Raw genomic sequence first — 57671 nt, forward strand, 5'->3', positions numbered from 1 at the left:
CCGTTAGCGCCGATGGTACTGCCGAGAGGTGGGAGAGTAGGTCGATGCCAGATTTCCAAATCACTGGACAAGTTCAGTGATTTATGGCGAGGTAGCTCAGCTGGTTAGAGCGCATGATTCATAATCATGAGGTCGGCGGTTCAAGCCCGCCTCTCGCTACGAAGAGAAAAAGTCTTTCAGTATTGAAAGACTTTTTTTATTTTAGATTGAATGATTTTAGATTTCTACAAATTGAGAGTGTGTTTCAAAAAGTATATAAATACTTGAAGTATTTGATTAATTTGCGATAGTGACTTCCAAGCCTCGTTCTCTTAACTCTTCCAAAATCTTGGGTTGGATGTGGCTATCGGTAATGACGTGTTCAACTGCATCCAAATCGCAAATTTTTCCAAAGCCCCTGCGTCCGAACTTGGATGAGTCAGCAAGGACGATAGTTTTTTGGGCAGCTTTCATCATAATTCGATTCAAGTTGGCTTCCATCATATTGGTTGTAGATAGTCCATATTCCAAATCAATACCATCAACTCCCATAAATAGTTTACTACAAGAGAAATTTTCCAGCATTTTTTCCGCATAACTTCCTACGGCAGATACAGAACTATTACGCACTAGACCTCCCAGTTGAATAATATCAATGTTTTTATTACATGCAAGTATATGCGTTACATTGATTGCAGCCGTGATGACTGTAAGATGTCCTTGTGGGACGATTTGGCGAGCTAAAGCGTGCATGGTTGTGCCGGAAGCGATGATAATGGAATCGTCCGGGGTGATCAGATTAGCCGCTTGCATTCCGATAAGACGTTTTTCTTCGGTATAGAATTTTTCTTTTTCATTGACGTGGCGATCATTAATATAAGGATTGATTAAAATCGCACTTCCGTGAGTACGGTATAACATTTTCTTTTCTTCAAGCAACGTGAGATCCTTGCGGATGGTTACTGAAGATACTTTTAGTTGATTGGCAAGATCGATTACAGCAACAGAGCCTTGCTGCCGCAACAGATCAAGTATGTAGCTATGTCTTTCACTTAAAGATAATGATTTCATCTTATTCCGATTATCAATAATATACTCAATGACTTACGTGTACGTCTAAATATTAGATCATCCCTCAAAAAGGTATGACTAAGATAGTGATTTATTTTAAATGAATATTGCTAATTTCTAAAAAAAAAGAAACTTTTATAGCCTAATTCCGTAAATTATTTCGATACCAAAGGAGTCAAATTCTTATCTATTGAATTGACGTAGACCAATAACAGAAAAAGGATTGTTGTTTCAATATTCCGATTCACCCGTGTGTAGGCACGAGGAGGATGGAGGGGCTTTCATAGGTAGGATTGATTGGTTGTTGAACTTAAAATTAATTGTAAAACAAATAAATAATTGCGTTATGAACCGAGAGGATATGTTGAATAAACTTCAAGAATCCGAGAAGGTATGGGATATGGTTGTAGTGGGAGGAGGAGCCACGGGTTTAGGTGTTGCGGTTGATGCCGCAACACGGGGATATAGTGTCGCCCTTCTTGAAATGGCGGACTTTGCAAAGAGTACTTCAAGTAGGAGTACGAAGTTGGTACACGGGGGTGTACGTTATCTGCAAAAAGGAGATGTTGCTTTAGTGTTGGAGGCATTGAGGGAAAGAGGGCGAATGAAAGCTAACGCCCCGCATCTGGTAAAAGATCAAGCATTTGTAATATCAAACTATACGTATTGGGATAATTTCCTTTATTTCTGCGGACTTACTTTTTATGATTTACTTTCGTTCGGTTTCGGGTATGGAAGGAGCAGGTTTATTTCTTCCAAGAAAGTAATGGAGTATTTACCGACGTCCGTGAAGAAAGGGTTGAAGGGGGGAATCGTGTATCATGACGGACAATTTGATGATTCGCGGATGGCTATAAATCTGGCACAGACTTGCGTGGAGAATGGTGGAGTAGTGTTGAATAAGGCGCGAGTATCGGGTATCGTACATGACAAGAACGGAAAGGTTGCCGGGGTGAAATTCGTGGATACCGAGTCGGGTAAAGAAATGCAACTGGCAGCTAAAAGCGTGGTCAATGCTTGTGGGGTGCTTGTGGATGATTTGATGGCGATGGATTCCCCGGGACATAGTAAGATGGTAACTCCAAGCCAAGGGGTACATCTTGTGTTGGATATGAAATTTTTGAAAAGTGATTACGCGATAATGGTACCCAGGACGAGTGACGGACGTGTATTGTTTGCCGTGCCTTGGCATGATAAGGTGGTTGTGGGGACAACGGATATCATGCGTCCTACTCCGGAGATTGAGCCGAAGCCGTTGAAGGAGGAGATTGATTTTATTTTGAAGACGGCATCCTTGTACATGGATCCGGCGCCTACTTATGACGATATTGAATCCGTGTTCGCGGGACAACGTCCTTTGGCTGCGCCGAAGCACGAGGGAAAAAGCACGAAAGAGATTTCCCGGGGACATAAGATTATCGTTTCGGACAATAATCTGGTCACTATCACGGGAGGTAAGTGGACTTCTTACCGGAGAATGGCAGAGGACACAGTGGATAAAGCGATAGCCCTTAAATTGGTTGAGCCGAGGAAATGTGTCACCAAGAAATTTCATATTCACGGGTATCGGAAGAATCCGAACCTAAAAGATCATATGTACGTTTACGGAAGTGATCAAGACGCTATTTTGAAATTGATAGCGGACCATCCGGAATACGGTGAAAAATTGTCGGATAAATATGACTATACCGTTGCCGAAGTGGTATGGGCCGTTCGGAAAGAAATGGCCAGAGAGGTCGAGGATGTTCTTGCTCGAAGGGTTCGTTTGTTGTTCGTTGATGCTAAAGAGGCTATTAAAGCAGCCCCGAAAGTAGCGGAAGTGATGGCCAAGGAACTTGGGAAGGATCAGACGTGGATAGATGAAGAAGTGAAGGAATTCACGGAATTGGCAGAAAATTATATCGCGGCTAAGATCATTATTTGATCTTAGCTGATGTATATGTATAAATAATAATTTATAAAAATTGATGACATGTGGAGTTTTCTAAAACCTGAACCCCACAAGCCTTTATTGCCCAAGGAGAAGATCGATCCGACATACAAACGATTGCGGTTGCAGGTCTTCCTCGGGATTTTTATCGGTTATGCGGGTTACTATCTTGTTAGAAAGAATTTTACGCTGGCAATGCCTTATTTGCAGGAGCTGGGATTTGACAAAGGAGATTTGGGAGTGGCGCTTTCGGCAAATGCTATTGCTTACGGCATATCGAAGTTTTTGATGGGAGGGGTTTCTGACCGGAGTAGTGCCCGCAAATTTTTGCCGTTAGGATTATTGTTGTCGGCTCTTGTTACCTTATTCTTGGGGACGAGTGCCGGAATATCTTCTATCGTGATGATGTTTGTCACGCAGTTCTTGATCGGTTGGTTTCAAGGAATGGGCTGGCCCCCGAGTGGGCGCGTGATGACGCACTGGTTTTCACATAACGAACGGGGAACGAAGATGTCGATCTGGAACGTGGCGCATAACGTGGGAGGAAGTTTGGTCGGTATCATGTTCTCGCTGGGGTTGGTATGGTTCGGTTCATGGCAGACCGCCACGTTTGTTTTCCCGGCAGTGGTCGCTCTTGTTATCGTGGTAATTTCTTTCTGGCTTATCCGGGATACCCCGCAATCGGAAGGCTTACCGCCTATCGAGGAGTATCGTAATGATTACCCGAAGAATTATAGTGCCAAGTCGGAAGAAGAGTTGACGGCGAAAGAGATATTTTTCAAGTACGTGTTGAATAATAAGATATTGTGGTATATCGCGATTGCCAATGCTTTTATTTATCTGGTGCGTTACGGGGTTTTAGACTGGGCCCCGACCTACTTGAAGGATGTGAAGGGGTATGATAGCGGTGCGGTAGGTTGGATTTATTCGGCTTACGAGATTGCGGCTATTCCCGGAACGATCATTTGTGGTATCGTGAGTGATTATCTGTTCAAGGGACGGCGTGCGCTTACCACGATGACTTATATGGTATTAGTAGCTTTATTCGTGTTTATATACTGGAAAACGGATCATAATCTTGTAATGGATAGTATTTCATTGATTGCTATCGGGTTCTTGATTTATGGTCCCGTGATGTTGATCGGAGTACACGCTCTCGATCTGGCCCCCAAGAAAGCTGCCGGAACAGCTGCCGGGTTGACCGGATTTTTCGGGTATTTTTTTGGAACGGCGCTTTTGGCGAATATTATGATGGGGTACGTGGTTGAAAACCTTGGATGGGATTGGAGTTTTATCATCCTGTTGGTTGCTTGTGCCCTTGCATTTGTATTCACCGCATTTACCGTGAAAGAGGAACAATATTTAGTGAAAGGAGAAAACAAACATTAACCGCTCTAAAATTCAAAAACTATGATCAAAAAGTTTTTTTATGCAGCAATGGCATGCGGGCTATTAGCTTTCGTCATGTCGTGTGAAGACCAAAAATTCAACAATATCAATGTTGACGTGGATCGGGTGGAGCTCGATCATCTCACGGAGGACATGATAAAGGTTAGGGATTACGTGCCGGAGTATGCTGTTGTTGCACACCGGGGATCTACATTCTGGGCACCGGAGGAAACAGAAGCCGCTTATCGCTGGGCAAGAGAGATTGGTGCCGATTATCTGGAATGTGATATGCAGGTGTCAAAGGACGGGGTTGTGCTTGCTTTGCATGATGATAATCTGAAACGCACGACGAATATCGAAAACGTATTCGGGGAGACGTTGCCGTTTGATATACGGAAAGCGTATTACCAGAAGATCGGGTACACGGAGGCCGAGGCCGATTCTCTTACACGGGTGGATGCCAAGAATTTCGTACCGAATCTCCCGGCTTATTACACTTACGAGGAGTTGTCCATGCTGGATGCCGGAACGTGGTTTAACGAGACAAGTATCGAGCAGGCACGTCCGAGTTTCTCGGAGCAACACCAGTATGTCTCTACCTTGGAGGACCTTGTTAATTTCGCCCGTGGGAAAATATTGAAGAGAGATGGCGACGGACAACGTGTTTTCACGATAGGCCAGAAAACCGGGGAGAAGATCAAGAGTTTGAGTGGTACTGCCGATTTGATCAAGTATACTTTCGAGTACGAGGCGGATCCGGAGGACACGGGACACAGACCGGGTATCTATATCGAGTTCAAGGAACCGTGGTTGAATCCAACCGGGTTCGAGGAATTGGTTTACGAGGAGTTGGATCGTTTGGATATGAATATTATTACTAAACCGGAGGCGGAGAATACGCCTTTCTACGTGAACGGTAAGGTGAACACGGGGAACACGAACGGTAAGGTGATTTTACAGACTTTCTCGTTGGAGAGTTTGGTACGTATAGCCGAACATTACAAGGGGCAGGTTCCGATGTGTTTCTTGTTATGGAAAGGAACGGGAGCAACCGATCTGACTTATGATGATCCGCTGGGATACGCTTCATTTATCAACTTGGGCGTGAAGTACAAGGCACATTTTATAGGACCGTGTATTGCCGGAGCCCCGAATGATTACCCGGAGTTGAATAATCCTTGGCAGGATTATCTGATACATAAAGCGGGAATGAAGAATCATCCTTATTCTTTTGACACGTATGACCAAATGGCAAAGTATTTCGGCCAGTATAATTTCGGCGTGGAGATTGACGGGAAGTATAAAGCTCCTTATCTGGATGCGTTGTTCACGAATCACTCTGACATGAGTATCAATTACATGATCACGCAGGGATGGAGAAAGAGTCCGGCATCACAGGATTTGGTGGATGCGAGAGTTGTGTTAGAAAGGTTAGGATACTAAATCATCATTTAAATACAGATCAGTATGAAAAGATATATATTATTTCCCGTGATGTTGGTCGCCCTCGTGATGTTATCTAACGGGGTAAAAGCTCAGGTCGAGGATGTGCCGAATCCCTTGCTACAATATATAAATAAGGAAAACGGACTACGGTTTACCGCAGGAGCCCGCCTGTTTGCCGATGTCGCTTATTACTATTCGGAGTACACCCCGATGAAGTCCGGTGCGGCGATTACCGATGCCCGTATCCGTACGTCGTTGACATATAGACAATTCTATTTTTATGCCGATTTCGATTTCTCGAAAGGCAAGTTTACCCAAAAGAATATTTTCGTGCGGTATAATTTCTGTGAATCTCCATTCGCGATTCATAGTTTGAAAGCGGGATATTTTAATGAACCGTCAAGCATGAGTCTGAACGCCAGCTTGTATAATTATCATTTTATTGCCCGTGCGGCTCCTGCCATGGCGTTATCTGCCGGACGCGGTTTAGGTATTACTTACAAGTATTACGATGCCAGTTTCTTTGCCGATCAAGGTATTTTCGCCGAGAACAAGTATAATGATCAAATCTCCGGATTCCAAGGAGTGAGTCTTAGCGGGCGTTGGTTGTACAAACCGATTAATGACGAGGATATCACGTTACACGTGGGGGCTTCTTTTCATTATGCCAGAACGAACACGGGTGAAGTGGTCGATAATGTTTTCCGGACGAATATGGAATTGGAGTCGAATATGCAGACCTACGTGGATGCCACGACCAAATTCCTGAGTGCTGATGTACCTTGGGCAAAGAATACAATTACTTTCGGACCGGAGGTTTTGTTTAAATCTGACGATTTCTTTTTTAGAGGGGAGTATATTTATAAGCGTATTTACAAGAATAGAAATGACCGGGAGCTTTTCGAGAACCAATTGGGAGGAGTTTGGAGTTGGACAACGCAAGAGTCTTGGTTAGCGGGTAACCCGATAAGAAGTTCTAAATTTCAAGGTGCTTATGCGGAGATGGGATATCTGATTCGCGGAAATGCATACGAGTACGATGATGAATACGGTTTGCTGGGAGGATGTAACAGTAAGGGCGACTTGGAGGTTGTTGCCCGCTACAGCTACACCGAATTGAATGATATTAACAAGGGGGATTTCTTTCTGATCGGTAAACATGTATTCTATCCGGGCGGGGTGGTTTCCGACTATCCGCCTGTTTCGACCAGCATCGGGGGAGGACGTTTGCATACTGCCACGGTGGGGATTAACTACACGTTGAACCAGTACGTGAAGGTGATGGGTGAATATCAATACAGTAACTTGAAGAACGTGTATTATCCTTTGGATAAGAATTTTCATCAATTGCAGATGCGCTTGATGGTATCGTTCTAATACAGGTTTATAAAGTTGTCCCATTGGGATTTAAAGTTCATAAGGTATGTTATTTTTGACATACTTTATGAACTTTATAAATTTCATGAACTTTACAAACTAAATTCTTCTCTTGCATTTTTAATTCCGTTTTATTATTTTTGACTTTTGATACACACAAAACACTAATCTATAATTTAGCGGGAAAACTATGAGAAGAATTACTTTACTCCTGGTGGCGTTGGTTTCTGTGGCAAAGTTTGCGGTGGGGCAAGTTGATGTAAGTGCGATTAATAAGCCTATCGAGTTGTTGCAGGAAGCGAATAAAGACATCGAAAACGGGGATTATCAAGATGCCGTGCAAAAGTTAATAGCGGCAAATCGCTTGAATCCTAAGCTAAGGGAAGTTTATTTATCACTGAATGTAGCCTGTTCGCACACGAATCAGATTTCTTTATTGAAAGATTATTTGATTAAGGCAAAGAAAATTTTCGAGGAAGACGATGAATTATGTTATTATCTGGGGAACCTTTACCAAAATCAAAAAAAGTACACGGAAGCGGTGAAAGAGTATTCTCTGGCAATTGACTATTCGAAAAAGAACGGTGAGGATTACGAATTGGTATACGCCTATTATTTGAACCGGGGAAATTGCTATCTGAAACAGAACGAGTTTGCCAAGGCTATTCCGGATTACACGTATTCGTTAAAACTGAACAAGGACAACGGGGCTATTTACGCTAACCGGGGCATTGCTTATTTCCAAACGGGTAAACGGAAAGAGGCATGTGTTGATTGGCGGAAGGCAAAAAGTTTAGGCGTTACCAGCGTGAATGCGTATATTAATCGCTATTGCAGATAGCGATTGTTGCAGGTTACATGTATAACATAAAGGGGCATTCAGCCCCTTTGTTATTTAAAAATATCGATTAGTGATGTGAGATTGCTGGTGAAAAGTTTCACGGAAATTGCCAGAAGAATAATCCCCAAGAATTTGCGTAGTATGTATACTCCGCCTTTCCCGAATACTTTCTCGACCAGCGTGACATTCTTTAATACGAAATAGACAACAATAATGTTTAGCGTTAAGGCTATAATAATGTTAATAATATGATACTCGGCACGTAACGATAGCAACGTGGTAAGTGTACCGGCACCCACGATTAACGGGAAGACCAGAGGGACAATGGAGGCAGTACCGGAAGGACTGTCATTTTTGAAGATCGGTATACCGAATATCATTTCCACGGCAAGCACAAAGATAACGAGTGAACCTGCCACGGCGAAAGAGGATATATCCACGCTAAACAAATTTAACAGGCGGTCGCCGACATACAGGAACGCGATTAGTATGGCAAAGGATGCCAATGCGGCTTTCATGGCACTTATTTTGTGTCCGTTTTTTTGAATGTCAATGATAATGGGGACTGTGCCCGTGATATCGATGACTGCAAAAAGTACCATAAACGCGCTTGCTAATTCCTGAATGCTAAACTCTGAAAAACTCATGTCAAAAAGGTTGGTTTATTCTCAATTAATATTGTAATTTTGTGTGCAAAGATACGGAAACGGACGGTGTTATCAAAATGAATTATAATAATACGGAAAAGCTATGGCTTACACGAAATTAATCATAGAAAAGCAAGAGAATATCTGCACGGTGAAGATCAATAATCCTGAAGCGTTGAATGCGCTTAACTCTACTATATTGAAAGAGTTGGATGCAGCCTTTGCCGAGATAAAAGAAGATAATAGTATTGATGTGGTAATCCTGACGGGTGAAGGGCGTTCCTTTGTTGCCGGGGCGGATATTTCACAAATGTGTGAGATGAACGCTATCGAAGGAAAGGCATTCGGTGAATTGGGAGCATCTGTCTTTAGAAAAATTGAGTTGTTGGATAAGGTTGTTATTGCTGCCGTGAACGGTTTCGCGTTGGGTGGCGGTTGTGAATTGGCAATGGCTTGTGATATCCGTGTTGCCTCTGTGAAAGCGAAATTCGGACAACCGGAGGTCGGTTTGGGTATTACTCCCGGCTTCTCGGGGACTCAACGTCTGGCTCGTATAGTGGGGATCGGTAAGGCAAAGGAGTTGATCTACACGGCAGACGTTATTGTCGCGGAAGAAGCTTATCGTATCGGATTGGTAAATAAAGTTGTGGCACCCGAAGTCTTGATGGATGAATGTATGGCTATGGCGAAAAAGATAGCATCCAAGGCTCCGCTTGCCGTTCGTTATGCCAAGGAAGCGATAAACCGGGGTATCGAAACGGATATAGATACCGGGATCTCAATCGAGGCCGATTTGTTCGGGCTTTGTTTCTCGACGGAAGATCAGAAAGAAGGGATGCAAGCATTTTTGGGCAAAAGGAATGCCGATTTCAAGAAAAGATAGTAATGATATTTTTTTAATAAACGAAAGAATTAGATAATATGAAAATTTGCGTTGTAGGAACAGGTACGATGGGTAATGGCATTGCCCAGACTTTCGCCCAAGCAGGGCATGATGTCCTGTTGAAAGGTCGTTCGGAAGCATCTTTGGAGAAAGCTCATAAAACGATCGAAAAGAGTCTTTCCAAATTGGTTGAAAAAGGCAAGATGGAAGCCGCGGAGAAAGAGGCGATAAAGGCTCGTATCAAAGATACGATGGATTACGGGGATTGTAAGGATGTCGATTTGGTAATCGAGGGAGTTGCCGAAGATATGCCGACTAAGCTCGAGATATTCAAGACGTTGGATGCTATCTGTAAACCGGAAGCTATTCTCGCGACGAATACTTCTTCTCTTTCTATTACCGAGATCGGTGCCGCTACAAGTCGTCCGGATAAAGTGATCGGGATGCACTTCTTTAATCCGGTGCCAATGATGAAGTTGGTAGAAGTGATCACGGGACAATTGACCTCTCAAGAAACTCATGACAAGGTGATGGCTATCGCTACCGAGATCGGTAAAACTCCGGTAAGCGCGAACGAGGCTCCGGGATTCGTCGTGAACCGGATCTTGATTCCGATGATTAACGAGGGAATCAGTATTTACGCCGATGGAGTGGCTTCCAAGGAAGAGATTGACGAGGCCATGAAACTGGGTGCCAATCACCCGATGGGACCTTTGGCTTTGGGCGACTTGATCGGATTGGATGTATGTCTGGCAATCATGGAGGTATTGTTCCATGAGTTTGAAGATTCTAAATATCGCCCGCATCCGTTATTACGCAAAATGGTTCGTGCCAACCAGTTAGGACGCAAGACCGGAATCGGTTTCTACGATTATCGTAAATAATCGGGGTTGTAAATTGCTGGTTGCAAATTGTGATATGAAAGCGACGCTGTTCGGGATGAGCAAGCGTCGCTTTTTTTACTGTCCCAAACGAACGGAAGAGCGTTTGACGGGATGCGGGTCGTCCACTATTTGTCGCGGTTTGTAAGAATTGAAATGAAATGTCAGTCCGATCCAATAGGCGTGGGTGGCTTCTTTACTGTAGTTTTGGAGATAGTGTTGACCTTTGAGGGAATGAATATTCCATTCGGAAGTGTCGAAAACGTCCGTGACGGAAAAGCTTATTTGAAGCCGATCACCTAAGAAACCTTGGCGGACGGATAAATCAAGATAGTAGTCTTCTTCCAGCTTGAATTGTGGAACTTTTGTAGGGGAACGATACCGGAAATTAGCTTGGAATTCCATGTATTTACGGGGAATTATAGTTATCCTCCAATCGCTGTTCCAACAGAAAGCATTGGTGTGGAGATCGATATCCCCGGATTTGCCGGAAGAGTGCGTGTGTGTGAAGGAAAACGCGGGATGCACGGTTAGCCACGGGGTAGGTTCAAAAGGAATTTCTATATCCAATCCGATTTCGTTTTGTATGATACCGTTCATGTAACTCAGGAGTAAGCTGTTGTCCGGGGTGAACGAGTACACCGGGGAAATGAATTTTTCGGTTGCGTTGAAGTAGAGGGTGCTGTTTACTTGTATTTGTTTACCCGAATACGAGTGATTGATTTCCGCCCGATTCATAATTTCCGGTCGTAATGTCGGGTTACCTTGTTCGAATGTTACGCGGTCGATATATGTCAGAGATGGAGTTAATTGCGTGTAGTCCGGTCGTGTGGACTGCCGGGTAAAGCGGAACGCTAATTGTTGATTGTCTGCAAGCGAGTAGCTGACAGCCAGTAACGGATACGGGTAAAAATGTCCTGTATCATCGTAATCGGCTTGCAGACCTATTTTATAATGGAACTGTTTACCCGCTTGATCGGAATAGAAAAGGTAAGGCGAAAAGATATATTCATCATGGTTTAGAACCTCACGGGATGGAGAGTGGTTTGAATTTTCTTCCGGTGATTCCTCGCGGATATAATTTATTTTATTCCAGCGGGAGAAAAATTTGATTCCGGTTTCCAAATGTCTTTTGTCGGATAGTGATTCTATGTAGTCCATTTGCAGGTGAACGAAGCGAGGGATTTCTTTGCTGTTGGATACATGGACAATATTATGATTTACATGGTATTTGGATGGATGGGAATCTTTCGTGTACGAGAAAGTACCATTTAGTGACAGTTCCTGCCTGTCTTGTTCGAATATGTGTTTGTAAGCCAAGGAGGTTTCAAATGTTTTTCGGACGAAAGCGATCCTGTTATGTTCATTATCACCTATCTCCTGATTCGTGGTGATTTTAGGAAGGTGTACCTTGAAGTCCCAAAGAAATAAATTACGGGTAGAGGGATGCAGATTAATTTGAAGGTTTATCAAATGGCTTAAATGATGTTGTTCGGTTTCGATGGATTGGAATATTTTGTTATCATGAAAATAACGTGATAGTTCGCTACTGATTTCAATCCGATCGGAATGTCCGGAATAATCCATGTATAAATCCCAATTCTTCCGATTGTATCCCAAGTTGATGTTCCCTGTGAAGTTGTTTGTGAAATCATAATTCAACGAGATCGAGCCATTGAATGTGCCTTTTGCTTTTTTGCTGTCCTCTTGTCCTTGAATCTCGGAGCACACGCATAATGTCAGGAAAGAGAAAATGAGTTGAATGCCCTTTTTCTTCATGTATATCCGGTTTATTGTTTTTAAACAGGAATATGACAAGAATACCCCGAGATTCCTTGCGTTGAATGGTTCATTTTTAGGATTTATTAGAAATTAGAGAGGGAGGTCGGTATGTCGAGTTTGTGTGTATGAAAAATAATATTGAGCATGCTTGTCGATCCGACAAAAACAACACATGTTTCAATAATAATGTCATAAATCGTATTTTTTCAATTTGCAGTTGTGGTATTAGGTTTCGAGAGAGAGGTAAATGTCTACGAAAAGTCACCATTTTCCATGCTTCAGCCAATACTTTTGTGGTGTCCAAAAAAGAGCGGATATTGTGGAAAATTATTAACGTGCGGTTCTGTTTTTATTTACAAAATAACATGCATGGGTAAATAGTGCCATTGAAAACTCTTGGTTGGATAGTGGAAATTTCCCAAAAGGACAGTTTTCATATATTGTACCTGTTTAAGGATGGTATATGGAACACATGGTAAAAACGTCGATTCCTGATGAAAAAGGTCAGTGCGCGAAGCGCATCCGGACGGTTTTAATGAATGATCTATTAATGCAAGAGGGTACTTTGAAAATGTCAGATAGAGAGCGAAAAATATTTTGGTTCGCGGCTTACACGAAGACAAACCAGGAATTAACAATCAAGAAGCGGTTGGATGGACTAGAAATAGAGAACTATCTGGCCATGCGGGAAGAGGTTCGAGAGACGTCTGCCGGTAAAAAAAGAGTACGAGTGATATTAATACCACATTTAATTTTTATCCGAACGGATCAAGTAACCGCTTTTTCATTAATTAATGAGCAGGGAGTGAATGTTGTTTATCTTAAAGACCCTGTAACCCGCCATTCTCTAATTGTCCCGGACAGACAGATGAATGATTTTATGTTTTTACTTGATTTTTCGGAAAGTACGGTGGAAGTAATTAATGAAGAATTAAAACGGGGTGATCGGGTTCGGGTGATCAAAGGACCTTTGGCGGGATTGGAAGGCGAACTGTTGCGAATCAAAGGTCATAAAAGAGTCATTGTACGGTTGGAAGGTGTGGTTTCAATAGCGACCTCGTATATTCCGGGGTCATTCTTAGAGAAAATAGGATAATAATAATAAATGGATACGAGAGCATTTAAGGATTTATACCGTAAGGTATGGAATACGCGTGTGAAAGATTTTCCCGTGTCTTCATTATCGTGTTTGCTGCATGGTTTTTTGGCGGCTTATTCGATGGTACGTGTTTTTCCTTGGCTGGAAGATAGTTATGTTTCCCGGTGGAAAATACATGAACGTATACGGGAGATCGCGAATGTTTTGTCGCTTCAATTGGGAAGTACTTCAATCTCCGTGGAAGAACGGGTAGGGCATGTGGCGGATTTGATGGATTCTTATTTGACGTATTCGGATATGGATATTCTAAATAAGGCGTTGGATGAGGCTTGCGAGATTCTCCGAGCATTGGAAAACGGGGACAAAACAGTTGAAACTTGCCGTACCCCTGAAATGTGTCGGATGTTGTGCAGCTGTTATTATTTCATGAATGAAGAGAAGTATTTGGAATTTGCGTGGCACATCATCCATGAATGGGAGGAGGAGAAATTCACTATAAATGTGGAAAAAGGATGGAGAAAAAATCGTGCCGTGGACTTCTATTACAATATTGTCGGAAGTAATAGGAATACCGACGAAAATACGTTGTTTTTGGAAAAGATAATTGTAGAGCAAGAGCCCGATGACCTTTGTACATTGGCATTGCAGTTTGATATATTGTCTGCTCGTGAATACGAGGAAATGAATTTGAATTCATAAGTATTATTTTCAATGAAAGGAATTGTATTGGCCGGAGGGTCCGGAACTCGATTATATCCTATTACCAAAGGGGTAAGTAAGCAATTGTTGCCGGTGTATGACAAACCCATGATCTATTATCCGATATCAGTATTGATGTTAGCGGGAATACGTGAAATTTTGATTATTTCCACCCCGCAGGATCTGCCTGCTTTTCAACGCTTGCTTGGGAACGGGGATGATTACGGGGTACGTTTCGAGTATGCGGAACAGCCTAGTCCGGATGGGTTAGCACAGGCTTTTATTATCGGTGAAAAGTTTATCGGTGAAGATCCTGTTTGTCTGGTACTAGGAGATAATATATTTTATGGTAGTTTCTTCACGAAACTTTTGTCCGAAGCCGTGAAGACGGCAGAACGAGAAAGTAAAGCGACAGTTTTCGGCTATTGGGTTTCTGATCCGGAACGTTATGGCGTGGCGGAATTTGATAAGGAGGGGAACGTGCTGTCCATAGAAGAAAAACCGCGGGAACCGAAATCGAATTACGCGGTAGTGGGATTGTATTTTTATCCTAATTCAGTTGTGAAGGTGGCTAAAACAATCAAACCTTCCGCTCGTGGAGAATTGGAGATAACCACGGTTAATCAGGAGTTCCTGAAAGATAACGCACTGAAAGTTCAATTGTTGGGACGAGGGTTTGCTTGGCTGGACACGGGAACTCACGAATCTTTGGCTGAAGCATCTACTTTTGTTGAAGTAATCGAAAAACGCCAAGGACTGAAAATTGCTTGTCTGGAGGCAATTGCCTATCGTAAAGGGTGGATTACTCGAGAACAAATGCGGGATGTGGCACAACCGATGATAAAAAATCAATACGGGCAGTATCTGCTTCGTGTCGTTGAAGAACTGAAAGGTAGATAGTTCATGTCTTCATTAAAGCAAAAGACAATAAAGGGTACAGCTTGGAGTTTTGCCGATAATATAGCCAACCAAGGAATAATGTTTCTGGTCGGGTTGGTATTGGCAAGATTACTTACCCCGGAAGAATACGGTTTGATAGGTATTATTACCATATTCATAGCCGTGTTCAATAGTATTGTTGACAGCGGTTTTTCTAATGCTTTGATTCGAAAGAACAACGCTAAAGATGTAGACTACAGCACGGTGTTTTTTTCTAACTTGCTGTTGAGTATTTTATTATTCTTTGTTCTTTTTGCTTGTTCGCCTGCTATCAGCCGTTTTTTTGATAACTCGGAATTGATTCTCTTAACCCGTGTTATGGGAATAGTGTTGATTATTAATGCTTTTGCTATTATTCAACAGACGATCTTAATGAAGCGTGTTGACTTCAAGACGCAGACTAAAGTCTCTTTAATTGCCTCTATCTCGAGTGGAATTATCGGAATCAGTATGGCATTCGGGGGAATGGGGGTATGGAGTTTGGTCGGGCAACAGATATCCCGGCAATTACTGAACACCGGTTTTCTTTGGTTTTATAATAAATGGCTTCCCAAACTGCAATTCTCGTGGCAAAGCTTTCGTGAATTATTCGGGTTCGGGTGGAAATTATTGGTATCAGAACTGATCAACACGACTTGGAAAGAAATTTTTCAAGTGGTTATCGGGAAATGTTATAGTGCGCAAATGTTAGGACAGTACACCCGTTCCAAACAATTTGGTGCCATCTTTTCCAGTAACCTGACTACCATCGTGCAACGCGTGAGTTATCCGGTGTTGAGTTCTATTCAAGATGATAAGGAACGATTGAAGTTGGCGTACCAAAGGGTGATCAAGGTTACGATGTTGATTACTTTTGTTTGTATGTTGGGATTGGCCGCTATTGCCAAACCGATGATATTGGTTTTAATCGGGGAGAAATGGCTGATCGCGGCAGGTTTACTGCCTATTATATGTTTTAACATGATGTTGTATCCCTTACACGCTATCAACTTGAACATGTTGCAAGTACAGGGGCGTTCAGACTTATTCCTGAAATTGGAAATTCTAAAGAAGATCATTGCTGTCGGACCTATTCTGTTAGGTATCTTTATCAGTATCTATTGGATGCTTTGGGGGAGCGTGAGCACGGGTTTTGTCGCTTATTATCTAAATGCTTATTACTCCGGTAAGTTCTTGAACTATACCATGAAAATGCAGATCAAAGATATATATCCTTCTTTTTGCATCGGGGGTGTGATGGCCGTTGTTGTTTACGCGGTTTCATACCTTCCGTTATCTCCTTTCCTCTTACTTCCGCTTCAATTATTTATCGGGGCAGGTATCGCCTTGGGGTTGTGCGAGATGACTCGTCGGGAGGAATATATCGAGATAAAAACGATCGCCTTGTCAGCATTACAAAAAATTAAAAATGGAAGATAAACAAATTACAGTAACCTCCCCATTACTCCCGGATCTTGATGAGTTTAACGATTTACTGAAACGTATCTGGGATAAAAAGTGGATTACCAATAACGGGAGTTTTCATAAAGAACTGGAAGCCGCGTTATGCGAGTATTTAAAAGTGCCTTACATTAGTTTGTTTACTAACGGTACCTTACCTTTAATGTGTGCGTTGCAGGCTTTACGAATAACGGGAGAGGTCATTACCACTCCTTATAGTTTTGTCGCCACGACACATTCTTTGTGGTGGAATGGTATTAAACCGGTATTCGTGGATATTGATCCCGAAACCTGCAATCTTGATCCGGATAAAATCGAGGCGGCAATAACTCCTAAAACCACGGCAATTATGCCTGTCCACGTGTACGGAAAACCTTGTGACACGGGACGTATTCAAGCAATAGCCGATACTTACGGGTTGAAAGTGATTTATGATGCCGCCCATGCTTTTGGTGTGGAGGTAAACGGAAAATCTATTTTGAATGCCGGAGATATGTCCACGTTGAGTTTTCACGCGACTAAAGTTTATAACACGATAGAAGGCGGGGCTTTGGTGTATCACGACGAAAAGACCAAAAAGAGGATTGATTATTTGAAAAACTTCGGTTTCGCGGATGAGGTGACTATCGTGGCGCCCGGTATTAACGGAAAAATGGACGAGGTGAGGAGTGCTTACGGTTTGTTAAATCTAAAACAAGTGGATGCCGCGATCGAAGGTCGGAAGCAGGTGGCTGTAAAATATCGGGAAGGACTCCGGAATATAAAGGGTATCCGTGTCATGGAAGATATGCCGGGAATCCGCCATAATTATTCTTATTTCCCAATTTTTATTGATGCCGAGGAATACGGGATGACTCGCGATGAACTTTATTTCAGAATGAAAGAATGGAATATCTTGGGGCGTCGCTATTTTTACCCGTTGATCACGGAGTTTTCTACTTACCGGGGATTGGAATCCGCCAACCCGGTGCATCTTCCTGTTGCTGTGAAAATGGCGGATAGTGTCATCTGTTTACCAATGTATTACGGGTTAACGGAGAATGATATTGATAAGATCTTGAATTGTATTCAATCCGGTCAATGAAAAAATTGTTGATTCTTGGTGGTACATATTTTCAAGTACCGGCTATTAAATACGCTAAATCACAAGGTTATCATGTTATAACCTGTGATTATTTACCGGGTAATCCGGGGCATAAATGGGCTGACGAATATTATAATGTAAGTACTACTGATAAAGAGAAAGTTTTGGAATTGGCTCGCTCTCTTCATGTGGATGGGATTCTTTGTTTCGCTTCAGACCCGGCAGCTCCCACGGCAGCTTATGTCAGTGAAAAATTAGGTTTGCCGGGAAATCCGTATGATAAGATTGTCCTTTTAGGGGAAAAGCATTTGTGGAGGGAGTTTTTAAGAAAAAACGATTTCCGTGTCCCGAAAGCAAAACCTTATCTTGATGTTCGAGAAGTGAATACAGATGAATGGAGGTTCCCGGTCATGATAAAACCGGTAGATTCGTCCGGTAGTAAAGGAATTTCTAAAGTTTCGGATAAGAATGAGCTTGCGGGGGCTTTTCACTATGCTCTGTCGTATTCTAGGCTTAAAATTGTGTTGATAGAAGAATATATTGAAAAAGTCGGACCCCAGATCGGGGGAGATGGTTTTTTTGGTACTTCCCGGTTGGATTTTGTATGTTATGGAGATCAGGTTGTAGATGAGAGTATTAATGGCTATGTCCCCTGCGGGATGAAATTTCCTTCTTTACTATCTTCCGTTTTGAAAAAGAATATTACGGATGATATCGAGCGGGCGATTCAGCTTTCCGGTTTAAAAAATTTATCCTTTAATCTTGAAGTGATGGTCGATAAAAACGATCATGTTTATCTTATGGAACTTGGTCCTCGCAACGGGGGAAATTGCATCCCGGAAGTAATACAAAATTATACCGGCGTGAATATGGTCGCCTTGGCTGTCGAGGCTTCTTTGGGAAACACGATTCCTGTAACGCCCGGTTCTAATGAGCATGTTTTTGCTTATTACGCGTTGCATAGTCATATCCCCGGGATATATAAAGGATATTGCTTATCCGGGCATTTTAAAGGAAGAGTGAATAATTCCTATATATTCCTGAACGAGGGAGATAAAATAGATGTTTTTTTAGGTTCCAACCAAACAATTGGAATATTGTTGTTGGAGTTTGATACCCGGGAGGATATGGATGCTTTTTTTGAAACACCGTCGACTTATGTTGAAGTAATGGTAGAGCAAGGAAATGCATAAAGAAATCGGGGGATATTTTCAGCTGGAATTGTCGAATAAAGGCAGTTTTATGCATGATAACGGGGTATTGTTGAATTCCGGAAGAAATGCTTTGGAGTATATACTTCGGGCAAAAGGGAATATCAGTCGTTTGTGGATACCATATTACACGTGCGATACCGTCTTGGAGCCTCTTGTGAAATTGAATCTGCCTTATTCTTTTTATTCGATTGACGAGCAACTGGAACTTCAGAAGTTAATAGAATTGCAACAGGGGGAATATATTCTTTATACAAATTATTTCGGCGTGAAAGATAGATATGTCCATTATCTTTCAGAACAATACGGGAGTCAACTGGTCGTGGATAATGCTCAGGCTTTGTACGCGGAGGTTATCAAAGGTGTATCAACCCTGTATAGTCCCCGGAAGTTTGTCGGGATACCTGATGGGGGTATTGCTTATGAAGATTTGCCATTGGAGAGGCAAGTTTACGAGTTGGATAAATCTTATTGTCGATGCGAACATCTTTTAAGACGCTATGATGAACCGGCGTCAGACGGGTATATTGATTTTAGAGCAAACAGTGGCCAACTTGTGATGCAACCTGTGAGGGAAATGTCTTTGTTGACTCGTGCATTACTTTCAAACATTGATTTTATTCAGGTTAGAGAGCGCAGACTGAAGAACTTCGCGTATTTGCATAAACATTTAGGTACTTCCAATCTATTGGATTTGAACATATCCTTTTCCTGTCCTATGGTATATCCTTATCGCGTGAGGGAAGGTGCTGATATAAGAAAGAAGTTGATAGTTGATAAAATATATGTAGCCACCTATTGGCCGAATGTGTTTCAATGGTGTGCTTCCGATGCGTTGGAGTGTCGTTTGGCTGATGATATATTGCCTTTGCCGATTGACCAGCGGTACGGCAGTTGTGACATGGAGCGTATTTTGAATGTAATAAATAATTAATGATGGAAGAGAATAAAATATTTTTAAGGGGATTCGAGCCCGAAGATTATATTTTAATAAATCAATGGAGAAATGATCCGGAAATGCAGAAACTTCTTTCCGGTAATTTTCGGTATGTTTCTTTAGAAATGGAGAGAGAGTGGGTTAGACAAAAGATGATGAATAACACCAAAGAGATTTATCTGTCTGTTTGTCTGAATGATGAAAGTCGTCGGATGGTTGGTTATACATCCGTTAATGATATTGATTACGTGAGTCGATGTGCTCACGGGGGTGGGGTTGTTATTGGAGATAAGCAATACCGGGACGGAGAAATAAGACATGAGGTAGGGAGACTTATTCGAGAATTGGTATTTGATCACTTGAACATGAATCGTTTTACTGCAGCCTGCCTCGCGGAACATAAAACATCCAGAATCATGATCGAAGCCTGTGGGTTTCAATTAGAAGGTATAAAAAGGCAGGCCGTGTATAAAAACGGAACTTATCATGACCAATTCATGTTTTCTTTATTACGCGAAGATTACTACCGTTTGTTGGAGGAAGGACAATATAGTTTGAGAGCTTTTGCACGGCAGATAGAAATTGTAAGAAAACGGTTGAGAAACAAGTAATGCATTTCATCGGAAGTTTTTTATTGATATTTTGGCTTGGTTTTTGGGGTAATCATTCTATTGCCACGGACAAGGATACCAAGGTGCAAACCGAGCTAAAAAAAATCATGGAAGAATTACACGCTATCGGTTTGTCTGTTGTTGTGGTGGATAAAGGGCAAATCGTGTATAATGAATCTTTGGGTTATAAGTCAATTGATACGTCCAATGGAAATGGTAAAGAACCGTTACGAAACGGGTATATCTTTAGAATTGCCTCAATCTCAAAAACGTTTGTGGCTACGGCTATTTTTCAGTTGATCGAAAAAGGTCAGTTAGCGTTGAATGATGATATAAATCGTTATTTGAATTTCAAGGTGTCCAATCCGAAGTACCCGGAAATCCCGATAACTGTAAAAATGTTATTATCCCATCGTTCGAGTATAAACGATAGTCAGGGATACCATTCTTTTGATCACATAAGCCCCCGAAAAGGGAAAAATTATCAATCGTGCTATAATGATTATGCCCCGGGAGAGGGATATCAGTATTGTAATTACAATTATAACTTGTTAGGAGCCATTATTGAGAAAATATCCGGAGAACGATTTGATGTCTATATAGAAAAGTATGTAACAGGGCCGTTAAATCTTAATTGTAGTTTTAACGTGGAGCAATTAGATAGTAATTTACTTGTCCCATTGTATAAATATAATGCAAGCACAAAACGTTTCAATTTGATGCCTGAAGCGTATAAATCATATAAAGATTATTTGAATAATTACAGGTTGGCTTCCTATACTCCTCTTTTATCCCCGACCGGTGGTATGAAAATATCGGCTGAAGATTTGGCGAAGTATATGATTATGCATATCCAAAGAGGCAGGGATAATAATAGTCGGATTATTACCAAAAAAAGTGAGAAGCTTATACGACAGGTGGTTACACCGGAATCCGGGTATGCTCTTTCATTTAGGGAATATAAAGGACTTATTTCCGGAGAAATATTGTGCGGGCAAACCGGTGGAGCTTATGGGTTATTTAGTGCGATGATCTTCCAACCGGAGAAAAAATATGGTTTTGTCGTTATTACGAATGGCTGTATTTCGGAATCCGCGGATGGTTATCAAGATCTTCACAAGAGAGTGATAAATTGTTTATACGATAATTTTATAAGGAAGAACTAAATATATGGGTATATTACATTTGTGTTTTGATGGTAATTTTATAAATAATAGCCTGAAAGTATTCGAGAAGTATTACCCGGGACAAAATCTGTTTATCGTAAATAAGGAAAAAAAGGATTTTCAAATGTTACAAGACGATGAACGTTTACTGGGTATTCCCTTGGAGGAAGAGGATTTTCCTAAAGTTCATCAATTGTGTATTGAACATCATATTGATAAAATTATTATACATGGCATAAAACCAAGTTTCGTGGATTGTCTTCAATATTTAAAGAAACATGGTGAATTTAAAGTTTATTGGATTTTTTGGGGATATGAACTTTATTTTGCGTTAGGGCAATTAGGGAAATATAAACTCGTGGATGGGGGTGTAAATCCATTTTTGTTACAAACCTATTATTCTTCGAATCGATATAGTTATTTCGTAAAACGGATATGGTATGGGAAAAAGGTATTCGCAGATCTATTGAAAAAGTTTTTACCTATGGTAGATTACTTTTGTTTTTGGAATTATAAAGATTATGAATTATTACAGTCTTATTTTCATACTGATATAAAATATAAATTTTTTGCATATGCGGCTTATACCGGACAAGAGGAACCGGGGCATGGAGAAAAATTGCCTGCCAGAAGCTCGAGAACGATAATGATTAATCATCAAGCTTCTAATACAGGAAATCATTGTACTATAATGAACAAAATAGCTAGTTTGGATGCAAAAAATAGTTATAAAAAAATAGTACCACTTTCTTATGGCAGCCCTCGAGTAAGAAATCACGTTTTAAAAATAGGAAAGAAGTTATTTGCCAGTCAATTTCAACCGATATTTGAATATATGCCGCGGGATGAATATTTTGCATTGATTACTTCCGTGGAGGTTGCTGTATTTGGGGCAAGGAGGCAAGAAGCTTCTGGCAATATATCTACTTTACTTCGCAATGGTGTAAAAGTTTTTCTACGAGAAAATAATAATCTTTTGCAGTATTACAAAGAGAAGGGTTATATCCTTTTTTCGTTTGAGAATGATTTGCACTCGATGGAGGATTTAAAACCGTTAACGGTAGAAGAACAGAAACATAATAAAGAATGTAGTATCAAAAATAGAATCCTTTATGATCAATTTATGCCGTCTTTTTTTAATGAGTAGTTGATGAATTGAATGAAAGATATAAGCGGTTCATTCGTGTAAATTGATATTAAAAAAATAAAAAATGAATTCGGAATTTTTGTTGAATACTAAGACCGTACTGGTCACTGGGGCTTCTTCCGGTATTGGGAAACAAATTGCTTTGCGCTGTTCTGAAGCGGGGTGCTCTTCCATTGTCATAGGACGGAATGAAGATCGTTTGAATAATGTTTATCAAGCACTGGAGGGTGATAATAAATTAAAGTTTATTTGTGATTTATCTGATGAAAAAGAGATTGTTGCATTAGTGTCTTCTCTTCCCCCGCTTGATGGAATTGTTTTGTGTGCAGGAATGGTAAAAACGTCACCTGTAAAATATAATTCACGAGCCGGCGTAGAAGAGGTATTTAAAACAAACACTTTTTCTAATATCACTTTGCTTCAATATTTACTGCGTCAAAACAAGATTAATAAAGGTGCATCAGTTATATTTATTTCATCGGTGGCTTCGTTAAAGCCTTATAAAGGAAATTCGCTGTATTCGGCTTCTAAAGGTGCGATAAATTCTTTTGCGAAAGTAATGGCTTTGGAATGCGGAGTTAAAAGTATACGTGTAAATTGTATTCATCCGGGTATTATTCGTACAAAATCTGAGAGTAATTTCTCCGAAGAGGATATGGCCAAACAGGCTGCTATGATTCCGTTAGGTTTTGGAACTCCTGATGATATTGCTTATGGATGTATCTATTTACTTTCCGATGCCGGTAGATGGATTACCGGTACCGACTTGATTATTGACGGAGGACAGGCAATTAGTTAATTACTTACATGTAAATATATAGTGTAATGAAAGTATTGATAAAGAATGTAAAGATCAAGGCTGTGGCAACTTGTCTTCCGGAGAAGACGTTTGAAATGGATTCCTTGAAAGGCGAGTACGAGGAGAAGGAGATTGATAATGTAAAGAAAACGACGGGTGTTGTCCGGGTGCATGTGGCGGGACAGAATCAAACGACCTCGGACTTATGCTTTGAAGCCGCCGAACTTTTGATAAAAAATGAAAAAATTGATCGGGATATAATTGATGGAGTCGTGTTTGTTTCTCAAACCTTTGATTATTTATATCCGGCTACCTCTGTGGTTCTACAGCATAAACTCGGATTATCGCAGGAAACCATTTGCTTTGACATATCCTACGGGTGTTCCGGATATTTGTATGGCTTATTTCAAGCGGCATCCATGATTCATTCCGGGGCATGTAAAAACGTGTTGCTAATGGCCGGAGATACGAATACAAAGATATTGAATCCGAGTAATCTCGGGGCAAGGATGGTTTTTGGCGATTGCGGTTCGGCAACGTTAATTTCAGAAGGTAATTCTTCAATCGGTTTCCATTTATGTTCCAATGGAGCGGGAGCCAACACCGTGATAAATGTTAATGGCGGTTTCCGTCATTGGCCGGATAACGTGGGGAAATTGGATTATAGTAAGAATGCCAATAAAGGGGATGATGTTTTCGCGTTTATAGTATCGTGTGGTACCAAAAGTATTAAAACGATGCTGGAATTTATGGAATGGGATAAGGATGAAGTAGATTTTTACGCTTTGCATCAAGCGACTAAGTTTACATTGGATTTTATGAAGAAGAAGATGAAACTTGATCAAGAAAAAGCTCCTTTTAATATTAAGAATTATGGGAATACCGGACCTACGACAGTTCCTTTGGTGTTGACCGATTACGCGAATGGAATAACAAAACCGGATACACGTCAGTGGCACAAGGTCGTGTTGGCGGCCTATGGTGTCGGATTATCATGGGGAAGTGCCGCTTGTGATCTGTCGGAAACGAATATTTACAAACCGATTAACCAAGATTTGAGATAATTTTTATATGAAAGTTTTCATGTTTCCGGGGCAAGGATGCCAGCACGAAGGAATGGGAAAGGAATTGTATGACCGTTTTCCTAAAGCTAGAGATATTTTTGAAAGAGCAAACGATTTGTTGGGGAGAAGGATAACCGATGTCATGTTTTATGGTACAGAGTTGGAGTTGATGGAAACTCGAAATACACAACCTGCAGTTTTCTTGTATGAAGTTGCATTGGCTTTAGCTCAGGAAGAACTGAAGCCGGATCTGGTTGCCGGACATTCTTTGGGAGAGTTTGCCGCTCTTGTTGTAAACGGCACTATTAGTTTTGAAGATGGATTGAATTTGGTATTGCATAGGGCGTTGATTGCTCAAAAGGCTTGCGAAACAGTAAAAACAGCTATGGGGGCAGTTATCGGACTTCCCGATGAATATATAGCCCGAAGGATTAAAGAAATTTGGGATGAAACCGGAGAGCCGATTTATTTTGCCAATTATAATGGACCGGGACAAGTTGTTATTTCCGGTTCAAAAAAAGGTATTCGATTAGCTTGTAAGGCTTTTATGGCAGAAGGAGCCAAAAAGGCAGTTCCATTAATGATCGGTGGTAGTTTTCATACCCCGTATATGAAAGAAGCTCGTTTGGAATTAAAAGAACATATTGATAAAACAACTTTTCATACACCTTTTGTTCCTGTTTGTCAATGTGTGGACGGGCTATTACATTCGGAACCCGAACGGATAAAAGATAATCTGATAGAACACATTACTCATCCCGTGTTATGGACTCAAATGGTGCATAACTTGGCAAAAGAGGGGGCAATGGATTTTTATGAAGTGGGTCCGGACGATACTTTGCAAAAAATTGTAGCCCGTATGTACCCGGATAAGCGTGTATGTTCGATTTGGACGCTTCCCTTGTATGAATCCTGCCAGCCATTAAGTATTCATTAATATGCAGATGAATCTTGTTAGCGGATTTTCATCTTTAGCCGGATTCCTTTGGATATTTACGGCTATAAATCCTTTTTATCTTTGGAATCCGCTTGAAAATAGATTGACAACACTCGTTGGGGTTTTGGTAGTTATAGCTACGTTGTTTTTGTATAATAGAAGAAAATTGTTTTTTACCTCAAAGAGATTGTTGTTGGCTTTTTCTGTGTTTGTTTTTTTTGCTTATTTAACGTGGAGGTTGGATGATGGAATTTTAGCTACGGCAATTCGTTTTTTTATTTTTTTTCCACTGATACTGTTGGCTTTTTGGCGGAATGAGCTTCTGTACAAGGTGTATTCCCTATTTAGAAATGTAATCATTTTTTTAGCCATAGGTTCATGCGTTATCGCCATTTGTGCGGTAACGGGGATTATACAGTATTTGCCCTATTACGAGTTGGAAGCACAGTCCAACGTTCATGAAATGGCAGGTGTAACCTATCGGGTGTATGGTTGTATCGTTGTTACGGCTAAAGGAGGCTTCCTGTCTTCTGTCATTCCGCGGGCGTGTGGCCCTTTGCAAGAACCGGGACACTTTGCCATTATTTTGGGTTTTATATTTTTGATAGATCGATTTGCCCGAAATAGTATCAGTAAGTGGATCGTGATCTGTGGTATGTTGACGTTTTCAATAAATTTTGTCATCCTTGCCGGATTGGGAGAGTTATATGACATGATGGTCAATAAGGTAGGATGGAGAAAGTTGAAAATTTACCTGTCTTTTTTGTTATTTTGTACGATTATCTTTTTTAGTTTAGATGAAAGTTTACAAGCACAGTTATCGTTTTTACTTTATGAAAGAAATCTAGAGCAAATTGTAGGTTCTTTTATCTCAACAAATTCTTTACAGGGGGCTTTGGATGAACGTATTAACCAAACAGGGGCTTATTACTACGAACAGTTTACTCATTCGTCCAAGGTGATATCGGGTTTAGGTAAACTTGACAGTGAAGTTGTTCTTTCTGATTATCGCGGATTAATTCTTCTTTTAGGATATATCGGTTTGATTTTATCTGTAATTTTAGCTTATACAGCTTTGTTAGGTGCTAAATTTAGACAGGGAATATTCCTGATTTGTGCGCTATTTCTGGTTTATCTTCATCGGGCATGGATGATGCACCAACCTTATATATATTTTTTGATATTTATTGCTATTTGCATGTATAATTATAGCATATATAGTAAACGAGTCTACGATTCAAAATAAAATTAGTATTAATATAATTGAGTATTTATTATGATTACATTAGATGAATTTGTGCAGAGATTTGCAGCAGAGTTTGATGAAACTCCTATTGAAACTTTTACTTCTGATACAGAATACAAAAAATTGGAAGAATGGGGATCTTTGGTAGCGCTTTCAATTATATCAATGATTGATGAGGAATTTGATAAATTCCTTACGGGAGCGGATCTGCGTTCCGTGTCTACGATTAAGGAATTATATAATTTAATACAAACTCGATAAATTGATACGGATATGCAAAATTTCATAAAACAATTTGCGGAGTTATTTGAAGAAACGGATCCGGAAGTGTTTAAGGCGGGAACAAAATTCAGAGAGTTGGATGAATGGTCTTCCTTGATTGCTTTGGCATTAATCTCCATGATTGATGAAGAGTATGATATTGTACTTAATGGAGAAGATATTCGTGATGCGGTGACAATAGAAGATTTGTATAATAAAGTGTTGGAGAAGAAATAATATCATGGCTTACAATCCATACTCTCTGGACGGGAAGGTGCTATTGATAACCGGGGCAGCCGGGGGAATTGGCAGAACTACTGCTATCGAGTGTTCAAGGTTGGGTGCGAGCTTGATTTTGACAGACATAAATGAAGAGGGGTTGAAAGAAACTTTATCTTCCCTTGAGGTTGTTTCCGGTCAAGAACATCGCTATTATAAGATTGATCTTACCGAGGAACAAGAAATAGCGGACTTGGTCGAGAATGTACCTGCTTTGGACGGGTGTGTTTGTAATGCCGGAGTCATGAAACTTACCTTAACTCAATTTATTACAATAGCAGAGATCGAAAGGGTTCAGCGAATAAACTTGATAGCCCCGATGTTATTGACAAAATATCTCGTGAAAAGGAAGAGAGTGAAACGGGGGACTTCGATTGTCTTTACGGCTTCGGCGGGTGGTGTTTTTCGGGTTTCTGTCGGGAACGGGATTTATGCTACCACTAAATGTGGAATAGATGCGTTTATGAGGACGGTGGCACTTGAATTGGGACCTAAAGGTGTTCGATGCAATAGTGTTAATCCCGGTATGGTGGAAACCAATTTAGTGCGTAATGGACAATTCACGGAAGAAGATCACCGAAAAGAATTGCAAAACTATCCCTTGGGACGATATGGGCAACCTTTAGATGTAGCCTTGGCCGTTATTTATTTGTTATCGGATGCTTCCTCGTGGGTGACCGGAACTGCTTTAAAAATAGATGGAGGGATGACTTTAAGTTAATACTTATGGAAAGATTGTTACAAGGTAAGGTTTGTATAATCACGGGTGCTGCCCAAGGTATCGGTAAAGCTATCGTCGAGCGTTTTGCCGGAGATGGAGCGGTGGTATATGCTTTCGATCGGCAGGTTGGAGTAATGGAGCAATGGGTAGAGGCTTGTGCTGAACGTTTCGGGACAAGAGTAATACCCGTTTGTTGCGATATTACGAATAGTGCAGAGGTGAAAAGTGCGTTGATGTCAATTCACAAGCAGGAAGGAAGAATAGATGTGCTGGTGAATAATGCAGGAGTGGTTTTCAACCGGAAGATGGGAATGATTGTTCGTGATGAAACGGAATTGATGTTTCGGGTGAATGTGATCGCCGTCTTGGAGTTGGTACAACTGGCCGCCCGATTTATGGCAAGAAACAAGACCGGTTCGATTGTGAATATTGCTTCTGTGACAGCTGTATTAGGATCGCCGGGACAAGTTGCTTATTCGGCAACGAAGGGGGCGGTTATATCCTTGACAAAATCGGCAGCGAAGGAACTTGCTTTACAAGGAATACGGGTGAATGCGGTGGCTCCGGGAATCGTGGAAACGGAACGCTTCACTGAGTTGTACGAAACCACGGGAAACAAGATTGATCAACGCATAGGAAAAATTGCTCTCGGACGTTTGGGGAGCCCGGAAGACGTGGCTAATGCCTGTGCTTTTCTGGCTTCCGAGAGGGCTTCTTATATTTCCGGACAGATTTTAGGAGTGGACGGTTGTGCGTCAATATAAAGGTATGGTACTGAATATTAATAAGCATGATGCTGATTCTTTGGCGGTAGTAGATTCTGCCGGAAACAAGTTGAGATATGGGGAACTGGTGGAGTTTTCAGAAGAATTGAAACGAGAGATCTCCAATCGTTCTCTGGTGTTCGTTTTTGCCGATAATGACGCGGGTGGGATTGCTTGGAGTATGGGATTCATAAATACCGGGATTGTCCCTTTGTTGTTGAATCCTAAGATAGATGGGGAGTTATTGGAACAGCTATATTCAATTTACCAACCCGGTTATGTATGTGTTCCAAGTAGGGATGCTGAACGATTCGGTTTTGGACAGAAGTTGAGTCGTTTCGGTTATTCCTTATTGAAAACGGGGAATATGGCTTATCCGCTACATGAGAAGTTATCGCATCTTTTACCCACGTCCGGTTCCACGGGCAGCCCGAAATTGGTGCGGCACAGTTACGAGAATGTGGAGGCTTCTGCGTTGAACATCTCGACTTTTTTTCAATTAAAAAAAAGTGATAGACCGCTACTCGTGTTACCCTTGTATTACACGATGGGGTTATCAGTTGTGTTCAGTCATTTGTTCGTTGGAGCGACTATTCTTGCCACGGATTTGAGTATGACACAGCGGGAGTTTTGGATTTTTTTGAAAGAACAAAAAGCGACGAGTTTCACGGGAGTACCTTACAGTTTCGAGATCTTGCGAATGATGCGTTTTTTCAGGATGGCTCTGCCCGATTTGGAGTTGTTGACACAAGGCGGGGGAAAACTGTCAAGGGAATTGAATCTTCAATTTGTGGAATACGCACAACAAACAGGGAAACGATGGATAGCCACTTACGGTCAGACGGAAGGAACAGCCAGAATGGCGTATTTACCGCCGGAATTTGCTTTGTCAAAGTGTGGTAGTATTGGTAAAGCTGTGCCTAACGGGGAATTGTACCTGACGGACACGGGGGGACAAGTGATCGAGGAAAATAATCGGGAGGGGGAATTGTGCTACCGGGGAAAGAATGTGACATTGGGGTATGCCTTGTGTAAGGAGGATTTGGCTTTGGGAGATACGCGAAACGGAAGTCTGAAGACGGGAGATTTGGCGTATCGGGATAGTGACGGATTTTATTATATCGTGGGGCGTACAGGGCGTTTCCTGAAGCTATACGGGACTCGGGTAGGGTTGGACGAGTGCGAGCATATCATTAAATCGAAATACCCGATAGAATGCGGTTGTGTGGGAACGGACGTGAAGATGATGGTTTACATTACGCGACCCGAACTGCAAGAACAGGTAAAAGGAGAACTGGTGGTAAAGACCGGGATTGTGGCTTCGGCTTTCGAGGTAAGGGTGATTCCCGAGCTGCCTAAGAATAACGTGGGGAAGATTTTGTATAGTAAATTGAGTAACCAATAAAATGAAAATAATAATAATGGAGCAGAAATATAACAAGGTATTCACGGAAGTCTTTGGTGTGGCAGAGAATGTTTTGAATGATGATTTTTCAAAGGATAGTGTAAAGGAGTGGGATTCCGTGCATCAATTGAATGTAATTGCATTACTGGAAGAAACGTTTGATATCATGTTTGAGCCGGAAGATATCATGAGTTTCACGTCTTATAAGACGGGCAAAGAGATATTGAGAGTGTACGGGGTGGAAATTTAACACGGTAAGACTTATGGCAAGGTGGGAGATAAAAAACGTGAGAATGGCAGGAGTTGCGGCAGCTGTTCCTCGAAACGTGATTCATACGACGGATTTTGACTTTTTTACCCCGGAAGAAGCCGAGGTATTCAATAATACGGTTGGTATTAAGCAAAGACATCTTGCTTCGGATGATGTTTGCGCATCGGATCTGTGTTTTGCTGCTGCGGAAAAACTTTTAGCTGACTTGAAGTGGGAACGAGAGAGCGTGGATGTTTTGATATTCGAGTCGGTAACCGGAGATTATAAAACTCCGCCCACGTCTTGTTTATTGCAGGAACGGTTGGGATTTTCGGAGAATTGTTTCACGATGGATATCCCGATGGGGTGTTGCGGTTGTATGTATGCCATTACAACAGGAGGAAATTTATTATCTTCCGGTAGCGTGAAACGCGCCTTATTGCTTGTCGGGGACACGGCTTTAAGAATGGGATCCATGAAAGATAAAAGCCGAGTACCGTTGTTTGGTGATTGTGGTACGGCAATGGCGTTAGAATATGATCGGACAGCACATGACATCGTGGTTGATTTTCACTCGTACGGGAAAGGATACGAGGCGTTGATGACTCCCCACGGGGGATTTCGTCACCCGATCACGGAAGAGTCTTTCGTGTATGAAGATTTCGGGCACGGGATTGTTCGAGCACCCGTGCACACGTTGATAAACGGAATGAACGTGTTTTCTTTTGCGATTTCCAAACCGCCCAAGTCGATAGAAACCTTTATGGCGGATTATAATATTGACAGAGATCATGATATAGACTATTTTCTTATCCATCAAGCAAACAAGATGATTGTTGATCGGATTGTTAAAAAATTGAAGTTGCCATTAGGAAAGGTACCATATAATTTGGAAGAATTCGGGAATCTGGGGGGAGCTTCTATTCCCTCGTTAATGGTGACACGTTTGCGGGAACAATTGATAAAAGAAGAGAAAACTTTACTTATGTCTTCTTTCGGATTAGGATTGACTTGGGGAACCGTGTGGATGAAGTCCCAACCGATGATTGTGCCCGAGTTGGTTTTGGTATAGTAATTTGAGAGTCTTGTGCAGAATAGATTTGATAAAGTTCCGGCAAACTATATGTATAATATTTTAGTACTTGATGGCGGAACGCAGGGACTAATAATAGTCAAGTCTTTACGTAAACTGGGTAACAGAGTCGTGATGATATATCACGGAAAACATTCGTACGCGGATGATTCAAAATATGTTTCGAAAAAATATTTCTGTAACTTAAAAGACGATACTGTTTTATTCTATGACTTCGTTGTTGATGTTGTAAGAAAAGAAAAGATAGATGCGGTTATTCCGATGTCAGATATGGCTTCTAAGTTTTTAAGTAAAAATAAAGAGGCATTATCACAATATGTTAGGTTCCAAGTTCCGGATTATAATGTATTTGAGAATGGATATGATAAAAACAAATTGATGAGTTTATGCAAGGCTAAAAATTATCCACATCCATTTACAATCAATTCATTAGAGAATATAGAAAAAGTCGGTAAAGAGAAATGCGTGTTTCCGCTATTAATAAAACCTAATCATACCTGTGGAGGAAGAGGCATGACGCTGGTTCATTCCTATGAAGAGTTATTGGAAAAATATCCGATAATTTATGCCCAATATGGTGATTGTCATTTGCAGAAATACATAAAACAAGGTGGAGCTCAAGTGGAAGTTCAGCTATACGTGAACGAGAAGCAGGAGTTGGTAAGTTCGTCTGTCATTTATAAATATAGATGGTATCCGGAAAATGGAGGAAGTAGTTGTTGTGCCGTAACTGTTGAGAATAAGGAAGTGGTAGAGATTTGTTATAATCTGTTGAAAGATTTAGGTTGGGTAGGTTTTGCTGATTTTGATCTTATCGAAGACCCGGAAGAAGGTGATTTGAAAATCATGGAGTTAAATCCAAGAGTACCGGCTTGCGTTAAAGCGGCGATTGTTTCGGGTATAGATTGGGGAAGAATTATTTTAGACGAGTATATGGGAAATCCTCAACAAAAATACGAGTATCGCTATGGTAAATTTTTAAGGCATATCGGTTTTGAAATGTTATGGTTCTTTTATTCATCCAAACGTTTCAATACATACCCGAGTTGGTTCCGTTTTTGGGGTAAAAATTTGTATTTTCAGGATTTAGATATTAAAGACCCATTACCTTTTATTTGGGGAACCATGCATAATATAAAAAAGCAACTAAGCCCGTCTTTTAGAAAATCTAAAGATGGAACTAGAGTTTAATGGTTTGATATTTCTTGATTGGTAACACATTTGGGTTTCTACACGAAAATGACGGATATAAAGACAGTTTTGTATACACCGGAGTGGCACGAGAGGTTATTGACTTTCATGATTGCAGAATATCCTAATAGGAGTCGATCTTATCTGGATTGGTGGTTGACTAATTTGGATCATGGAAAACAGGAAAATTGGAATAAGACCGTGATCTTGATGAATGAAAATAAGATTATTGGTTGTACAACTGCTAATGAAACAAGAATGTCATTGCATGAAGGGAAAGAAAAGAATGTTTTTTTAGTCGCGAACGTGATTATTTCCAGTCATTTCAGGGGAAAAGGATTAAGTAAAATGTTATACGGTCATATAAATCAATTTACGAATTGGTTTTCGACAGGTATTACGGATATTGCGTGGAATATACAATCTAAGCTAATGGATGTATTCATTAAGCTTGATCCGGTGAGAGTGTATATTTCATTGAATCGATTTGTTGTAACTGCCGCTTTAAAGAAAATAGGACTTTTAAGGTATAAACCCGGAGAAAATTATCCCGATACATTTGAATTAAACAAGAACGAATTATTCGTGAAAGTCGATGATGTTGAAAAAACAGATATTCCTGAAAATGGTTATTGGATGGAGGATACAGTTGAGTTTGTTCGTGACAGGTCATTCTTGAAAAATAGATTCTTCAATATGTATAGGAAGGATGAGTATCATATGTATAATTATCTGATTGATGGAATAACGAAGGGGTATCTGGTCGTGAGAAAAACACGTCTTAGCGGGATTGATATGTTGTCACTGGTGGATTTCAGGTGTAGCCGATCTATTTACGAGAGGAGAATGATGCTAGCTGTTGTAAAATTGGCAAAAATGAATAAAATAGGTATCGTTATCACCTTAACATCGAGAAATTATTCATGGATTTCATGTAACCCGTTGACAATAAAAATGAAAAAAAAATTGCATACAGCAACAGGTGATCCAAAGATGATGAGAAATGAAAATATTTTGATCACGTCAGCAGATTCAGATTTGGATTTTGTGTATTATTAAGTCAGGAATCATGAACATACTAACTTTTGATATAGAGGATTGGTGGGCATATGAATATTATAAACTAGGCAATAAAGTTGATTGGCTGCCTCGTTTAAATGATTATTTGGAGCGTATTTTGGATATTCTTGAGGAGCGTGGTTATAAAGCAACTTTCTTTATTCTTGGCGAGATGGCTCGTTGTGCTCCGGATGTCGTTCGTAAAATAGATCGGGCAGGGCATCATATAGGAAGTCATTCAAATTCTCATACTTTTTTGTATAAATTTGATTATGCCGGAGCGGAAGAAGATACACGAGTGGGAATTGATTCTATCGAGCAGTTAATAGGTAGAAAAATCACGGCTTATCGAGCTCCTGCTTTTTCAATTTCGGATGAGAACAAGTATATCTTTGAAATTTTGCATAAGTACGGGATTGAAATTGATTCTTCGGTTTTCCCGGCTAATCGTTCTTTTGGCGGTTTTAATAATTTTCAGACAGATCGGCCCGCGATAGTAGAATACAATGGGATTCGTATTAAAGAGTACCCGATCCCCATGGTCACGTTGTGTGGAAAATCCGTGGCCTATTCCGGGGGAGGATATTTTCGATTGTTTCCTTATGGCATGATTCGTTCTTTCGTGAGGGAACACGATTACGTGATGACGTATTTCCACATGAAGGATTTTGATAATAAACAGGAAAGGCGTTATAAAGGATGGGAACGAGAACCCGCTGCAATACGTTATTTTAAAACTTATTACGGGCTTAAAGGGAATTTTAGGAAGTTTCAAAAGTTGGTCAAAGACTTTGAGTTTATTTCTCTTCAAGAAGCTGATAATTTATTTGATTGGCAAAAACAACGAATCATAAATATTTGATTTTTTTTCTATCGTGTAATAGAAAATGTTTGTGTTTTTTCTTGTTGTTATAAAATTTCATGGTGGTGTATAAATATTTTTTTAAGCGTGTGATTGACTTTATCGCTGTATTCTGTGTATTGTCGGTTATTTGGCCGATTTTAGGAATTATTGCTATATGGCTTTTTTTCGCGAACAAGGGTGCGGGAATTTTCTTTGTACAAGAAAGACCGGGTAAAAATGGAAAAATATTTAAAGTCATAAAGTTTAAATCCATGACTGATGAGCGTGATAAAGATGGAAAGTTATTACCGGATGCGTTAAGACTTACAAGAGTGGGACGTTTTATTCGCGGGACTTCGATAGATGAATTGCCTCAGCTTTTTAATGTGCTGAAAGGTGATATGTCGCTTATAGGACCAAGACCGTTAGTTATCCAATATCTCCCTCTGTATTCTGCGGAACAAAATCGAAGGCATGAAGTACGACCCGGGATTACCGGTTGGGCTCAGGTTCATGGTAGAAATTTGCTTTTGTTGAGTAAAAAATTCGAATATGATGTGTGGTATGTCGATCACTGTACCTTAATGACTGATATAAAGATTGTTTTTATTACGATAAAAAAAATCTTTACCAAAGAAAACATCGGAGAAGGTGCGGGGAATATGAAGGAAGTGGATGATCTTCATTTTTTAGAGCGGTTAAAAAAACAATGATAGAATTTGGTTCTGATTTTCATGTGATAGATAATTTCCACGGGGAAAAATCTATCGTAAACTTTTATTCTAATTCCCAATTTTTAGCGGATGGAAGACAATGTATACTCTGGCTTATTGATTATTTTAAGTGGAAACGCGTTTGGATGCCGGCCTATTTCTGCTATGAGGTTGTAGATACGATAAAGAATAGTCCGGTTGAAGTTGTCTTTTATGAAGATTCGCCTTTGGCTAACGATACATCCTTGATATCTAAAATAGACTTCAAAAAAGGTGATGTTTTATTAAGGGTAAATTTTTTTGGACTTCGGGGTTTTAGAAGTAACGTTGACATACCTGTTCCTGTAATAGAAGATCATTCGCACGATTTAATTGGAGAGTGGGCACAAAAAAGTGATGCAGATTGGTGTATCGCTTCTTTGAGAAAGACGATTCCTATTCCGGAGGGGGGGATTTTATGGTCACCGAAAGGATTCTTGGGAGAGAAAATTTTTCAACGTGTTGAAGAGAATGAAAGCCTTGCCCAAAAAAGGTGGCGTGGCATGGAATTAAAAAAGTTGTATTTACAGGGGAGCATTGATGATAAGAATTGTTTTAGAAATTTATACTTGGATACTGAGAAAGAATTTGAGCGGCTTCCTGTTTCTCGTCTGGATGATAGGAGTTTAGAATATATTGCAAGTTTTGATATCGTAACGTGGTATCTTCAAAAATCCGAGAATCAAAAAAATCTTGCCCGTATCGCCTCGGCTTATTTTAAGATACTTAACACGGAGAATAGTAAATGTAATCCATTTTCATACATCCTTTTATTCGAGGATACAAGAAGGCGGGATGAGGTAAGAGAAAATCTTATAAAACGGCGTGTTTACCCTGCTATATTATGGAACATTTGTGATTCCCAGTCTATTGAGATACAAAATATTGGAGATAAAATTCTTTCTGTCCATTGTGATGGTAGATACACTGAAAAAGATATAGAGGAATTGAAACAGATAATAGAATCCGTGTTATGATAAACATTATTGGCTTGGAACACTCGGAACAATGGGACGAGATAGTTAAATCATTTAAAGAATATGATGTATATTATTTAAGCGGTTACGCTAAAGCCTTTCAAATCCACGGGGATGGTATACCAATTCTTGTTTATGTGGAGAGAAGCGAGTTGCGAGGAATGTGTGTGTATATAAAACGTGAGATTTCTCTTAACAAGCGTTCACGTGTATCTGAAAAAAATCAAATATTCGATCTGATTACACCTTACGGATACGGTGGTTTCCTTTTTGACGGGGTAGATAAATCAAAAATTGATGCAATGCTCGTCGAATTACAAGATTACTTCTTTAAAGAAGGGATCGTTAGTGAGTTTGTTAGATGGCATCCGCTTTTAAATAATGTGGATAGCCTTAGGGGTAAGATTGATATTATTGATTTGGGACATACTATTCATATGGATCTTACTTCTAAAGAAACTATTTGGCAGAATATTACGAGTAAAAATAGAAATACAATTCGGAGAGCGCAAAAATGCGGAATTGTAATTCATCATAAACAGGAAAGATATTTGCTTTCAATATTTAAGGAAATCTATAATTCAACCATGCGGAAAGATAATGCTGAAGAATATTATTATTTTGAAGATGCATTTTATGATTCCATTCACTCTGATTTGAAAAATAATTACGAATTATTTTATGCGGAGATTGACGGAAAGATTATAGCAATGGCGATAATTCTTTTTGCTAACCGAAAAATGCATTACCACCTTTCCGGCTCATTGGTAGAGTACCGTAACTTAAATCCTACAAATTTACTTCTTTATGAGGCAGCATGCTGGGGGGCTGAACAAGGATTTGAAACTTTTCATCTTGGAGGTGGTTTAGGTGCTTCAAAAGACAACCTGTATAATTTTAAAGCGGCTTTTCATCGTTATGCGGCGAATCAATTTTCTATTTCTAAAATGATATATAATCAAGGCGTTTACGATTATTTAGTAAATGAACGTATAAAAGAATCGGATTCTTTTGATACAGGGTCACATTTTTTCCCTTTATATAGAAGTGGCAGTTAAGAAATACATCTCATTTTTCAGAAAAAACTTTGATGGATATTATTCAAGTGGTGAATGTTGTGTTTAATTCCAATACTTACGTTTTATTGGAAGAGGGGCATGAGTGGTGTTGGTTAGTAGATGTGGGGGATGTAGCTCCGGTGTTGGATGCTATTCCCAAGGGGGGAACGGTACGGGGAATATTTCTCACGCATACGCATTATGACCATTTATACGGGATTAATCGTTTGGTCGAATTGTTTCCGGATTGTGTTGTATACACTTCGGAAGCCGGAAAAGAAGGATTATTTTCTGATAAATTGAATTTCTCCAGATATCACGATGACCCCATTTTATTCTCAGGAAACAATTTGTGTGTATTGCATGATAATGATGAAATAGAATTATTTCCGGGGGAGTTGTTGACTATAATGGAAACCCCCGGGCACGATAGCAGTTGTTTGACTTACTACACGAAGAAAGTAATATTCACGGGAGATTCCTTTATCCCCGGCTTGAAGATTATAACATCTTTTCCTCGTAGTGACAAAGAAGAGGCTGCTCGATCACTACAATTTATTCTAAAGATTGCAGAAGGTCGAAACCTGTATCCGGGGCATGGGGAGTTTTATATTTTTAATGAATAATATATTAGAATGAATTCAAGAATTTGGATGTCTCTTGCCCACATGGGGGGAAGAGAACAGGAATTTATACAAGAGGCATTTGACACGAATTGGGTTGTACCGTTAGGTCCAAACGTGAATGCTTTTGAAAAATCTTTGCAGGATTTTTTGACAGGAAACGGCGAATCGGGAGATGGGGGCAGAAGTGTTGTGGCGTTGAGTGCGGGAACGGCAGCATTACATTTGGGGTTGATTCTGTTAGGAGTGAAGATGGGGGATGAGGTAATCTGCCAATCGTTTACCTTTGCGGCATCTGCCAATCCTATTGCCTATCTTGAAGCAAAACCGGTGTTTGTCGATAGTGAACCGGATACGTGGAATATGGATCCGGTATTGTTGGAAAAAGCGATTAACGATAGAATTGCCATGACTGGTAAAAAGCCAAAAGCCATTATCCCGGTTCATTTGTATGGTATGCCCGGAAAAATGGACGAAATACTGGCAATAGCCCGAAAATACGAAATCCCTGTTTTAGAAGATGCGGCAGAGTCACTCGGATCCGAGTATAAGGGAAAAAAGTGTGGAATGTTTGGAGAGTATGCGGTACTGTCTTTTAACGGGAATAAAATAATCACGACTTCGGGCGGGGGGGCTTTGGTGTGTCCTTGTAACGATACTGCCGGGCGGGCGTTATTCTATGCCACGCAAGCAAGGGATAAGGCTCCTCATTATCAGCATTCTTGTATCGGGTATAATTATCGGATGAGTAATATATGTGCCGGTATAGGGCGGGGACAAATGTTCGTACTGGAAGAACATATTAATAGAAGACGGGTAATACATGATTTATATGCACATCTGTTTGAAGGAATGAAAGGTGTGCGTGTGATGAGTCAACCGGAAGGTGGGGATTTTGATTCTAATTACTGGTTGACATGTATCACGGTGAATTCGAATGAAGCAGGATTTACGAGAGAAGACGTCCGTTTAGCATTGGACGCGGATAATATCGAGAGCCGACCATTGTGGAAGCCGATGCATTTACAACCCGTGTTTGCAAATGCTCCATTTTATGGCAATGGAACGAGTGAACATTTGTTCGAGATCGGCTTGTGTCTGCCGTCGGGACCAACGTTGACCGACGAGGATATCGCACGGGTGGTAAACGTCATTCGTGATTTACAAAAAACAAATTCTTGAATTTAGATCAAAAAATAATAATATTGAATATATGTATACTTGGGGTAGAATTATTTTATTCCTGTTGGGGGGAATGTTGCTCTTTTCTTGTGGTTCCCGTAAGAAAGTCGTGTATCTGCAGGATGTTGAAGTTAATAAAAGAATAAAGGCAGAGTGTGAATACAAGACCGTGATTCATACGGATGACTTATTATCTATTATCGTGTCATGTGATGATCTGGAATCGGCATTGCCCTTTAACACGCCAATGATCGGTTTGGGCAGGGAAGTAAATACCACGACCACCCAACAGATTCCGCGTGGGTATCTGGTAGATAAGAACGGGGAGATTGATTTTCCGGTTTTAGGAAAAATAAAAGTAGAAGGCATTTCGCGGAATGATTTGGCGGAATTATTAAAAGAGAAGTTGTCGGTCTACTTGAAGAATCCTATCGTGACGATTCAATTCCAGAATTTTAAAGTGACCATTTTGGGTGAAGTAAAAAATCCCGGCAGTTATAAAGTCGCTAGTGAACGAGTTTCAATATTAGATGCCCTTGGTATGGCAGGAGATTTGGGGATTAACGGTAAACGGAAAAATGTACTGGTGATGCGGGAGCAAGGTGACGAAAAAATCTTTACTCGTGTAGATTTGACATCGAGTGAATTTATCGATTCGCCTTTTTTCTATTTACAACAGAATGATGTCGTGTACGTGGAACCCAACAAGGGACGGATCGCGGGAGGAAGTGTCAGTGCTTTCTTGCCCTATATATTGTCAAGTATGTCGACAATCGTGGCTTTAATTACTTTAATCGTGAAATAGTGTAAATGAAATCGTGTTAGGTGCATGAAAACGAATAATCAGGAAAACAATTTATTACAGACGGAAGAAGAAGAGTATTTTGATCTGCGGGCTTTTTTCTATAAACTTTTGGCACGTTGGTGGTGGTTCGCAATCAGTGTACCTTTGTGTGTGGGATTCGCCCTGTACATTTGTTTTAGTTCAACTCCGGTATATAAAGTCGGGGCAAAAGTTATGATCAGTGATTCCAAAAAAGGAGAACTGGGAGTGAATCCCATGTTGAAGGAATTGGGATTTTTGCAAGGGAATATGTTGGTGGAGAATGAGATTGTTGAACTCATGTCCAAAAACTTGGTTATGGATGTGGTGAAAGAGTTGGAACTGAACATTGATTATACCCGGAGGAAGATGTTGCGGGATGAGAAATTATATAGAAGTACTCCGATTAAGGTGCTGGTAGATATTCCCCGGAATATCAAGGACACGACAATCTATGTGATACTCGAAAGTGCGAATAAAATAAAAGTGTATGATGCTGATAAAAATCTTGCATTCGAAGGGAAATACTCTACAGCCATCCCGATGGGAGGTTATAATATAGCAATAGAAAAAAGTGACTCTTTGGCTTCGGTAGACGATGAGATCCGGGTGGATATTATATCATACGAGTCGGCTACAACTAAATTTCACAAGCAATTGGAAGTTGCTTTGCTTGAGAAAAACACGAGTGCTGTTCAGGTTTTATTGAAAGAAACAAATCCGGAGAAAGGGAAGGATTTTCTTTACACGATGATTCGTCGTTATAACGAGAACGGGATCGGTGACAAGCAACTTGTTTCGGCTAAAACGGTAGATTTTATCAACGAACGTTTACGGGTGATCAACCAAGAATTGGGCGACATTGAAAATGATGCGGAGAGTTTTAAAAAGGCACATCAATTGACTAATATCGCCTCTGATGCGGCGTTCGTGATGGAACGTAAAAAAGTCACTGAAGCTGAGTTGTTAAAACTTGAGATGGAGATGGAGGTTGTAAAAAGCGTGAGGGCTTATCTCGAGGGGAATGAAGGAGAAGAGTTTAGAATATTGCCGGAGCGTTTGGGATTATCAGACGAGGCATTGAATAGTGGAATCAGTAAATACAACGAGTTGGTATTGCGGAGAGGGAAGTTATTGCTGTCTGCCCGCGAGAGTAATCCAATCGTAACAGGATTGGAAATGCAACTTCGGGAGTTAAAGAAAAGTATTCTCTCGGCTATCGCGAACGTGGAAAAGGGAATGGATATTAAAATTGCTAATTTAGAGCGGGAAAGCCAGCAAGTGGAGAAAAAATTGACATCTGTACCAACGCAAGAAAAACAATACCGTTCTATCGCTCGTCAACAAGAATTAAAGGAAAATTTATTCTTGTTCTTGATGCAAAAACGAGAAGAAGCCGAGATCGCTAAATTGATGTATGTGCCTATGGCGAAGATTATTGAAAATCCGGATCCGGGAGAACGACCGGTTGCACCGAGAAAAATGTTGATCTTGTTATTCGGTATGTTCATGGGGATAGCGTTGCCTGTCGGTGTGTTGTTTGTGATGGACTTGTGGGATACGAAAGTAAGGGATGCATCGGAAGTGGAGAAAGTTATACATTCACCCCTGCTGGGTACATTGCCTCAGTTACAAGATGGTAAGACTTCCGTTGATCAGGATGATTTCATGATGTCGGAATCCATGCATTTGATTCGCGAAAATCTGAATTACCTGATCAAACAAAAAGCGACTCCTGTGATTATGGTATCGTCCACGATCCCGAGAGAAGGGAAATCTCTGGTTGCGGCTCATTTGGCGAATGCTTACGCTAAGGCCGGCAAAAAAGTGGTGGTTATCGGTTGTGACTTGCGGAATCCTCGGCTGAACGAGTATTTCAAACGGGAGAATAGAAAAGGTTTGTCTGCTTATCTTGCCGGAATGGAAGATGATCCGGGTAAAATCATGGAGAAAGTGGATGATAATCTGTACGTGATATTCGGGGGAACCGTACCGCCGAATCCGACACAGTTGGTTGCTAGTCCCCGGATGGGTGAGTTGCTGGAAAATTTGAAGAAAGAGTTTTCGTATGTCATCATGGATACCCCTCCCTTGGGAATTTTAGCTGACGGTTTCTCGTTGAGCGGGTACGCGGATGCTTGTGTGTACGTGATTCGGGCAAATGTATTGGACAAAAAAGGATTGCGAGTAATTTCCGATTTGGAGAAAGGAAATCGTTTGGAAAATCTGGGAATCGTGGTGAATGGAATCAAGTTGAGTCGCTCCGGAGGCTATGGATACGGATACGGTTATGGCTATGGGTACGGTTATGGCTATGGTCAGGAAAATACAAAGAAGAAGAAGTCGAAATAATTTCTTTCCCATGGCTTGGTTTCAAAAAGAGAATAAACAGTATTTTTTTTACGAGCATGATATGCATTCCCATATATTGCCGGGATTGGATGATGGCGTGAAGACGATCGAGGAGTCGGTTGCTATCGTGAAAAGGATGTTGGCATTGGGAGTCAGGAGATTTTCTTTTACCCCTCACATCTCTTTTCCTTCACCCATGAATACCCCGGAGATCATACGGGACAGGTTGAACTTACTAAAGGAATGTCTTTTGAAAGAAGGGATTTCTTTGGATGCGGACGCGGGGGCGGAATATAAAGTAGGAGAATACATGCTGGAGTTGATCGAGAGGGATAACATCGCTTCGTTTCAAGGAAGAAGAGTTTTGATAGAACATAGTTTTGTATCTCCTTCGCCTTCTTTTGAAGAGGTCGTTTTCCGGTTACAGGAGAGAGAATATATCCCGGTGCTGGCTCACCCCGAACGATACCCGTTTTACGCGGGATGTATACTGGAACGTGCGAATACGTTGAAAAACAGAGGATGTAAAATGCAGGTGAATTTGTTGTCCTTTACCGGGTTCTACGGGAAAGAAGCTACGCGTGGTGCGCAGATACTGTCGGATGCAGGGGTGATAGATTACCTTTCAGGGGATATTCATTCCATGCGACAAATAGAACATTTGGAGAAATTTATGAAATCAAAGAATTCTGCTTTTTTGTTCAAACGTATGAATACTTAGCTTTATTGAAATAATAGATGATTAACAAGGAAAACCTCGGGTGAGAAAACCCGAGGTTTTTTTGTGATGTATTTTTTATCGAGAGAATTTAAATATTTTCCATTGGAAAATTGTTTTATTGGAAAATATACGATACTTTTGTATATGTATTTCATTAGAAAAGTGAATTTATAAATTATGAAGTAATATAAAGCAGGAGGATTGATTATGGCGAAAGTATTTTTCAAACGATATGGTTTAACTTTGTTGGGGGTTTTATTAGGGGCGTTGGGTGGTTTCTTGTATTGGCGGTTCGTGGGATGCGCGAGCGGGACTTGTCCGATCACGTCTTCACCGCTATATAGTTCTTTGTGGGGAGCCGCGATGGGAGGCTTGTTGTTGAGTATGTTTATCCCCAAAAATAAACGCGATTAGTATGGATACCTTGTGTAAGATACGGGATATGTATCGGGCAATTGCAGAATTTGAAGCCCGTTTCGAGAAAGTTTATCAATTGGGTTTGAACGAGGGAATGGTCTTGTGCTGTCTCTCCAGAATGGAAAAACTTTCTTCCGGGGAGATTGCCGAGCAATTGAATTTAACAAATTCGAATACCTCGAAAGTGATTAAATCCATGGAAAGTAAAGGTTTTATCCGACGAACCATCGGAGATAATGACAAGCGGCAGATGAATTTTTCCCTGACGTCCGAGGGAGAAATGAAAATTAGGGAAATAGAGGGGGGAAGCATTGAAATACCGGAATTACTAAAAAAACTATTATAATATGGCTTCTCTGGATAAACAAAATGTTACAGGCTCGTACGCGTTAACGGGTTTGTTCACGCTGGTTTTGCGTTTGGTGGTAGGTTGGACTTATTTTTCGGCCTTTTGGCGTCGTTTGGTGCTGGAAAACAAATTGATACCCGATACCGCCGGGTATATCGGAGAAAAGTTTAATCACTTTCTCCCGAATTCGATAGGTATAAAATCCGTTATCGAATACTTGGTTACTCACCCGGAATTGTTATGGTGGGCGATGGTTGTTTTCACGTTGGTGGAATGTATTGTGGGATTGTCTTTTATGCTCGGGTTCTTTACACGTCTGATGAGTGTGGGAGTGATGGCGTTGGCAGGAGGTATTCTACTCGGTTCCGGTTGGTTGGGAACCACGTGTCTGGATGAATGGCAAATCGGAATACTTGGTGTCGCGGCGGGATTCACGATTTTCTTGTCCGGGGGAGGGCGATATTCGGCGGATCACTTTCTACTCTCCCGAATAACGTGGTTACGTGATCGCCAATGGTCGCGATGGTTGACTTCCGGTGACTTGCCGTTATCTGTAAAACAAGTGAATCGAGTGGTCATGGTTGGTTCTGTCGCCATCCTGTTCTTGACGCTCTTCACGAATCAGGTTTTTCATAATGGTGTTTGGGGACCTTTACACAATAAATCTGTGAAACCGAAGATTGAAATTTCTGATGCAAGTATCAAACAAGGGGAATTGCAGTTTACGGTCTATCGGGTAGAGGGGGTTGATGTGTACGGCTCATTCTTGATCGGGATTACGCTAAAAGATACAGCGGGAAATATTGTGTTTGATAAAAATGGGGAAGAGTTGTCCCGTTTCCCGGGAACAGGCATTCAAAACAAGTACGTCGCGAAGGTGCAGCCCGGCAAGCATAGTCTGGTGCTCCCTTTGGGGGGAAAGGCGGAGTTGACGATCCGGGATGAGGCTATCACGGGATTACCTGTCGGAAAATACGAGTTAATCCTTACAGATATAAGCGGTATCACTTGGAATCAGGATGTTTTTGTGAAATAAGGAAGATTCTTTGATATAACTTTTAAGAGGTCGACCGGGAAGTAAAATTCTCGGTCGTTTCTTTTTTAGTTTCTTGTGTAGCTGTTTTTTTTACTGTTTTGCCGGTGATATTCAACCGTGAAGTCATGCGGGCAAGACGTTCATGTAATTTGTGTGACCAATAAGAGGACCCAATATAATCCTACCGAAGAACTAGGGTAATCAGTACATGGGGCTGTGTTTGCTATCGTGCATCTTCGGTGTTTCTATATGGAAGATAATAGGATGTACGGGGTATGAACGGAGGAAGACCGGAGATGGGGTATGATTACGGTATTACTTGGGTAGGATTACAATGGGTTCTCTCTAGGTTCAGGTATTGGATTAAATGGAATATTCTTGTTTGTAGAAGAGTGTTTAGCAATAATTTAGAGCGTATTATTTATCGATCGTTTATTGACATTAATAAAATTTACTCTTTAATCAAATCTGCAAATCCGCAATCATCTAATTGCGAGTAATAAAAAATATTGTCATGAAAATTTGCGATAAACAAAAATGATGTATATTTGCAACGCAATAAACGATGGTTTTTTCATATTAAAATGTCGTTTGGCGAAACAGTTTTCGTGTACCTATAAGAAATATCACTGTTTAAGTGGGGTGCGTGAAACACATGGCAATAAATAATCTAAACCCGTGATAGGGTCAGTGCGCGAAGCGCATCCGGACGTAGTGTGCCGGGAAAATGGCGAGAAGGTGGAGAATCGCTTTTCGTAACAGAATCAACAATTACATGATCGAGGAGAAAAAAATACACTGGTATGTCGCTTATACGCGGGTAAATCAGGAATTATTTATCAAGAAAAAGTTGGACGAGTTGGGGATCGAGAATTTTCTCCCGCGTGAGGAGCAGGTTCGGGATACCCCGCTGGGTCGTAAGACTATTCGTGTACTTTTGATCCATGGTATGATTTTTATCCGTACGGATAAAGCCACGAGTTTCTCCTTGATTAACGAGTATTCCTTGAATATCGTTTACCTGAAAGATATAGAAGGGCGTTGTTCTTTGATTGTTCCCGACAAGCAGATGGAGAATTTCATGTTCTTGTTGGATTTTTCGCCGGGTGGCATCGAGATATTGAACAAGGACCTCAAGCGAGGTGACCGGGTGCGGGTGCTCAAAGGTCCCTTGCAAGGGTTAACGGGAGAGTTGGTACGTTTGAGAGGGCACAAACGAGTGGTGATCCGTTTGGACGGTGTGGCATCGATAGCCACGTCTTATATTCCGGGTTCCTTTCTTGAAAAAATAGAGTAGAATAGAACAATCGAATTAATTTAAGATTCATGAATTATGATTTGCGATTAAAAAAGTATCGATAAGTACAATTGAAATCATAAATCTAAAATCATAAATCAAGAAATATAAATGGAAAAAGGTTTATTTCACGATTTGTACAAGCGATTGAACATGCTTGATATCCGGGCGTATCCCCCGGGGCAATTGTCTGGCTTGTTACACGGTTACTTAACAGTGTATTCTATGGTACGGGTGTACCCGTGGTTGGAGGGGACTTTCGGTCACTCGGGTGATATTCACGAGCGGGCGAAAGAGATTGCACGGCTATACTCGGGGCAGTTGAGGAATGAGGATATTCCCGTGGATACCCGGGTGGGGTATGCGGCAGATATGATGGATGTTTACCAGGTGTACTCGGACTTGGGGTACTTGAAAAATGGTGTGGATGCGGCTTACCAGATACTCTCGGTGCGGGAGAATGGTAAAATCGCTTTGCCTTGTCGGACACCGAATGTTTGTCGGTTACTGTGTAATTGTTACTATTTTGCTGGAGATGAGGTGTGTGGTGAATTGGCGGGGAGGTTGGTGATGGAAGTATTGGGATATATGCGGGGCGGAGAACGTGATGTGTTGTTGGCGTGGTGGAGTGCTATTTGTTTGTACAATGATGTGGTCGGGGCAATGGAATTACCCAAAGAAGAACTGGAGCGGTTGAACGAGGAACGGGCTCGTTTACGGGGCAGCGTGGAGCGGGAGGAGGACGAGAGGATCGAACGTTTCCGACAAGCGGGACAGGAAGCGGACTTTGGTTTGGTATCGGAGGTTTTTTATATTTTGGCGAAGCGGCAGTTCGAGGAATTGAATAAAACGTGTGGGTAGAATTATTTAATTTATAATTATGAAGATAGCGATAGTGGGAACCGGTTACGTGGGCTTGGTATCCGGGACGTGTTTTTCGGAAATGGGAGTTGATGTGACTTGTGTTGACGTGAATAAAGAGAAGATAGAACAGTTACAACATGGGATGATCCCGATTTACGAGCCGGGACTGGAAGAGATGGTACACAAAAACGTGAAGGCGGGAAGGTTGCATTTCACGACCGATTTGACCGAGGTTTTGGACGAGGTGGAGGTCGTGTTTAGTGCCGTGGGGACACCCCCTGACGAGGATGGTTCGGCAGACTTGAAGTACGTGTTGGAGGTGGCACGAACCGTGGGACGCAACATGAATAAATATCTGGTGGTGGTGACCAAAAGTACTGTACCCGTGGGAACGGCAATTAAGGTAAAACAAGCAATTCGGGAGGAACTGGAACAGCGTGGTGTGACGCTCGAGTTTGACGTGGCTTCTAACCCGGAGTTTTTGAAGGAAGGGGCGGCGGTAGAGGATTTCATGCGTCCGGACCGTGTTGTCGTGGGAGTGGAAAGTGACCGTGCTAAAGAGAGCATGACCCGTCTTTATCGTCCTTTTATGTTGACCAATGATCGGATGATTTTTACCGATATACCTTCTGCCGAGATGATTAAATACGCCGCTAACTCGATGTTGGCAACCCGTATTTCTTTTATGAACGATGTGGCGAACTTGTGTGAACTTGTTGGCGCAGATATCAATATGGTGCGTAAGGGAATCGGGGCAGATACCCGTATCGGACAGAAATTCCTGTATGCGGGTTGCGGGTATGGCGGAAGTTGTTTCCCGAAGGACGTGAAAGCGTTGATCAAGACTGCCGAGCAAAACGGTTACGAGATGCAGGTGTTGAAGGCGGTGGAAAGCGTGAACGAGCGTCAGAAGTCGGTTCTGTTCCGCAAGTTTGTGAATCATTTTAGCGGGGACGTGAAGGGGAAAACTGTAGCGTTGTGGGGTTTGGCTTTCAAACCGGAAACGGATGACATGCGTGAGGCGCCCGCTCTGGTGTTGATTGATTTGTTGTTGAATGCGGGGGTGACGGTGAAAGTGTACGATCCTATTGCCATGGACGAGTGTCATCGCCGAATCGGGGATACGGTGGTTTACTGTAAAGATATGTACGAGGCGACGGTAGACGCGGATGCTTTAATGCTTGTCACGGAGTGGAAAGAGTTCCGGGTGCCGAGTTGGAGCGTGTTGAAAAAATCGATGAACGGTCGTGTGGTGATTGACGGGCGGAATATATACGAGAGACGGGAGCTGGAGGAGAACGGTTTTGAGTATTATAAAATAGGATAAATGAAAATACTGGTGACAGGTGCAGCCGGTTTTATCGGGTTTCATGTTGCCCGGCATTTGCTCGAGCGTGGTGATGAAGTGGTGGGACTGGATAATATCAACGATTATTACGATGTAAACTTGAAATACGCCCGTTTGGCAGAAGCGGGGATTGATAGGGAATGCGTTGAATACGGGAAACCGGTACAAAGTGTGAGGTACCCGTTATATCGATTTATAAAATTGAATCTCGAGGACCGGGAAGAATTACCGGGATTATTCGAGCGGGAGAAGTTCGAGCGTGTGATAAACCTTGCAGCTCAGGCGGGAGTCCGTTACTCAATTGAGAACCCGTTTGCTTATGTGGATAGTAATCTCGTGGGATTTGTCAATGTTTTGGAGTGTTGCAGGCATAATCATGTTCGACATCTGGTTTACGCTTCCTCGAGTAGCGTGTACGGGGCAAACGATAAAGTACCTTTCTCGGAAGACGATCGGGTGGATGAGCCCGTGAGCCTGTATGCTGCCACGAAGAAGGCGAACGAGTTGATGGCGAGTTGCTATTCCAAACTTTACGGGATGCCTGCCACTGGTTTGAGATTTTTCACGGTTTACGGTCCGTGGGGACGACCGGATATGGCGCCCATGCTTTTCGCTAAAGCGATCATGAACGGGGAGCCTATCAAGGTATTTAATCACGGGAATATGATGCGGGACTTTACGTACATCGATGATATCGTGGAGGGGATGATTCGTGTGTTGGACAAGGTGCCGGGAGTTAATAAAGATCGTCAACATAGCGTGTATAATATTGGTTGTTCCTCTCCCGTGATGTTGACGGATTTTATAGAGTGCTTGGAACGGGCTATCGAGAAAGAAGCGGAGAAGATTTATTTGCCAATTCAGCCGGGGGACGTGTACCGAACTTATGCAGACACGTCGAGACTGGAGCGAGAGGTGGGGTATAAACCTCGGGTAGGGTTGGAAGAGGGAGTTGGCAAGTTCGTGGCGTGGTGGGAAAGGTTTCATTATTTGTAGTTATGTCTGCTGAAAATATACGGCGTGTTGCTAAAAACACCTTGTTTTTGTATGTTAGAATGTTTGTGATGATGGGAGTGACGTTCTATACTTCACGTGTTGTGCTGAATGCTTTGGGGGTGACGGATTTTGGAATATACAATGTGGTGGGAGGAGTGGTTGCAATGTTTTCTTTTTTGACGAATACTTTTACAAGTGCCACTCAGCGTTTTCTGAATTATGAAATGGGATTAGGAAATCGGATGCGTTTGCGAGAGATATTTAGTATGAGTATCACGTTGAATATGTTGATAGGAGTGTTGATGATAATTGTTTTCGAGATTGCAGGGGTATGGTTCATCAATAATAAATTAGTGATACCAGTGGAGCGATTAGGTGCGGCGCATTGGGTTTTTCAATTTTCTTTATTGGCAATGGTGATAACAATTATTACGTCACCCTATAATGCAGTGGTTATAGCTAATGAAAAAATGAGTGCTTTTGCTTATATATCAATTGTGGAAGCGTTGTTGAAATTGGGTGTTGCCGTGGTGCTTTTCTTTTGTGTAAGTGATAAATTAATCATGTATGGAGTATTGATATTTATTGTCACTTTTATTGTGCGGATGATATATTTTGTCTATTGTAAAAGAAGATTTCAAGAATGTCAGTATAAGTTTTATTGGGATAAGCAATTATTTCGGAGTATGGCAACATTTGCGGGTTGGAATATGTACGGTAATTTTTCTTTTTTGATGATTACTCAAGGATTGAATATGTTGTTGAATATGTTTTTTGGACCTATCGTGAACGCATCACGGGCTATTGCGGTCCAAGTGCAAAGCGGTATACAAGGTTTCGCGTCTAATTTCACAATGGCTGTAAATCCTAGAATCACACAAGATTATGCGCAAGGAAATAAAGAAGAGGTGTTAAAATTAGTATGTGGCTCTTCCAAATTTTCATGTTTTTTATTGTTATTGATTTCTTTACCAGTTTTATTAGAAACAGACGTAGTGTTGAAACTTTGGTTAGGACAAGTGCCGGAGTATTCCATTGTATTTGTTCGATTGGTGTTGATTCAAATGTTAATCAGAGTCTTGCAAAATCCTTTACACACGTTAATGCATGCAACAGGTAAGATGAAAAAGTATCAATTGATAGATGGGACGTTGCTATTGTTGAATATGCCTATTTCTTATTTTTTATTAAAAGGTGGTGCTGATGCAACAGTTGTTTTTTGCGTCTTAATAATACTGACTTTTATTGCTTTATTAGGTTTGCTATACGTGATAAATTCTGTCACTTTTTTTTCTGTGAATTTTTTTCTTCGAAATGTATTTTTACGTGTAGGAGAAGTGGGGGTATTATTGGGTTTGATTATCTACGTTTTTGACTTGTTGTTTTATGATGAAGCGTATTATTATATGTTTATTAGATGTTTTGTCGTGTTCGTTGCGGCAGTATATTTGATTTGGCAAATAGGCATGGTGCGAAGTGAACGCTTCTTGTTAAAAGGGTATCTGCATTTTCTTGTTAAAAGGTTTGTTTTGAAGTAACTAGGTATTTAGGATGGATAATTGTTTGTTTTTATCTATAATTATTCCAGTGTATAATTTGGAAGATTATATTATTCCGTGTGTGGAATCCATTTTTTCAGCTAAGGATATTGATAAAAAATTGTTTGAAGTTATTGTTGTTAATGATGGTTCTACTGATGCGACGCATGAACGGGTGGAAGAATATATTGTTGCACATCCGGATTTTTTAATTTATTTAGTAGAGCAAGACAATCAAGGGGTTAGTGCGGCAAGAAATCACGGGTTGTCTAAAGCAAGAGGAGAGTTTGTGTGGTTTGTTGATGGTGATGATGCAATTGCGTGTGATGCTCTTTTACAACTGTCTAGTGTTGAGTATGGTAAGATAGATGTAATAAGGATTGGTAATTGTGTTTCTAAAATTTTGGTTGAAGATAATAGTGTTATTACTTCATATAAGAGTTTTGCCAATATGCGGGACGGGTATTATTTGCCTCCCTACCAATTGCTGGGAAACGAGTATGAGCATGGGCATATGACTTATATTTGGAGAAGAATTTTTCTTGTTGAAAATAATTTGAATTATCCAGTTTGTATTAGTTATAACGAGGATTATTGTTTATTGGTACAGGCATTGTTGTTAGCAAAAAATGCTTACGTGAATCTTTCTTTTCGATTTTATTTGTTTCGAGAAAGAGAATGGTCTGTTTCTCGCGGGAAATATGACTTTGTTAAATTAGATAAATTTCTTCTAGATAAATTGGCTGTATTAGAAAAATTATTGAGGGTTAAAGTTGAAGATATAGATAAGAAAAAGTATTGGTTGGATTATTTGCATAGATATGTTTATATGATAATATTAGAATGTTGTCGTAAAAAAGCACCTTTCTTTTTAACTTTATATTGTTTGGGGAAATTGAAAAAATTACAGTTATACCCGATGTGTTTTTCTGTGCCTCAAGTAAGTTTTTCAAGAATGTGGTTGTTGAATCATTCTTGGTTATTTATTTGTTTTTGTTTCATGTATAGAATTTGGTGTAAATTAACTAAGAAATGAGATTGAACACTTTCACGAAAAAGATAATTTTTGATTATCTCACAAGTAGGATGCAACATATTTATAGTAAGCGAATTCTTAAAATTATGAAGATGAATCATATCCCGGTAAAAAAAGTTGCGGGAGAAGAAAAGTTTTTAGAAAAATGGAAACGTTTATCCGATAATGTAGATGTAAACTACTATCGTTGCTATTCAGCTTATATTGGGATGGATGTGAATATTTTGCCAGAGGATATTAATTACAACATAATTGAACCCATATTGAATCCGTGTAAGTTTCGGGGTTTTTATGGGGATAAAAATATGTTTGACCGTGTTTTGCCAAAAGAATATTTGCCGCAAACCGTGTTGAGGAATATTAATGGTAGTTTTTATGATGCGGATTATGTTTCAATTCCACTATTGTCAGATGAAAAACTATTTTCGTTTTTACACTCCCATGATAAGGTGATTGTGAAACCTGCCATGGAAACGTGTAGTGGTTTTGGCGTGTTTGTGTTTCAAAAGAAAGCAGATGGTGTATATGAAAATAGAGAGGGGAAAAGATTGGATGTTGAATATTTGATGCAACAATACGGGAAAAATTATATTATCCAAGAGTGTTTACAACAACACGAGATGTTAGCGAGTTTAAATTCTTCGTCTGTGAATACATTACGTGTATGTACTTATCGTTCTGTAAAAACGCAAGAAGGAATTGTTACAAATATTGTATTGCGAGTGGGTAAACGAGGTGCAGAGGTTGATAATATTCATGCAGGAGGAGTGCTATTTGGTATTTCTAGTGTGGGAAAAATTAGTAGCTATGGTGTGAATCAATGGGGGGAACGAGTAACATCATTTAATGGGATAGATTACGAATCAAAAGATTTGTTTATTCCTGATATAGATAAAGTGATTGTATTCGCAAAAGAGATTTCCCAACGGGTGTTGCATCACCGGGTTTTGAATTTAGATATAGTACTAGATAAAACGGGTTCTCCTAAATTGCTAGAATATAATGTCCGAGATATGGGGGTGTGGGCTTTTCAGTTCACGACAGGTTCTGTGTTTGGAGAATACACGGATGAAGTAATTGACTATTGTGCAGAACACTTGGAAGAGAGAAGTTTAGCTTTAGGAATAAATGAATGATATATCGGCGATAGAGTATGTTATGAAAAATATTTTGCGTTTTTTGTATTATCGTTTCTTGTATCTTTTTGTTTCGGATAAAAGATACGTGATTTATCGGTTCAGAAAAGTATTCGGTAGGAGGCTAGATTTGAAAAATCCAAGAACTTTTAACGAGAAATTGAATTGGTTGCGTTTATATGGTGAACATAGACATTGGAGCATGTGTGCTGATAAGTACAGAGTGCGAGAATTTGTTAAAGACAGGATTGGGGAACGGTATTTGATTCCGTTACTTGGCGTGTATGATAAGGGGCAACACATGAATTGGGAGGTATTGCCAAAGTCTTTTATGCTGAAAGCGAATCATGGGTCGGGATGGAATATTATTTGCACAAATAAGGAACAATTGGATAAAGAAGAAGCGATTCGTCGGTTGAACGAGTACTTGTGTTGGGATTATTATATCGTGGGTAGAGAGATTCAATACAAGGGAATTGTTCCCAAGATTGTTTGCGAGCAGTTTATAGGGATAAATGATGTTGTACCGGAGGATTACAAGTTTTTTTGTTTTCATGGAGAACCTTATTTTATCCAGATTGATGAGGGACGACAGAGCAAGCATACCCGAGTAATTTATGATTGCGATTGGAATTTGCTGTCGATGGAATATGGATTCCCGAAAGGAGAAGCCCGTGAGTGTCCGAAACAATTGGACGAGATGCTTGATATTGCGGCTAAATTAGCAGAGGGGGAAGTGTTTGTGAGAGTGGACTTATATATTGTGGGGGAACGAATTTATTTTGGCGAGATGACTTACACTCCGGGTAATGCAACGGAAAAATTTATGCCTGATTTTTATGATGAGGAGTGGGGAAAATTGATAAAATTACCTTTGTGAAGAATTGAGATGAATCCTGTTGTTTCTGTTATCATGAGCGTTTATGGCGAACCGGAGGAGTGGCTGCGGGAGTCTATAAATTCTATTTTAGAGCAAACGTTCGGAGATTTTGAATTTATTATCGTGAATGACAATCCCGGGCGGGAAGCTAACCGGAGGGTGCTTGGTGAATACGTGAGGAGAGATGGACGTGTTGTTGTACTCCACAACAAGGAGAATATAGGATTGACGCGATCTTTAAATAGAGGCTTGGAAGTTGCCCGGGGAAAATATGTTGCAAGGATGGATGCGGATGATATTTCTTTGTCTGAGCGTTTTGATAAGCAGGTGTCTTTCTTGGAAGAGCATCTGGATGTGGGGGTGTGCGGGGCTAATATCCGACTTTTCGGATGTAGAAAAGGAGAACAAAAATATCCGGAGCGGGATGAGGATTGTTTTTTGTTTCAAGGTTCGCCTTTTGCGCATCCAGTGGTGATGATTCGAGCAAGCGTGTTGAAAGATAACGGGTTGTTTTATAACCCAGATTTCCGCTATGCGCAGGATTACGAGTTGTGGAGTCGGATGCAGGGAGTGACTTGTTTTCATAATTTGCAGGAGGTGTTGTTGAAATATCGGATAACGGACAAACAGATCTCGAAAAAGAATAATAGAGAGCAGCAACAGTTTGCCGCTAAAATTAGGCGGAAGGGATTTTGTCGTTTTTGTCAGCGGAAAGGTATTGTTTACAAATTAGATGAAAAATTAGCCTTGAAGCATCTTTTAGAATTTAAAAAAGTGGTTTTGCCTGTTGCGCTCACGTTTGAGGAAAGAAAAGCAATTGAGGATTTTTATTATTACTTGTGTCGTTCTATTACAGCTTCGTCGTGTTTACAAGTTTTATGGTATTTAGTGAGTAGTGGGGATTTTAAGCGTTTTTCTACTATGGAGAAGGCTAAAGTCATTGTTTGTAATATTTTCCGTGGTCGGATAATACCGATGTTATGATGTTTGGGAAGCATTTGGCTAAATTTGAATGTTTTGTTTATTTGTTCCTTTATATATTCGGGTTGCAGTTACCAGTAGTTAGAACGTCATCTTTGTTATTGCTGGTGTTACTACCTATCCGTTTCTTGTTTTTAAAAGGAGAGTTTAATTTCGTGAGACAGATGTTTTTACATCCTTATGTAGTTAAATTGCTTGGGATGTATTTATTCGTGATGTTTTACATGGTATTTTTTACAACAATACATTTAGAATTTGATTTAACCTTATTGCCGACGTTGATTAATGTCATGTTGCATTTTATAGTGGGAGTATTTTTGGTGAGTTTGCTGGTTTACAGGAAATATACCTTGGACGAGGTGTTAAGTTTATTGATTGGAATTTTTGTGGTACAGTCGGTGATTCAGATAGTAGCTTTTTTCTCTCCTTCCTTGCTGAGTTTTATCCAGTTGTTCCAAGGTAATAGTACAATAGAAATTGCATCCAAGTTTGCGGGTAGGCGGGGATTAGCTTTAGCGGGTACTGTATTTTTTGGTTTGGCGATTTTATATGGGTTGATTTTTCTCTTTTTTATTAAGCGATGTGTCGATAGAAAAAAAATTACTTTCCGTGATGTCGTGAGCGGAATCATCTTGTTTGTTGGTGGTTTTTTTACTGGACGAATATTTTTTGTAGGAGTGGGAGTTGCCGGTTTATATTTTTTGTGTTCGTCATTTTCTTTGCTGTACAAAATTAAGACATTGTGTCGAATATTTTTGTTAATTGTATTTGGGGCAGTAATTATTTGGGAGCTTTTGCCGAATAATTTACAAATTAAAGTTTATAATTTGCTTTTATACGCTTTCGAATTTTTGTTTAATTACTTAGATAGAGGAACGTTGGAAACAACATCTTCCAATACATTGTTTGATCGCATGTATTTCCCAATTTCTTTATCTACGTTCTTTGCGGGAGATGGAATATATACAGGGAATGATGGTGTTTATTACTTGCATACGGATGCCGGGTATATGCGTAATATTTTGTATATGGGGGTTGGGGGATTAGTGTTATTAGTTTTATTAGATACTTTTTTAGTGTTTGGTAGACGGGAGTTTCGAAATGCTCAAATGCTGAAATTTGGATTGTTTATTTTGACTTATTTGGGAATTATTCATGTGAAAGGAGAAGTGTTCGGCTATTCTGTGATGTTGCATTGTTTGCTTTTTATCTATTACTTGTCTTATGTATTTGTAAATAAGCAAATATCATATATGCATGATTAGAATTATAATTCCAACTTGTATAACTATTATGGGTACAAAGTTCCTCTGAATTCATTAGTCGCATCTTTATTAAATATTTAAAATGAATTTATCTGTTCTGATATCATGTATGCATCAAAAAGATTGGGGCATAGTTGAACGAACTAATGTGCAAACTGATTGTGTGGTGATTAACCAGTGTGATTGTGATAAAGTGGAGGTGTTTACTTTCTTCAATAAAATGGGACATGTTTGTCAAGTTAAGTTTATATCAACGACAGAAAGGGGACTGTCTAGGAGTAGGAATATGGCTATAAAAAATGCCGTCAGTGATATATGTTTGTTGTGTGATGATGACGAGGTGTTGGAAGATAATTATAATGAAACAATATTGAATGCTTTTACTAAAAAGCCAGAGATAGATATTTTTGCATTTAGATTGAATTATTCTAGAAAAGTATTTAGTGATGCTTGTTATAGAGTAAGACGATTTGCTTCAGCACGAGTTAGTAGTACGCAAGTTGCATTTCGTCGGGATAGAATATTGAAAACAGATATATTATTTGATGAAAAAATGGGTAGTGGAAGTGGGAACGGGGCTGGTGAAGAGAATAAATTTCTTTTTCAATTAATTTCTTGTGGTATGAAGATGATGTATGAGCCATTTCTAATAGCTACGATAAAGGATGGTGATAGTATGTGGTTTCATGGTTACACGGATAAATATTTTATAGATAAGGGATGGTGCTGTCGTAGAATTTTTGGATCTGTTTATGGATATGCTTATTTATGGTATCATTTTGTTAGACATTATGATATATATGCAAAACAATTTTCAGCAACACATATTCTTTGGAGTCTACATAAGGGATTTTTTGAGAAAAGATATTGAAAAGGTGTCATAAGTGGGGGATGTCAGGGACTACTTAGAGAGGAGAGAAGAAATAAACAACTTGCTTGCATATTACTTCGTGTAAGCGGTATTTATAAATTATGATTTCAAGAGGAAATTAAAAAATATTTAGTCTTTTTATGGAAGATTTAGTTTCTGTTATAATGCCGTCCTATAATTCTTCTCGTTTTATAGGGGAGTCAATATCGTCTGTGTTGAAGCAAAGTTATGTGACTTGGGAGTTATTAATTGTAGATGATTGTTCGCAAGATAATTCGGTAGAGATTATTAATCAATATACTGAGAAAGATTGTAGGATACGATTGATTGCATTGAAGTATAATGTTGGGGCGGCTGCGGCTAGAAATATAGCGTTAGAGAATGCTAGAGGAAGATTTATAGCTTTTTTGGATAGTGATGATGTTTGGCGAGAGAATAAATTGGAGTATCAAGTGAAATACATGTTAGAACATAATATCCCTTTTTCTTTCTCAAGTTATGAAATAATGAAAGAAGATGGAGAACGATTAAATAAAATTGTAAAAGTTCCTTCTAAGCTTTCTTATTGTCGTTATTTATGTAATACAATTATAGGCTGTCTAACGGTTGTGATCGATAGAGATGTTGTTGGCGATTTTAGGATGCCTATAATTAGAAGTAGTCATGATATGGCTTTGTGGTTGTTAATAATGAAACG

Annotated in this window: 57 protein-coding genes and 1 tRNA gene (1 of these 58 running past the window's edge); 55 read left to right on the plus strand and 3 right to left on the minus strand. The window is 40.3% G+C overall.

Annotated elements, in window-relative coordinates:
• The first annotated feature begins 85 nt into the window (after nt 1–85).
• Nucleotides 86–159: transfer RNA gene (locus L0M98_RS18700), tRNA-Met, on the plus strand.
• Between the two features lie 117 nt (nt 160–276).
• On the opposite strand, the gene L0M98_RS18705 is transcribed toward L0M98_RS18700, so the two are convergent.
• Nucleotides 277–1050 carry a DeoR/GlpR family DNA-binding transcription regulator gene (locus tag L0M98_RS18705; protein WP_099289758.1) on the minus strand — a complete coding sequence of 258 codons (774 nt, stop codon included), beginning with the start codon at nt 1048–1050 and terminating at the stop codon, nt 277–279.
• A gap of 346 nt (nt 1051–1396) precedes the next feature.
• Between L0M98_RS18705 and L0M98_RS18710 the strand changes: the two genes are divergently transcribed.
• The 5 genes from L0M98_RS18710 to L0M98_RS18730 all read left to right on the plus strand — a co-directional run bounded on the left by L0M98_RS18710 (nt 1397) and on the right by L0M98_RS18730 (nt 8033).
• Nucleotides 1397–2974 carry a glycerol-3-phosphate dehydrogenase/oxidase gene (locus L0M98_RS18710; RefSeq protein WP_227217328.1) on the plus strand — a complete coding sequence of 526 codons (1578 nt, stop codon included), beginning with the start codon at nt 1397–1399 and terminating at the stop codon, nt 2972–2974.
• 48 nt (nt 2975–3022) lie between these two features.
• Nucleotides 3023–4369 (plus strand): glycerol-3-phosphate transporter, encoded by a 1347-nt coding sequence (gene glpT / locus L0M98_RS18715; RefSeq protein ID WP_099289759.1) that lies wholly within the window; start codon nt 3023–3025, stop codon nt 4367–4369.
• 21 nt (nt 4370–4390) lie between these two features.
• Entirely contained in the window at nt 4391–5812 is a 1422-nt protein-coding gene (locus tag L0M98_RS18720) for a glycerophosphodiester phosphodiesterase family protein (RefSeq protein WP_099289760.1), read from the plus strand.
• A gap of 24 nt (nt 5813–5836) precedes the next feature.
• The gene (locus tag L0M98_RS18725) at nt 5837–7192 is read left to right on the plus strand and encodes a porin (protein ID WP_227217327.1); all 1356 of its coding nucleotides are present in this window, start codon (nt 5837–5839) and stop codon (nt 7190–7192) included.
• Between the two features lie 190 nt (nt 7193–7382).
• Nucleotides 7383–8033, plus strand: coding sequence for a tetratricopeptide repeat protein (locus L0M98_RS18730; RefSeq protein ID WP_099289762.1), 651 nt, complete (start codon nt 7383–7385; stop codon nt 8031–8033).
• 50 nt (nt 8034–8083) lie between these two features.
• Here L0M98_RS18730 and L0M98_RS18735 read toward each other — a convergent pair whose 3' ends face one another.
• Nucleotides 8084–8680 (minus strand): MarC family protein, encoded by a 597-nt coding sequence (locus L0M98_RS18735; RefSeq protein WP_099289763.1) that lies wholly within the window; start codon nt 8678–8680, stop codon nt 8084–8086.
• Between the two features lie 103 nt (nt 8681–8783).
• Between L0M98_RS18735 and L0M98_RS18740 the strand changes: the two genes are divergently transcribed.
• Both L0M98_RS18740 and L0M98_RS18745 read left to right on the plus strand, forming a co-directional pair.
• Nucleotides 8784–9563 carry a short-chain-enoyl-CoA hydratase gene (locus L0M98_RS18740; protein WP_099289764.1) on the plus strand — a complete coding sequence of 260 codons (780 nt, stop codon included), beginning with the start codon at nt 8784–8786 and terminating at the stop codon, nt 9561–9563.
• Nucleotides 9564–9601: 38 nt separating this feature from the next.
• Nucleotides 9602–10447: a 3-hydroxybutyryl-CoA dehydrogenase gene (locus L0M98_RS18745; protein ID WP_099289765.1), complete on the plus strand. Its 846-nt coding sequence runs from the start codon at nt 9602–9604 to the stop codon at nt 10445–10447.
• Nucleotides 10448–10522: 75 nt separating this feature from the next.
• Here L0M98_RS18745 and L0M98_RS18750 read toward each other — a convergent pair whose 3' ends face one another.
• A complete protein-coding gene (locus L0M98_RS18750) occupies nt 10523–12223 on the minus strand; it encodes an outer membrane beta-barrel family protein (RefSeq protein WP_227217326.1) in 1701 nt (566 codons plus the stop codon).
• A gap of 466 nt (nt 12224–12689) precedes the next feature.
• Here L0M98_RS18750 and L0M98_RS18755 point away from each other — a divergent pair, with 466 nt between their 5' ends.
• The 47 genes from L0M98_RS18755 to L0M98_RS18985 form a co-directional block, all read left to right on the plus strand.
• The gene (locus tag L0M98_RS18755; protein WP_317198069.1) at nt 12690–13322 is read left to right on the plus strand and encodes a UpxY family transcription antiterminator; all 633 of its coding nucleotides are present in this window, start codon (nt 12690–12692) and stop codon (nt 13320–13322) included.
• Nucleotides 13323–13331: 9 nt separating this feature from the next.
• Nucleotides 13332–14024 (plus strand): hypothetical protein, encoded by a 693-nt coding sequence (locus L0M98_RS18760; RefSeq protein WP_227217325.1) that lies wholly within the window; start codon nt 13332–13334, stop codon nt 14022–14024.
• Between the two features lie 12 nt (nt 14025–14036).
• Complete coding sequence (gene rfbA, locus L0M98_RS18765; RefSeq protein WP_099289768.1) at nt 14037–14924, plus strand: glucose-1-phosphate thymidylyltransferase RfbA; 888 nt, start codon at nt 14037–14039, stop codon at nt 14922–14924.
• 3 nt (nt 14925–14927) lie between these two features.
• Nucleotides 14928–16382, plus strand: coding sequence for a lipopolysaccharide biosynthesis protein (locus L0M98_RS18770; RefSeq protein ID WP_227217324.1), 1455 nt, complete (start codon nt 14928–14930; stop codon nt 16380–16382).
• Complete coding sequence (locus tag L0M98_RS18775; protein ID WP_227217323.1) at nt 16372–17487, plus strand: DegT/DnrJ/EryC1/StrS family aminotransferase; 1116 nt, start codon at nt 16372–16374, stop codon at nt 17485–17487. The genes L0M98_RS18770 and L0M98_RS18775 overlap by 11 nt, the downstream gene beginning before the upstream one ends.
• Entirely contained in the window at nt 17484–18680 is a 1197-nt protein-coding gene (locus tag L0M98_RS18780) for an ATP-grasp domain-containing protein (protein WP_227217322.1), read from the plus strand. Before L0M98_RS18775 ends, L0M98_RS18780 begins: the two co-directional genes overlap by 4 nt.
• On the plus strand, nt 18673–19632 hold the full coding sequence (locus tag L0M98_RS18785; protein WP_227217321.1) for a hypothetical protein: 960 nt from the start codon (nt 18673–18675) through the stop codon (nt 19630–19632). The genes L0M98_RS18780 and L0M98_RS18785 overlap by 8 nt, the downstream gene beginning before the upstream one ends.
• Nucleotides 19632–20246, plus strand: coding sequence for a GNAT family N-acetyltransferase (locus tag L0M98_RS18790; protein ID WP_099289773.1), 615 nt, complete (start codon nt 19632–19634; stop codon nt 20244–20246). The genes L0M98_RS18785 and L0M98_RS18790 overlap by 1 nt, the downstream gene beginning before the upstream one ends.
• A 107-nt stretch (nt 20247–20353) precedes the next feature.
• Nucleotides 20354–21412, plus strand: a complete 1059-nt coding sequence (locus L0M98_RS18795; RefSeq protein ID WP_176554840.1) for a serine hydrolase domain-containing protein — start codon at nt 20354–20356, stop codon at nt 21410–21412.
• 4 nt (nt 21413–21416) lie between these two features.
• Nucleotides 21417–22559, plus strand: a complete 1143-nt coding sequence (locus L0M98_RS18800; RefSeq protein WP_099289775.1) for a TDP-N-acetylfucosamine:lipid II N-acetylfucosaminyltransferase — start codon at nt 21417–21419, stop codon at nt 22557–22559.
• A gap of 64 nt (nt 22560–22623) precedes the next feature.
• Nucleotides 22624–23358, plus strand: a complete 735-nt coding sequence (locus L0M98_RS18805; protein WP_227217319.1) for an SDR family NAD(P)-dependent oxidoreductase — start codon at nt 22624–22626, stop codon at nt 23356–23358.
• A 26-nt stretch (nt 23359–23384) separates the two neighbouring features.
• Nucleotides 23385–24422 carry a ketoacyl-ACP synthase III gene (locus L0M98_RS18810; protein WP_227217318.1) on the plus strand — a complete coding sequence of 346 codons (1038 nt, stop codon included), beginning with the start codon at nt 23385–23387 and terminating at the stop codon, nt 24420–24422.
• A 7-nt stretch (nt 24423–24429) separates the two neighbouring features.
• Entirely contained in the window at nt 24430–25359 is a 930-nt protein-coding gene (gene fabD / locus L0M98_RS18815; protein WP_227217317.1) for an ACP S-malonyltransferase, read from the plus strand.
• A 1-nt stretch (nt 25360) separates the two neighbouring features.
• Nucleotides 25361–26605, plus strand: a complete 1245-nt coding sequence (locus L0M98_RS18820; RefSeq protein WP_227217316.1) for a hypothetical protein — start codon at nt 25361–25363, stop codon at nt 26603–26605.
• Nucleotides 26606–26635: 30 nt separating this feature from the next.
• Entirely contained in the window at nt 26636–26866 is a 231-nt protein-coding gene (locus L0M98_RS18825; protein WP_227217315.1) for an acyl carrier protein, read from the plus strand.
• Between the two features lie 12 nt (nt 26867–26878).
• Entirely contained in the window at nt 26879–27103 is a 225-nt protein-coding gene (locus L0M98_RS18830; RefSeq protein WP_099289779.1) for an acyl carrier protein, read from the plus strand.
• Between the two features lie 4 nt (nt 27104–27107).
• Nucleotides 27108–27866, plus strand: a complete 759-nt coding sequence (locus tag L0M98_RS18835; protein ID WP_227217314.1) for an SDR family NAD(P)-dependent oxidoreductase — start codon at nt 27108–27110, stop codon at nt 27864–27866.
• A gap of 5 nt (nt 27867–27871) precedes the next feature.
• The gene (locus L0M98_RS18840; protein WP_227217313.1) at nt 27872–28630 is read left to right on the plus strand and encodes an SDR family NAD(P)-dependent oxidoreductase; all 759 of its coding nucleotides are present in this window, start codon (nt 27872–27874) and stop codon (nt 28628–28630) included.
• Nucleotides 28631–28634: 4 nt separating this feature from the next.
• On the plus strand, nt 28635–30035 hold the full coding sequence (locus L0M98_RS18845) for an AMP-binding protein (RefSeq protein ID WP_227217312.1): 1401 nt from the start codon (nt 28635–28637) through the stop codon (nt 30033–30035).
• 1 nt (nt 30036) lies between these two features.
• Nucleotides 30037–30285, plus strand: coding sequence for an acyl carrier protein (locus L0M98_RS18850; protein WP_255723293.1), 249 nt, complete (start codon nt 30037–30039; stop codon nt 30283–30285).
• Between the two features lie 13 nt (nt 30286–30298).
• Complete coding sequence (locus L0M98_RS18855; protein WP_227217311.1) at nt 30299–31357, plus strand: ketoacyl-ACP synthase III; 1059 nt, start codon at nt 30299–30301, stop codon at nt 31355–31357.
• Nucleotides 31358–31372: 15 nt separating this feature from the next.
• Nucleotides 31373–32569 carry a carboxylate--amine ligase gene (locus L0M98_RS18860; protein WP_227217310.1) on the plus strand — a complete coding sequence of 399 codons (1197 nt, stop codon included), beginning with the start codon at nt 31373–31375 and terminating at the stop codon, nt 32567–32569.
• Between the two features lie 210 nt (nt 32570–32779).
• On the plus strand, nt 32780–33628 hold the full coding sequence (locus tag L0M98_RS18865) for a hypothetical protein (protein WP_237961860.1): 849 nt from the start codon (nt 32780–32782) through the stop codon (nt 33626–33628).
• Nucleotides 33629–33638: 10 nt separating this feature from the next.
• Nucleotides 33639–34490 carry a polysaccharide deacetylase family protein gene (locus tag L0M98_RS18870; RefSeq protein ID WP_227217308.1) on the plus strand — a complete coding sequence of 284 codons (852 nt, stop codon included), beginning with the start codon at nt 33639–33641 and terminating at the stop codon, nt 34488–34490.
• Between the two features lie 65 nt (nt 34491–34555).
• The gene (locus tag L0M98_RS18875) at nt 34556–35185 is read left to right on the plus strand and encodes a sugar transferase (protein WP_099289802.1); all 630 of its coding nucleotides are present in this window, start codon (nt 34556–34558) and stop codon (nt 35183–35185) included.
• Nucleotides 35182–36201: a hypothetical protein gene (locus L0M98_RS18880; RefSeq protein WP_227217307.1), complete on the plus strand. Its 1020-nt coding sequence runs from the start codon at nt 35182–35184 to the stop codon at nt 36199–36201. The genes L0M98_RS18875 and L0M98_RS18880 overlap by 4 nt, the downstream gene beginning before the upstream one ends.
• Nucleotides 36198–37259, plus strand: a complete 1062-nt coding sequence (locus L0M98_RS18885; RefSeq protein ID WP_227217306.1) for a lipid II:glycine glycyltransferase FemX — start codon at nt 36198–36200, stop codon at nt 37257–37259. Before L0M98_RS18880 ends, L0M98_RS18885 begins: the two co-directional genes overlap by 4 nt.
• Before the next feature lie 32 nt (nt 37260–37291).
• On the plus strand, nt 37292–37885 hold the full coding sequence (locus tag L0M98_RS18890; RefSeq protein WP_186977541.1) for an MBL fold metallo-hydrolase: 594 nt from the start codon (nt 37292–37294) through the stop codon (nt 37883–37885).
• 9 nt (nt 37886–37894) lie between these two features.
• Entirely contained in the window at nt 37895–39064 is a 1170-nt protein-coding gene (locus tag L0M98_RS18895) for a DegT/DnrJ/EryC1/StrS family aminotransferase (protein ID WP_099289790.1), read from the plus strand.
• A gap of 31 nt (nt 39065–39095) precedes the next feature.
• On the plus strand, nt 39096–39869 hold the full coding sequence (locus tag L0M98_RS18900) for a polysaccharide biosynthesis/export family protein (protein WP_227217305.1): 774 nt from the start codon (nt 39096–39098) through the stop codon (nt 39867–39869).
• A 24-nt stretch (nt 39870–39893) separates the two neighbouring features.
• Nucleotides 39894–42239: a GumC family protein gene (locus tag L0M98_RS18905; RefSeq protein ID WP_227217304.1), complete on the plus strand. Its 2346-nt coding sequence runs from the start codon at nt 39894–39896 to the stop codon at nt 42237–42239.
• Nucleotides 42240–42249: 10 nt separating this feature from the next.
• On the plus strand, nt 42250–42960 hold the full coding sequence (locus L0M98_RS18910) for a tyrosine-protein phosphatase (protein WP_227217303.1): 711 nt from the start codon (nt 42250–42252) through the stop codon (nt 42958–42960).
• Between the two features lie 207 nt (nt 42961–43167).
• Entirely contained in the window at nt 43168–43374 is a 207-nt protein-coding gene (locus L0M98_RS18915) for a DUF6132 family protein (RefSeq protein WP_186977537.1), read from the plus strand.
• Nucleotide 43375: 1 nt separating this feature from the next.
• Entirely contained in the window at nt 43376–43723 is a 348-nt protein-coding gene (locus L0M98_RS18920; protein WP_099289795.1) for a MarR family transcriptional regulator, read from the plus strand.
• A 1-nt stretch (nt 43724) separates the two neighbouring features.
• Nucleotides 43725–44762, plus strand: coding sequence for a TQO small subunit DoxD (locus L0M98_RS18925; RefSeq protein ID WP_227217302.1), 1038 nt, complete (start codon nt 43725–43727; stop codon nt 44760–44762).
• A gap of 727 nt (nt 44763–45489) precedes the next feature.
• Nucleotides 45490–46059, plus strand: a complete 570-nt coding sequence (locus tag L0M98_RS18930) for a UpxY family transcription antiterminator (protein WP_369860453.1) — start codon at nt 45490–45492, stop codon at nt 46057–46059.
• A 111-nt stretch (nt 46060–46170) separates the two neighbouring features.
• The gene (locus L0M98_RS18935) at nt 46171–46920 is read left to right on the plus strand and encodes a hypothetical protein (RefSeq protein WP_227217301.1); all 750 of its coding nucleotides are present in this window, start codon (nt 46171–46173) and stop codon (nt 46918–46920) included.
• Nucleotides 46921–46939: 19 nt separating this feature from the next.
• Nucleotides 46940–48250 carry a UDP-glucose dehydrogenase family protein gene (locus L0M98_RS18940; protein WP_099289804.1) on the plus strand — a complete coding sequence of 437 codons (1311 nt, stop codon included), beginning with the start codon at nt 46940–46942 and terminating at the stop codon, nt 48248–48250.
• Nucleotides 48251–49267, plus strand: a complete 1017-nt coding sequence (locus L0M98_RS18945) for an NAD-dependent epimerase (RefSeq protein ID WP_227217300.1) — start codon at nt 48251–48253, stop codon at nt 49265–49267. It abuts the gene before it with no gap.
• Nucleotides 49268–49269: 2 nt separating this feature from the next.
• Complete coding sequence (locus tag L0M98_RS18950) at nt 49270–50805, plus strand: MATE family efflux transporter (RefSeq protein ID WP_227217299.1); 1536 nt, start codon at nt 49270–49272, stop codon at nt 50803–50805.
• A 13-nt stretch (nt 50806–50818) separates the two neighbouring features.
• Nucleotides 50819–51841: a glycosyltransferase family 2 protein gene (locus L0M98_RS18955; protein WP_227217298.1), complete on the plus strand. Its 1023-nt coding sequence runs from the start codon at nt 50819–50821 to the stop codon at nt 51839–51841.
• Between the two features lie 86 nt (nt 51842–51927).
• Nucleotides 51928–52977 (plus strand): sugar-transfer associated ATP-grasp domain-containing protein, encoded by a 1050-nt coding sequence (locus tag L0M98_RS18960; protein WP_227217297.1) that lies wholly within the window; start codon nt 51928–51930, stop codon nt 52975–52977.
• Nucleotides 52970–53857, plus strand: coding sequence for an ATP-grasp fold amidoligase family protein (locus tag L0M98_RS18965; protein ID WP_237961862.1), 888 nt, complete (start codon nt 52970–52972; stop codon nt 53855–53857). The genes L0M98_RS18960 and L0M98_RS18965 overlap by 8 nt, the downstream gene beginning before the upstream one ends.
• Nucleotides 53858–53866: 9 nt before the next feature.
• Nucleotides 53867–54841: a glycosyltransferase gene (locus L0M98_RS18970; RefSeq protein WP_227217295.1), complete on the plus strand. Its 975-nt coding sequence runs from the start codon at nt 53867–53869 to the stop codon at nt 54839–54841.
• Nucleotides 54838–56103, plus strand: a complete 1266-nt coding sequence (locus tag L0M98_RS18975) for a hypothetical protein (RefSeq protein WP_227217294.1) — start codon at nt 54838–54840, stop codon at nt 56101–56103. The genes L0M98_RS18970 and L0M98_RS18975 overlap by 4 nt, the downstream gene beginning before the upstream one ends.
• 82 nt (nt 56104–56185) lie before the next feature.
• On the plus strand, nt 56186–56974 hold the full coding sequence (locus L0M98_RS18980) for a glycosyltransferase family A protein (RefSeq protein WP_227217293.1): 789 nt from the start codon (nt 56186–56188) through the stop codon (nt 56972–56974).
• A gap of 140 nt (nt 56975–57114) precedes the next feature.
• A protein-coding gene (locus L0M98_RS18985) for a glycosyltransferase family 2 protein (RefSeq protein ID WP_227217292.1) crosses the window boundary here: on the plus strand, nt 57115–57671 show its 5' portion. The gene runs 196 nt beyond the window's last position; the window shows 557 of its 753 coding nt (coding positions 1–557); it begins with the start codon at nt 57115–57117; its stop codon lies off the right edge, out of view.

The sequence above is a fragment of the Butyricimonas sp. DFI.6.44 genome (assembly GCF_022132345.1).
Taxonomy (GTDB): Bacteria; Bacteroidota; Bacteroidia; order Bacteroidales; family Marinifilaceae; genus Butyricimonas; species Butyricimonas muris.

What these genes read in the sequence shown, in the direction of transcription:
- L0M98_RS18705 (WP_099289758.1), bottom strand. Translation starts at nt 1,050, where the DNA reads ATGAAATCATTATCTTTAAGTGAAAGACATAGCTACATACTTGATCTG.
- L0M98_RS18710 (WP_227217328.1), top strand. Translation starts at nt 1,397, where the DNA reads ATGAACCGAGAGGATATGTTGAATAAACTTCAAGAATCCGAGAAGGTA.
- glpT (WP_099289759.1), top strand. Translation starts at nt 3,023, where the DNA reads ATGTGGAGTTTTCTAAAACCTGAACCCCACAAGCCTTTATTGCCCAAG.
- L0M98_RS18720 (WP_099289760.1), top strand. Translation starts at nt 4,391, where the DNA reads ATGATCAAAAAGTTTTTTTATGCAGCAATGGCATGCGGGCTATTAGCT.
- L0M98_RS18725 (WP_227217327.1), top strand. Translation starts at nt 5,837, where the DNA reads ATGAAAAGATATATATTATTTCCCGTGATGTTGGTCGCCCTCGTGATG.
- L0M98_RS18730 (WP_099289762.1), top strand. Translation starts at nt 7,383, where the DNA reads ATGAGAAGAATTACTTTACTCCTGGTGGCGTTGGTTTCTGTGGCAAAG.
- L0M98_RS18735 (WP_099289763.1), bottom strand. Translation starts at nt 8,680, where the DNA reads ATGAGTTTTTCAGAGTTTAGCATTCAGGAATTAGCAAGCGCGTTTATG.
- L0M98_RS18740 (WP_099289764.1), top strand. Translation starts at nt 8,784, where the DNA reads ATGGCTTACACGAAATTAATCATAGAAAAGCAAGAGAATATCTGCACG.
- L0M98_RS18745 (WP_099289765.1), top strand. Translation starts at nt 9,602, where the DNA reads ATGAAAATTTGCGTTGTAGGAACAGGTACGATGGGTAATGGCATTGCC.
- L0M98_RS18750 (WP_227217326.1), bottom strand. Translation starts at nt 12,223, where the DNA reads ATGAAGAAAAAGGGCATTCAACTCATTTTCTCTTTCCTGACATTATGC.
- L0M98_RS18755 (WP_317198069.1), top strand. Translation starts at nt 12,690, where the DNA reads ATGGAACACATGGTAAAAACGTCGATTCCTGATGAAAAAGGTCAGTGC.
- L0M98_RS18760 (WP_227217325.1), top strand. Translation starts at nt 13,332, where the DNA reads ATGGATACGAGAGCATTTAAGGATTTATACCGTAAGGTATGGAATACG.
- rfbA (WP_099289768.1), top strand. Translation starts at nt 14,037, where the DNA reads ATGAAAGGAATTGTATTGGCCGGAGGGTCCGGAACTCGATTATATCCT.
- L0M98_RS18770 (WP_227217324.1), top strand. Translation starts at nt 14,928, where the DNA reads ATGTCTTCATTAAAGCAAAAGACAATAAAGGGTACAGCTTGGAGTTTT.
- L0M98_RS18775 (WP_227217323.1), top strand. Translation starts at nt 16,372, where the DNA reads ATGGAAGATAAACAAATTACAGTAACCTCCCCATTACTCCCGGATCTT.
- L0M98_RS18780 (WP_227217322.1), top strand. Translation starts at nt 17,484, where the DNA reads ATGAAAAAATTGTTGATTCTTGGTGGTACATATTTTCAAGTACCGGCT.
- L0M98_RS18785 (WP_227217321.1), top strand. Translation starts at nt 18,673, where the DNA reads ATGCATAAAGAAATCGGGGGATATTTTCAGCTGGAATTGTCGAATAAA.
- L0M98_RS18790 (WP_099289773.1), top strand. Translation starts at nt 19,632, where the DNA reads ATGATGGAAGAGAATAAAATATTTTTAAGGGGATTCGAGCCCGAAGAT.
- L0M98_RS18795 (WP_176554840.1), top strand. Translation starts at nt 20,354, where the DNA reads ATGGAAGAATTACACGCTATCGGTTTGTCTGTTGTTGTGGTGGATAAA.
- L0M98_RS18800 (WP_099289775.1), top strand. Translation starts at nt 21,417, where the DNA reads ATGGGTATATTACATTTGTGTTTTGATGGTAATTTTATAAATAATAGC.
- L0M98_RS18805 (WP_227217319.1), top strand. Translation starts at nt 22,624, where the DNA reads ATGAATTCGGAATTTTTGTTGAATACTAAGACCGTACTGGTCACTGGG.
- L0M98_RS18810 (WP_227217318.1), top strand. Translation starts at nt 23,385, where the DNA reads ATGAAAGTATTGATAAAGAATGTAAAGATCAAGGCTGTGGCAACTTGT.
- fabD (WP_227217317.1), top strand. Translation starts at nt 24,430, where the DNA reads ATGAAAGTTTTCATGTTTCCGGGGCAAGGATGCCAGCACGAAGGAATG.
- L0M98_RS18820 (WP_227217316.1), top strand. Translation starts at nt 25,361, where the DNA reads ATGCAGATGAATCTTGTTAGCGGATTTTCATCTTTAGCCGGATTCCTT.
- L0M98_RS18825 (WP_227217315.1), top strand. Translation starts at nt 26,636, where the DNA reads ATGATTACATTAGATGAATTTGTGCAGAGATTTGCAGCAGAGTTTGAT.
- L0M98_RS18830 (WP_099289779.1), top strand. Translation starts at nt 26,879, where the DNA reads ATGCAAAATTTCATAAAACAATTTGCGGAGTTATTTGAAGAAACGGAT.
- L0M98_RS18835 (WP_227217314.1), top strand. Translation starts at nt 27,108, where the DNA reads ATGGCTTACAATCCATACTCTCTGGACGGGAAGGTGCTATTGATAACC.
- L0M98_RS18840 (WP_227217313.1), top strand. Translation starts at nt 27,872, where the DNA reads ATGGAAAGATTGTTACAAGGTAAGGTTTGTATAATCACGGGTGCTGCC.
- L0M98_RS18845 (WP_227217312.1), top strand. Translation starts at nt 28,635, where the DNA reads ATGGTACTGAATATTAATAAGCATGATGCTGATTCTTTGGCGGTAGTA.
- L0M98_RS18850 (WP_255723293.1), top strand. Translation starts at nt 30,037, where the DNA reads ATGAAAATAATAATAATGGAGCAGAAATATAACAAGGTATTCACGGAA.
- L0M98_RS18855 (WP_227217311.1), top strand. Translation starts at nt 30,299, where the DNA reads ATGGCAAGGTGGGAGATAAAAAACGTGAGAATGGCAGGAGTTGCGGCA.
- L0M98_RS18865 (WP_237961860.1), top strand. Translation starts at nt 32,780, where the DNA reads ATGAATGAAAATAAGATTATTGGTTGTACAACTGCTAATGAAACAAGA.
- L0M98_RS18870 (WP_227217308.1), top strand. Translation starts at nt 33,639, where the DNA reads ATGAACATACTAACTTTTGATATAGAGGATTGGTGGGCATATGAATAT.
- L0M98_RS18880 (WP_227217307.1), top strand. Translation starts at nt 35,182, where the DNA reads ATGATAGAATTTGGTTCTGATTTTCATGTGATAGATAATTTCCACGGG.
- L0M98_RS18885 (WP_227217306.1), top strand. Translation starts at nt 36,198, where the DNA reads ATGATAAACATTATTGGCTTGGAACACTCGGAACAATGGGACGAGATA.
- L0M98_RS18890 (WP_186977541.1), top strand. Translation starts at nt 37,292, where the DNA reads ATGGATATTATTCAAGTGGTGAATGTTGTGTTTAATTCCAATACTTAC.
- L0M98_RS18895 (WP_099289790.1), top strand. Translation starts at nt 37,895, where the DNA reads ATGAATTCAAGAATTTGGATGTCTCTTGCCCACATGGGGGGAAGAGAA.
- L0M98_RS18900 (WP_227217305.1), top strand. Translation starts at nt 39,096, where the DNA reads ATGTATACTTGGGGTAGAATTATTTTATTCCTGTTGGGGGGAATGTTG.
- L0M98_RS18905 (WP_227217304.1), top strand. Translation starts at nt 39,894, where the DNA reads ATGAAAACGAATAATCAGGAAAACAATTTATTACAGACGGAAGAAGAA.
- L0M98_RS18910 (WP_227217303.1), top strand. Translation starts at nt 42,250, where the DNA reads ATGGCTTGGTTTCAAAAAGAGAATAAACAGTATTTTTTTTACGAGCAT.
- L0M98_RS18915 (WP_186977537.1), top strand. Translation starts at nt 43,168, where the DNA reads ATGGCGAAAGTATTTTTCAAACGATATGGTTTAACTTTGTTGGGGGTT.
- L0M98_RS18920 (WP_099289795.1), top strand. Translation starts at nt 43,376, where the DNA reads ATGGATACCTTGTGTAAGATACGGGATATGTATCGGGCAATTGCAGAA.
- L0M98_RS18925 (WP_227217302.1), top strand. Translation starts at nt 43,725, where the DNA reads ATGGCTTCTCTGGATAAACAAAATGTTACAGGCTCGTACGCGTTAACG.
- L0M98_RS18930 (WP_369860453.1), top strand. Translation starts at nt 45,490, where the DNA reads ATGGCGAGAAGGTGGAGAATCGCTTTTCGTAACAGAATCAACAATTAC.
- L0M98_RS18935 (WP_227217301.1), top strand. Translation starts at nt 46,171, where the DNA reads ATGGAAAAAGGTTTATTTCACGATTTGTACAAGCGATTGAACATGCTT.
- L0M98_RS18940 (WP_099289804.1), top strand. Translation starts at nt 46,940, where the DNA reads ATGAAGATAGCGATAGTGGGAACCGGTTACGTGGGCTTGGTATCCGGG.
- L0M98_RS18945 (WP_227217300.1), top strand. Translation starts at nt 48,251, where the DNA reads ATGAAAATACTGGTGACAGGTGCAGCCGGTTTTATCGGGTTTCATGTT.
- L0M98_RS18950 (WP_227217299.1), top strand. Translation starts at nt 49,270, where the DNA reads ATGTCTGCTGAAAATATACGGCGTGTTGCTAAAAACACCTTGTTTTTG.
- L0M98_RS18955 (WP_227217298.1), top strand. Translation starts at nt 50,819, where the DNA reads ATGGATAATTGTTTGTTTTTATCTATAATTATTCCAGTGTATAATTTG.
- L0M98_RS18960 (WP_227217297.1), top strand. Translation starts at nt 51,928, where the DNA reads ATGAAGATGAATCATATCCCGGTAAAAAAAGTTGCGGGAGAAGAAAAG.
- L0M98_RS18965 (WP_237961862.1), top strand. Translation starts at nt 52,970, where the DNA reads ATGAATGATATATCGGCGATAGAGTATGTTATGAAAAATATTTTGCGT.
- L0M98_RS18970 (WP_227217295.1), top strand. Translation starts at nt 53,867, where the DNA reads ATGAATCCTGTTGTTTCTGTTATCATGAGCGTTTATGGCGAACCGGAG.
- L0M98_RS18975 (WP_227217294.1), top strand. Translation starts at nt 54,838, where the DNA reads ATGATGTTTGGGAAGCATTTGGCTAAATTTGAATGTTTTGTTTATTTG.
- L0M98_RS18980 (WP_227217293.1), top strand. Translation starts at nt 56,186, where the DNA reads ATGAATTTATCTGTTCTGATATCATGTATGCATCAAAAAGATTGGGGC.